We start from the raw sequence: 57,671 nt of genomic DNA, 5'->3' as shown, positions 1-57,671 counted from the left end.
ACCAACCGATGCAGGTGGTTCAGCAACGCCAGCATCGCCTCCGGCACGGTGGTCACGCGGGACGCCGCCCGCGCCAGGCTCGTTCGCAAATTATCCGCGGTGGGCGTGTCGATGCCGTCGAGAACCTGTTCGATGATCCGTCGCAGCGAGGTGTTGCGTTTTTCGATGTAGACGAAGTGCCAGTCGTCGCGACGGGGAGCGTGAACGCGCAGCCACCGTACGAGGTGGCTCTTTCCCGTACCTACACGGCCGGTGATAAATCGTATATGCGGCTCGTTCGAGGTGAGCGCCTGGCATAGGTCCGCCAGAACGTCCTTTTCGGTAACAGGTTGGCTCGTACCTGCCTTCGTCCGCCGAGCCAGTGGGACTGACTGGTGCACCGCGCTGAACACCGCATCGGCGGCTGGGTCGCCGAACTCCAGTCCACCGGCGTCAACCTGTGCAGCGACCTGGATCTCGGCCCGGGACCAGCAGGGCGGGATCGGTGTCGGCGTCACGGGCGCTCCTTCCCCGAGATTCGGGGATGCCAGTCGATGTGGGAGATCCGGGTGGACTCGCCGGGCACGCCGAGCGTGACCACGAGGGTGTCCGTGTCGCTTTCAGCCGTCGGCAAGGTGAGGTGTCCAGCCACTTCGAGTTGGTGCAACGACATTGACAACCCCGGAGAGAACTCCTGGCCGTCATCGGCCTTCCACAGTGACCGGGGCCCGTCGTCGCTGATGGGCAACTTTTTGCCGCAGTGCGCGATGAACTCGGCTGCCCGGATCCGCCCGTGCGGCAGGTCAATCAGGTCTTCCAGCATCGCCCTGCTGGCGTCGGCGACGAGTGACCTGCCGCTGATCGGCTGCGCCAAGCCGAGGTACGGGGCCCAACGGCAGAACGGCAGGAACTGTGTGGAGTTGGTGACGGGCCAGTCGCTCTTCTTCGGTCCAAACCACTGCGTCTGAGCCTCGGCAAATCGCCGGCCAGGGCCGGCCTCGAACTCGATCGGCCGCAGCGGCTGACGGGCGGCGAACAGGACCGCCAGGGCGTCGACCAGGTCCCGGACTCGGGCATCCGCGTCACTGCCGATGTCGGTCGCCGCGATGTGCCAGATCCGGGACCGCAGCAGCCGGCTGAACGAGGCAGCCGTGACCTCCCGCGCGGTGCGCCAGCGACCGAGCACGGTCTCGGTCGCCGCCACGTCCGTCCCGGCTAGCTCGACGAACCCGAGGGCAGCCAGCGCGCTCAGGGATCTATCGGCGATCAGTCGGCCACTCGTCCCCGTGTTGTCGATGTCTGGATCCGCATCCCGGTCACTGTCCAGCGGCTTCATCGCTTCGGCTAGGCCGCCTGGGGCCACCAACTCCAGCAACTCCGATTTCGGACATCGAGCCCCTCGGTGGGCCATCACAGCGCGCACCAGGTACCGCATCGCCTCGGGCAAGATATCGGGAGGGTTGAGCATCGGCATGTCAAATCCTCCTCAACAGATCTTCAATCTCGTAGCTGGGCGCCCAAGCTTCGTGCAGAAGCTGCCTCGGATCCGATGGATCGCGTCGCGTTCGGGGCGCCAGCACGATCCCGAGTGGCTGACGGGCCAGCCGTGACAACGCCCGCGCCAGCACCGTGTCGTCGACCGACGTGTCAACCACCAGGAGTGTAGGGACGCGCCACGGCGTCTCCAACTGGTCGGCCCACTCGTGGAAGTCCTCAACCCACCATGGCCCCATCGTCCGGGTAGGCCAGGTGACGGCCTCCGGGTCGGCGGTGACGACGGTGAGGACGCCCCGCCGGAGAAGGCGGTCAACCAGTGTCCGTACAGCGCGGTCGTTAGGCGCCTCCAGCCGGACGCTCATCCTGCCGTCCGTCGACAGGCATTGCAGGTCGTCGGTGGCTTCCGCGCGTAACTCGCCGGCTAGGAGGGTGCTGTGGGCCGGAGCCGGGGTGGGCAGCCTGCCGCTACGGCGGCAGTGCGGACAGCCACCACAAGCCACCGACACCGGAAACTGGTTCCCGGCGTCGTCCTCCAGCCGGTAGCGACGCGCCAGATATTGGTTGGTGCACTCGTCGATCCCGCGTATCAGCACCGTCGCAGCGGTGAGCGCAGCTTCGGCGGCGTCGCGTGTGGACCGCCGACCGGCGGTAAGGCGTGACCGGAAGCTGGCCGCGTCGTCGAGGTCGCTGTGCAGGACCTCGACCGTGGCCGCGGTCCGCTGGGTGTCGAAGAACGCCTCTACCTCGTCGTCAGCGGCGTCGACGGGCACGTTCTGCGGTATTGGCCACCGCCGCCGGATCATTCTGGCCCGGTCCATCGCCGCCAGGGTCTGCACGTTCCAGTAGATGTTGGCGTCACTAGACGGATACGTGACTCCGGCGTGTTCCGCGCGCAGGTCAACGGTGAGTTCGTCGCCCACCCACCGTCCGCGTCGCATGCTCTGCCAGCGCTTCCATGCGAGATCTGGGCCGATCAGGCGCTCGCGCGCGATGTCGCTCGCCACATCCATGTCCACAGGAGCCCATAGGACCAGGGATGCCGCCGCGCACCCGTCTCGGCCGGAGCGTCCCACCTCCTGATAGAGCCGATCGACGGATTCGGGCACGCACAGGTGGACTACGCTACGAATGTCGTCGATGTCGATGCCGAGCCCGAACGCGGAGGTCGCGACCACGATGTCCAGGTCCTCGTCCGTCGTGCCCCCGAGGCGCAGGCCGCGCACAGCCGCCTGCCGTACGCTCGGCTTAGGGTTGCCGGCGATCTCGGTCATTGCGGCGAACCCCGCATCGGCCAGCCAGGACCTTGCCGTGCTGGTGTTGGTGGATCGCGTGGACATGTGCAGCGTGGTGTAGACCAGTGCCGGCCGAGGCAGGTGCCGCAACGCCTCGATCAACTTTTCGCGCTTGTCGTCTTCATCGCGGCAGGGTGCCGACCACCACGCCGGCTCCGGTCGCGTCGTCTGTCCGGACAGGAGCATGCAGTGGCGGCCAGGGAACAGCCGGGTCAGCGTGGAGAGGCTATAGGTATCCAACGTTCCCGTGAGCAGAACGGTGGCGGCCTGCTGACCGTCCGGAGCGGTGTCGAGCAGCATCTGGCGAAGACCGGCGAATGCTTGGAACGCCGGCCGGAACGCATCTCCCCATTCGGTGACGATGTGGGCCTCGTCAAGGACGATGAGGTCGAGCGTCCCCCGCTTGGCGGCTTCCATTAGCGGCGGGGCGAGCACAGTGCAAGCCGCCTCAGGCGCGGCGATCGTCAGCCATTGAGACCCCGCCGCGATACCGCCACGGATGCGCTCCTTGTCGGACGGGTTGGCGGCGCCAAAGTATGCAAATCGGTCGCAGTCGTCGCCCAGCAAGCCCTGCACCCGCCGCTCAAGATCTAGAGCGAGGGAGACCGTGGGCACGACGATGAAAGCCTGCCGTGGCCGGTTGCGCAGCGCCCGGGTAAGGACAACATCGCTCTTACCCGAGCCGGTGGGCAGCACGCAGATGACGGTGTCGCCAGGGCCGGCGAGGGCGGCCGCCCGCACGGCGTCGCGCTGTCCACGACTCCTGGCGGTGGCATGATCCATGGTCTGCCGGTAGAACAGGTCGGCGCGGACGTCCTCGTCGAACCGTCGCCTCGCGCGGCGGCTCGGGGCATCGTCAAGCGCGGTGGTGTCGTAGTGGTCGAGCCAGCCAGGCTTCCACATGACCGGCCGCACCGTCGTCTCCTCGCGTAGCAGACCGCAGTCGGCCCACACGCCGGGGTCCCAATGCTCGAAAGGCGTACCGGGCAACGCCAGCGACGCGTATCCGGCGGCGATCAGCCCTGATCGGATCATGACCGCGAGATCAGCCGCCGACGCCCGTTGCCTGACCAACCGTCGGTCCAGCCGTCGGTCCCGCGCGCGCAACTCGTCCAGCGTCACGCTGGTCATGCCTATGCCTCCGGGCCGGTGAGAAAGACGACGCCACAGGAGTCGATCGTCAACTGGGGCGCCTCGGCGGCCGCCGATACCGTGTCGAGAACACGGGGGTCACTCAACGCGTCCGCCCCGGCGCGGCGACGAGCCTCGACCACCGCCTCTTCCCGTGTTCGCATAATCTTCGCGTTGACCGAAGCGGCGGACACATGCTGCTGAACGCTCGAGCGCTGCGCGACCAACCGCGACGCCTCGCGCGCCGCCCCTTCGCACAGATCCGACCAGTTCAGAAACTGGGTCAGCTGTTCGAATCGCTCCGGGCGGCTGCCCAGGTTGTCGCCGTCCGCAGCATCGAGGGTCTGGCAGACCTCCTCGGGGGGCTCCCCCCAGTCAGGTCGCCACCACACCCGCTCCTGGCGTGGCGGAAACAGTTGGCCCAGCCGTACGGTTGCCGCGGCCGCAGCCGCCTGGTCGACGACGTGCAAATCGTCCACCGGCGCGGGGTCCGCCGTGACGATCACGCTGAACATGAACAGAACGAGGCTGGAGCCGGGCTCGCGGCGCGGTTGGCGGATCTCGATCGCGAAGGCGCGCCCACGGTCGTCGCGCATCGCCAGGTCGGCGAACCGGTCGACGAGGTGTTCACCCCATCGCAATAATCCGGATCCGTTCACTGCCCTAACGCGCCGGTGGGCGTAGCGGCGGCGCAGGTTTTCCGGTCCGATCTTGTGTACGTCCGATTCTGTCACGCGGGGTGGGTGTTTGGTGCTGATGCCGAAACGAGTGCTGTGCTTGTCAACGTCCTCGGTGAACCCGAGCATCTTGACCACATAGCCTCGGAACCTGCTAAGTGTGGCGTCCGCGCGGTCGGCTTGATTCATACTGTTGGCCAGCTGCTCGTCCTCGGCGCGCTCCTCAATTGCGTCGAGCAGGTCCTGACCGTCGATTCGCCGCCGCTGCGCGTCGAGATCGTCGCGGCGCTCGGCCATCCGCTCACTGGCATAGGGCAGCCCGCGGTCGATCGCGTCGGCGAGGAACTCGCGTTCGACGTCCCTGAGGACGTATTGCAGGGTTGCGCTAGACTCCCCGAACAAGCTCAGCCCTTCATCAAGGGCTTGGCGCCATCCTCCCAGGTGCACGTCAAGGCTGGCGGTTGTCTCACGGAACGCTTTCGAGCGAACCGGGGCTCTGGCTGAGTAATTGCTCTGAGCCCACCGATCAAATCGCCCAAGACGCTGCTCAATCCGGCCGACGTTCACTGGTAAATCCAGGTGCAACACCTCCTCGACGACCTGCAGATTTACACCTTCTTCGCCGCCACGGTCCATCACGATCACAGCACCGGACGGCTCCTCGACGAAGCGCCGGGCCGCCTCGGCCCTCTCCGCTGCGCTCATCTTCGACAACAGGCGGACCACCCGGCCCACACCGAACTGGGCCTCCAACCGTTCGGCGGCGGCTTCGGCGGTCGCAGGAAACGAACAGACCACCGCAATGCGATGACTGCCGACACACGGCCATGCCCATTGCACCATTGCCGTGAGACGGTCCACGTCAGTGTCACAGGCAAGGATCGTTTCGATTTGAGCCGCAATCGAATATGCAAGTGCGGTGCCAGCAAAACCCACCAGCGATGCCGCCTCCACGTCGTCAAGGTCGTGGCCGGACTCGCGCCGCAGTGCCTGTGCAAGATCGGCAAGCGCAGTCACCGGCGCCATGGCCCGGCCGAGGACCGTGCGGAATACGTCTTGTGGGTCCCCCGACTCAAGTGCGGCGAGCTCAACGCGAAGATTTTCGATCATTGTCAGGATTTCTGGCCGCCGCTGGTCGGGATCGGTCAGCAGCCAATCCCGTACAACCGTCCGCCCGCGCACCGGAAAGAGGCGGGCCAGCGACGCACTCCGACGCGTTCGGATCATCCGACGGTGGATGCGATGCGTCTCGGCGAGTTGCATGCGCACCCGGCGGCAGACATCGCGTACCGCCTCGGTATCCCGGTCCAAGATTCGGCGATCAAGCACGTCAAGTTCCTGCTGAAGCCACTCCTCATCCGGCAGCAATCGGCGCAGGGTCGCGCTAGGTTCATTCAAGAACATCAGCGGGGTGTCCTCGCCGAGCGAAGCCAGGGCCTGCGCTAGATCATCGCGGATTTCCACACGGTGCCGGAATTGCGCAAGGCCATCGAGGGGATAGGCCGTGGGATCGAGCAGGTGAAGCATCCGCAAGAACCCGTCTTCGTTCGACCGCACCGGCGTCGCCGACAGCAGCAACACGCTCGACGCCTCGTGAGTAACCTCGCATAGATGCCGATAGGAGTTTCCACTGCCGCCGTCTGCGGTCGCTGTCAGCCGGTGAACCTCATCGACGATGACGATAAGCCGGCCGGTCGGGGTAACTGACTCAATATCCGAATGATCAAGGACATGCACTCGTCCTGGAAACTGATCTACACGGAACTTCGACAGCAATTCGGCTCGCCACTGGTCGGTCAAACCGTCCGGAGCCACGACGAGAGCATCCCCTGCGCCGTCGAGCAGGAGTTGGCGCAGCACCATGCCGGCCTCGACCGTCTTTCCCAGACCAACCTCATCGGCGAGCAGGTATCGTTTCACCGGGTCAGCAAGGATTCGCCGCGCAGCCCCAACCTGATGAGCATGAATCTCGACGCCGGACGACCAAATTCCGGCTAACCCTTGCGCAGCGGCACGCTGACGGAGAATATCAGCAACGAATGCCGCCCGGCGATTATGCAGAAAGCGGCTTTCCGTGGTGCCAGCCTTCAACAGGGTCACCGGATCATGAACTGGCTGTGACCACCGAACGTACAGGCGATCGGTACTGACATATTCGGAATTACCATTGGGGAAGTCGACCAGGTATTCCTTGCCGCGTAAGTCGCAGGCATCCACGAACCCCGCCTGCCAGGTGCCGCCGTGGCGACACCATACCCGCTGGTGCTTTTCCAATCGCATCGGTGCCAAGGTGAGCCCATCCACGGGGATGGAAATCTCGCCAGTTGTCGGTCCGTCGAAGAATCGAACGGTGCCGGAACCCTTCCGAAGCTTACCGATGCCGTAGGTTGGATGTCGGACGAAGATGTCACCGACCCTAGTGACAGCGTCAGTGGACACGTGGCGTCACCTGCCTAGCGGCCAGCGCCGCCGTATTGGATGGCCGCGGCCCGAAACCGCTTGGCGCCGCCCCACACCACGTTATGAACCATGACTCGGTTCGAGGGCTGGAGTCGGCAGCGAGGAGACCGCCGATGGGCGGCTTCGGCGCCTTGTGCAGCCGGACGGCGATTAGGTGGTCGCCTTCCTCGTTGTTCGGAGCGGTGACGATCAGCGGCTCGGCGGCGCCGGCAACCTCGACGGCCGCCCGCACCATCACGTTGGACTTGCCCGCCCCCGTCACTGAGTGAACCACGACGCCACGGTGGTTACCGGAGTGCAGGCCTGGGAGGCCCGCAGTGATAACCCGCCCCGCTTCGGCCGCGGGCGGCATTTCCAGCCCAGCAAGCATCGATACCCACCTCCCACAAGGCGTTCCTGGACCCTACCGTCAGGAGTCCTTCTAGCGAGACCCTCGGTATTCAACCGATCGGTCTGCCTAGACCGGCCTTCTTGCGCTGTCAATAACCTCCGCAGTTAATGCTGCCGCCCGGCAACTACTGCCCGGGCGGTGCGTCCCATCCCAGGTCACCGGCCCTTCCCTACCGCCGCAGGCCACCACGACATGAAGGCATGGGAGGCGGCGGTCGGTAAAGGACCCGTTTCATCGATACACGTAGCCTCTGTCCGAGATCCGACAACCTTGCCACTACATGGCATCAACTCGGGCAAAGCTGGATCGGTCCCGCCATTAGCGGTACAGCGGCCTCCACAACTCGCGGCGGGCTGGTTAGGTTACTCCGATGTCGGATCTTGAGCGGGGCATCTACGAGCACCTGATCACCCAGCAACTTGCCGACCGGCTTGAGCACGTCGACCCCGCCCTCATCCAGCACAACAAGCTCGACCCGGCCGATACGCATGATGTCCTCGCCCGGCACATCGCGGCGCTGGCCCGCCGGGCGCTGCTCGCCATCGGCGGTGGGGACGACAAGGTCGCGCGCCAGGTTGAGCTGACCAACCGGATCGTGGAGAGCATCGCTGAGGCCCAGCCGCGCGCCATCGGCGCCGACGGCGCGGTCGCCGATGCCCAGCGCCTGCTGTGGGGCATCGCCGCCCCAACGACGCCGCCCGCCGCACCCACCTTCCCGGTGCGCCCCACGACCCCGCTCTCCACCGGCGCGCTGCTGGTCAACGGCCGCCACCAGCCGCGCATCGGCCACGAGGTCACCCACGAGATGGCTTCGGCCGATGAGGTTGAGTTGCTCTGCGCGTTCATCAAGTGGCATGGCCTACGCATCGTGGAGCCGGCGATCCGGGACCTGATCGCTCGCGGCGGCCGGCTTCGCGTCATCACCACGACATACATGGGGGCGACCGACCAGCGGGCCCTGGACCGGCTCGCCGAACTCGGCGCCGACATCAGAGTCTCCTACGAGACCAGGACCACCCGGCTGCACGCCAGGGCGTGGCTGTTCCGCCGCACCAACCGCACGACGACCGCATACGTCGGCTCGTCCAACCTCTCCAAGGCTGCGCTGGTCGACGGCATCGAGTGGAACGTGCGGATCTCGAACCTGGAGCAGCCGCACGTCATCGACACCTTCGAGGCGACGTTCACCGATTACTGGAACGATTCGGCCTTCGAGGCGTACGACCCGGTTAAGGACGCCGAGCGGCTGCGCATCGCGCTGCGCGGCGAGCGCCCCGACGAGGCGCAGACCGAGATCGCGAACCTGGACGTCCGGCCGTTCCCGTACCAGCAGCAGATCCTCGACGACCTCGACGGCGAGCGGCTGGTCCACGGCCGCTGGCGGAACCTGGTGGTGATGGCGACCGGCACCGGCAAGACCGTGGTGGCAGCGTTGGACTACCGCCGGCTGCGCAAGGCCGGCCGCGTCGACTCGCTGCTGTTCGTCGCCCATCAGGAGCAGATCCTCCGGCAGAGCCGCTCGGTGTTCTGGCAGGTGATGGGGGACGGCAGCTTCGGCGAGACCCTCGTCGGCGGCGATAGGCCGAAGGACTGGAAGTACGTCTTCGCCTCGATCCAGTCGCTACACCGGCAGGAGATCGACCCCGAGGCGTACGACATGGTCATCGTCGACGAGTTCCACCACGCCGAGGCGCCAACGTACGCGCGACTGCTGGAGCGGCTGCGGCCACGCGTACTGCTGGGGCTGACCGCGACCCCCGACCGGAGCGACGGCGGCGACGTGCGGCGGTGGTTCGAAGGCCGCGCCTCCGTGGAGCTGCACCTGTGGGAGGCGTTGGAGCGACAACTGCTGTGTCCGTTCCAGTACTTCGGGCTGCACGACGACGTCGACCTGTCGCAGCTGCGCTGGAAGCGGGGGCAGGGGTATGACCCGGCCGAGCTGGACGGCGTCTACACCGGCAACCACGCCCGGGCGCGGATGATCCTGCGGGCGGTACGCGACACCGCCGACGTCGGGCGGATGCGGGCCCTCGGTTTTTGCGTGAGCATCGGGCACGCCGAGTTCATGGCGGATTGGTTCACACAGCACGGCGTACCGTCGGCGGCGGTGACCTCGCGGGTCGACGCCGCCGGGCGGCAGTCGCTGCTGACAGCGTTCCGCAACCGTGAACTGCGGGTGCTCTTCACCGTGGACCTGTTCAACGAGGGCATCGACCTGCCAATGGTCGACACGATCCTCATGCTGCGGCCCACCGAGAGCGCCACGATCTTCCTGCAGCAGCTCGGCCGCGGTCTGCGCCTGGACGACGACAAGCCCTGCCTGACGGTGCTCGACTTCATCGGCGGGCAGCACGCCAACTTCCGGTTCGACCTGCGCTGGCGGGCGCTGACCGGGGTCAGCCGGCGGGCCGTCGAGGCGGCCGTCCGGGATGACTTCCCGTCGCTGCCGAGCGGCTGTCACGTCGAGCTGAACCGGGTGGCTAAGGCGGTGGTGCTCGCCAACCTGAAGTCGGCCCTGCCGACGTCGAAGAACGGCCTGGTGGCGGAGCTGCGGCAGCTCGGCGACGTGAGCCTGGCCGAGTTCCTGCACGGAAGCAGCCTGGAGATCGAGGACGTCTACCGGTCAGCCAGCATCGGCGGGTGGGCCGGGCTGCGGCGCCTGGCGGGCATCGAGACCTCGACCGCCGGGCCGGACGACCGCGAGCTCGGACGGGCTATCGGGCGGATGCTGCACACCGACGACGTCGACCGGCTGGACCTGCTGGCCCGGGTCGCAGGCGGCGAACGCCCCGGCGGCGGCCGACTGCTGGACCTGCTGCACTTCAGCCTCTGGGGGCCGTCGGTGTCGCTGACCGAGCGCGACGCCCGGCTGAAGCGGCTCTGGGCGGAGCCGGCGCGCTGCGCCGAGCTGCGCCAGGTCGCCGAGGTCCTACGGGATCGGATCCACCGGGTCACGCCGGAGCCGGCGTCGGACCGGGTGCCACTGCGGGTGCACGCTCGCTACAGCCGAAACGAGGCGTGCGCGGCCTTCGGGATGACGAACCCGGGGTCGCTGCGCGAGGGCGTGAAGTGGCTGCCGGACGAGCGGGCCGACCTCTTCTTCGTCACCCTGGTCAAGTCCGAGGAGCACTACTCCCCCACCACGATGTATGCCGACCGGGCCATCACCGACAGCCTGTTCCAGTGGGAGTCGCAGAGCACCACGTCGTCGGCGTCGGGGACCGGGCAGCGCTACATCCAGCACGCCGAGCGCGGGTCGACGGTGCACCTGTTCGTCCGAGAGACCAAGCTTGCCGACCGCGACCTGGGCGTGCCGCCGTACCTGTACGCCGGGCCAATGACGTACCAAGAGCACAGCGGCGATCGACCCATGCGCATCATCTGGCGGCTGCAGCATCGGCTCCCGGCCGACATGTACGCCGCCGCTCGGGCCATCGCCGCCTGAGATCGACCGGCTGGTCTCTCCGCCACGCCGGGCATAGCGCAGGGTGGCTGGTGTGGGTGTAGGGGCGGTCGCCGGTTCTGTCGCCGGAGGCCGACCTGACAGGTCCGTGAGAGCTGTTGAGGTACGCCGGGCGCTGCACTGGTGACCTACGGCCCGCGCCCCTGTCCCGCCCCCGGGGCCATACGATGCGCGGCGTTCGCTGCCACGAGGTGGCGGGTGTGGGCGCGCGGGGGCGGCGTAAGGCCACCTACACCGCGCGACGCGTCCGTCTGCCCCGCCGCCGTCAGGCCGCCCGCCCGCTCGGGCCGGGCGCGGCGAGGTTGGGAAACTCGGCGTCGTGGGTGGTGTCGGTGTAGGGCAGGTCGATGAGGCGGTGCCGGCCGGCGCCGGAGCCGGATAGCTGCCACACCTGCTCGGCGGGGCTGGCGCCGGTGGCGGCGCGCAGTTCGGCGGTGGTGGTGGCGATGATCGCCTGCGGACCGACCTCGGCGAGGCGGTGGTGCAGATTCGCCTCGCGGCGGGCGGAGGGTAGATGGAACAGGACCGGCCACGCCCAGTTGCTGAGGCAGACCAGCCGTTCGTACTTGGCGATTTTCTCGGTGAGGATGTTGAGGCGTTCGCGGCCGGTGTCGTACTCGAGAAAGAACGGCACGGACCGTCCGTGCTCGGTCCACACCCCGGCGCCGTCGGGGCGGGGCAGTCCGCTCGGTCCGCGGACCATCATCTGCGGATTGCCACCTCGGCGGTAGAACACGCCGGGCTCGTGGAAGGCGGACGCGGGCTGCCACCGGTCCAGGGCCGTGTCGGGGTGGGTGCGGGCGTGGGCGGCGAGGTCGATGAAGACCTGGTTGCCGCCGAGCAGGTGCGGCAGGTCCGGCCGGGCGGTCAGGGACTGCTTGCGGCGGCGGGCCTGGTCCCGGCGTGGTCGTCCGAGTCCCCGTTGGGCGTGGACGTGGTCGTAGCCGAGCTGGTCCAGGACGTAGTGGTACGGGTAGGAGCCGCCGTAGGCCCGGTTGGGCCGGAACCGGTCTGTCGCCCGCAGGACGGTGAGGCGGCGTAGCCGGCGTTGGGCGAAGTCCAGGGAGGGGAACAGTGCGGCGCCGATCTGATCGGTGGTGAGGACTCCATGGTCGTAGAGCCAGCCGAGGAGGCGGTCGTCGCGGGCGGTGATGCTGGCCTGTAGACGCAGCAGCGGGTCCGGATCCGGTAGCGGTTTACGCATGGGCTGCCCCTGGGGGGACACCCCACACATGAGGGTGTGTCTGGAGCCGCCCCGCACTTCTGAAAGGGGGCCTGACCTGGGCTGTAGGCGGGATCGGCGGGTCGGTTTGGGGGTCAGGATCAAGGCGGACGGTGCAACGGAGACCGACACCGACGTCGACACGGCCGGCCACACCGGTTCCGCCTTGACAGTGGTTTGACAGCGAGTGCGCCGCAGGTCGGTGATGACTCTGGTGGTGCGGGTGAGGGCCGCTGAGCTGCGTCAGCATGCGTGTTGCTCCTTCGAGGATCCGAACAGGGCGATGGAGGGCACGGTGTGCACTGGTCGCCCTGCGGTGACGGACGGGCCGGTGTTCCCTCTGCCAGGTCGGGTCAGGTTTTGTCAGGAGACGGGCTTCCTGACAGACCCGTGTGCTGGTCTCACGGCGACTGCTATGGCTGACAGAGGTCGCAGATGGTGGTTCTGTCACGCGGCCTCCCGGTGTGACAGGTCCGGCGCGGGTGGGGTGCTCTCGCCGCGCAGGACGCGCACGAGTACTGAGGCGGTGGCGTTGGACAGTTGGTGCCCGTCCGCGCGCAGCTGTCCGGCGAGGGCCTTGCGGGACAGCGGTGTTCCGTGGGCGTCGAGGGTGCGGGCGGCGGTCCGGGCGGCCGGGACCAGCGCGGTGATCCCCGGGCCTCGGTCCCGGACCGGCGTGTCCTCGGCCCGTCGGTCCGGGGCCGCCGGGTCCTGGTCCGCCGGGGCGGGGACCGCGGCGGTGCAGTCCCGGACCGCTTCAGTGCTCGCGGGGACCGGCAGTGGCGGTGCGGGGACCGGCTCGCGGGTGTCCGGGACCGCGGCGTCCGCGATCAGCGGCGGTCCTGGGGCGACCTGCGTGGGGCGGGCGGTTCGCTCGGGTGGGGCGGGGTCGGCGCGGCCGAGGGCGATCTTCACCATCGTCAGGAAGCCGAGCGCCGGCAGCGCGGCGGCGATCCAGCCGATCGCCGACGCTTCCGCCTCCACTACCTGGGCGGCGAGGGACAGGAACACCGCCACTGTCAGGACGGTCGCCGGGAAGGCGACGCTGGTGCCCGAGCGGCGGTGGCGGCGCAGTTCCAGACCGGCGGCGATCGACGTCAACTCCAGCACGACCGCGTCGGCCCAGGCGAGCCATCCCGGCTGGCCGTGTGCCGCCGCGACGTCATGCACGTGCCGGAAGGAGGCCGCGCCGGCCGCGCCGCCGATCAACAACATGATCAGCACCTGAATGCGGTTTTCCAGCCGCTCGCGCCCCGACCGCTGATCGGCGCGGACGTCGTGCGATCGCTGTTCAGTTGTCGCCAACGGCCCACCTCCCATGGTGAGGTAGCGCGTGCGCAATCTTGGCTACCGTCGTCATACAGGGGCGGACCGACCTGACAGTCGGCTTCGTTCGATTGATTTTAGTTGATGTCATATATGTGCTCCAGTTGAATGATGTTCAAGGTGCGGGCGATGGAGGGCGCAGTCCAGTCCGCTCGGATCAGGGCTTGGGCAGGCGCGACCCTGGCCGGTGACGCCCGTCCGGGCCGAACCCCTCCTGTCATGCGCAGGGGCAGGCACCAGGGCAGCAGGCGTCGCCACAACCGGCACAGCAGGCTGCGGTCAACAGGCGGACACGGGGGCGGACGGCCAAGCCGAGCCACAAGGGGTCAGAACACCGGCAGCGCTCGACAAGCGCCATGGTGGTGCGGCGGCTCAACTCGCCGACGAACGATCCTTCATGTGGGGGCCTCCTTCTCTCGACGGTCCCAGCACCGTCGGCGCGAACAGGAGCAGGCAACCCGACTCTGGGAGTGCCTGCCCGCCTCTTTCTGGCCGACCGCGCCAGCCGGCAGTGCGGGAACGTGTATCCAGTACGCCCCGGGAACACCCTCGAGTCAACCCCCAACTTTGCGCGGATCCGCCACGGAGCCTTGACGTCAGTCCGGTGGAGTGTTAGCCCCGCGCGGTGTGGCTGGGAACGGCGGCGGCGCTGATCACCCTGAGCTTCGGCGTCGGCAACCTCAACATCGGCATGACGGGTCCGCTTCGGTCGTGATCCGCCGCCACACGGCGGCCGCAGTGCCTTCCGGCACCGGCTGGTCGGACTCGCCGGAGGCGCGCACCTGGCCAAACCAGGTGCGCGCCTCCTCAGCGAGCCGACGCGTCAGCGTCGGGCTCACTCGTCTCCCTGGGCCTCGGGCTGCTCAGCGTCGGCCTCGGCGACGATGCGGCGCGGCTCTTCGTCGTGCGCCAGCTCGTTGGCCTCGTCCGGGTCAGGTCGGCCTCGGCGCACGGGTCCGGGTCGGGCTCGACATCCTCCTCGGGCAGGCGCACGTCGACGATCGGCGGCTCGCCGCCGTCCTCGTCGTCCTCCTCGGCCTCGTACCGCAGGCGCTCGGCTTCCTCCTCGGCCTCGGCGCGCTTCCGTTCCTCCTCCTCGGCGATGAGCGCCGCGTGCATATCCGCCTCGGCGTCGGACAGCTCGTAGCCGTCCTCTTCAAAGGACGTCGGCTCGGTGACCGGCCAGCGGATGATCGAGACGCACTACCCGAGGGGAGCGGTCGCACCTGCTGAGATCTTGGCCACCGCCGGCCCGGCCGACCAGGTGGTGGCCGCCGCCCGTACCGTGTCCGGGTCCGCCGAGGTGGGCGAGCCGGAGCGCTCACCGGACGGCCGCTGGGCCCGTATCGCGGCGGTCCTGGCCCACGCTCCGGCCAGGCGACGCGGTACTGGACACGGTCAATATGGTGGTGGCCGCGCCGCCCGCTGCTTGTCGGCCGCGGCCGCCGCCGAGTCGGCGGCGTCCAAAGGACAGCACGTTCGGCACCTTGTGGTCGCTGGTCAGCGCCAGGTTGTAGACGTACGGGCTGTTCGCGATGCCGGTCCACGACAGTGTCACCGGACCGGCGGCGAGCCGGGCCCGCAGTGCGTCGCCGGTCTCCGGTCGGGGACGGACTGGCTGTTTGCGGCCCTTGACCACGTGACGCCCGAGAGCGCCGTGTGCCGCTCGGCATCGGCTTCCCCGAACAGATCACCGGGTTACGGACCGATCAAGGTCTGACCGATGGTCGATTCGCGGAGAAGACCCAAGACTTGCGGAGAAGACCCAGTAGGTCCCGTTTCCCACTAAAGTGAGGACTGCTCGGACAATCCCCACCCTCCTCGCTGGGCGCGGCCTGGCGTGACTCGTCGAGCGAGGTGTTGGTGCTGTCCTCATCCGTGACATCCCGGTCCGGCGCGCGACCCCTGGTCGCGGTGTGCGTGATCTTCGCCGCCGCATCGCTGGTCGCGGTGCCGGCCAGTCTCGACCTCGGCTGGGACGAGGTCGTCTATGTGAGCCAGCACGGCAACCATGCGCCGCCGGCGTTCATGAGCGCGCCGCGCGCCCGGGGCGTGACCCTGCTGGTGTGGCCCGTAGCGTCCTGGCTCGATTCCACCGTCGTCCTCCGGCTGTTCCTCACCGTCACCGCGGCGGCGTCGCTCGGGCTGGCGTTCTGGGTGTGGTCGCGGGTGTCCCGGCGGCCCGGCACCGCCGCGATCGCCGCCGGGCTGTACGCGAGCCTCTGGACCGCCCTGTTCTACGCGAACGCCGCAATGCCCAACCACTACACGGCGATGGCGGCGGTGGCAGCGGTCGGGTGTTTCCTGCTGGCCGTGGCCGAGCCAGCCCGGCCCGGGGCGTACCTCGGGATCGTCGCCGCCCTCGCCGTGGCCGCCCTGATGCGTCCGGCCGACGCCTTCTGGCTCGGGCTCCCGCTGCTCGCCGCCACCGTCGCGGTGCCCGCGTTCCGGCGGTGGCGGCTGACCGCGGCAGTGGTCGCAGGCCTCGTGCTCGGCGGCGCACCGTGGGCGGTCGAGGCCGAGCTGCGCTACGGCGGGCTCCTGGAGCGCATCCGTCAGGCCGGTCACGTGCAGGGCGGTACGAAACTGCAGTTCTCTCTCGGGCACGTGATCAGCACCCTGGACGGGCCGATCCTGTGCCGCCCGTGCGGCAGCCCCGTGCGGTGGCCGGCGGTGCTGTGGTGGCTGGCGCTGGCGGTGCTGGTGCCACTGGCTGTCCGGGCGGCCCACCGGGCGAGCCGGGCACGGACGGCATGGCTGCCACTCGTGGTCGCCGCCGCCATGGCCTTCCCCTACCTGTTCCTGATCGGATACTCCGCACCCCGGTTCCTGCTGCCGACCTACGCCGTTGCTCTGGTCTGCACCATCCCGGGGCTCGCCGCATTGTTCTCCACGGCCGTCGGTCAGCAGCGGCGGGTCGTCGCCGCCGTGGTGGCGTTGGGCTTCGCCGGCCACCTCGCCATCCAGGCCGGCATCCTGCACCACGTCGTGGCGGAGCAGGTCCGCAGCCGCGGCGACTGGATCCGCCTCGTCCAGACCCTGCGATCGCACGACGTGCGACCGCCGTGCGTGATCTCCGGCCACGAGGCCATCCCGATCGCCTACTACGCGGGGTGCCGGGCGCTGGAAGACCGGGGATACAACCGCAACGCGAGCACCGCGCAGCTGCGGCAGGCCGCGGCGACCGGACGCTTCGCCCTGCTGGCCAGGAGCTCCGCCCCGCCCGACTGGGCCAAGGACTGGCACCGGATTCCGGTGCCGAACCTCACCACCTCCGGCTGGGAGATCTACCTGCCACAGCGCTAGACGGCAACACTGAACTAAGACGGGCTGCGGCCGGCTGCCGCGCCCGGCACCGCGCGGTCGCGGGGCTCGCTCCTGACGGCCGGATCGGTGTCCCACGCCCCCGTGAGGTGCCCGTGGCGGCAGGTGCTACTTCTGGTGTCCCGGATCCGCCGCGAGCGCACACCAAGGCTCATAGCCTGGGAAGCGGGAGCACTTCCGGCAGGATCGACGGAGGACACCGTGACCGAAGCCATCAGGGACGCCCTGGAGGGCGTCAGCGAGATCGACCTCACCGTAACCGGCCGGAAGACCGGGCGGCAGATTTCGCACCCGGTGTGGTTCGTGCAGGAGGAAGAGAGCCTGTTCCTGGTCCCGATCACCGGGTCGGACAGCGACTGGTACAAGAACGTGCAGCGGACACCGATGATCCAGGTGGCCTCGAACGGCACGGCGTTGAGTACGAGCGCCACCCCGATCACCGACGGCGACCGGGTCAACCACGTCGTGGAGATGTTCCGCGACAAGTACGGCGCGGATCAGGTGGAGGCGCATTACCCGAAGCGCGACGTCGCCGTCCAGGTCGCGCTCGGGTAACCCGGTGGAGCGGTGGTACCCAGGGCCTGGATGGCGCTGACCAGGAACGGTGCCGCCGGCGGTATCCATCGATTGGCGACCACCGCGTCGCACCGGCGGGAAACCATGCGACCGGCGCGCTCCCGCAGCTCCCGCGCCGTCTGGCCCAGCTCGAACGCGATCCGGGCCGCACGCCGGCTGGTGCATGACCGGCGCCCAGCCGGAATGTGCCCGTCAGCCGGCGTCACACGAACCGACGCAGCACGATGTCGACGCGGCTCGGCTGTGGCTGAGCCGGACGGAGGCCTCTGCGAGGACGGCACGGCTGGCTCGTCCGGGCGATCCAGGTCCTGTGGGCGGGCTGCTCTACGCGGCTCGCCTCGATGACGTCTGTGTCGTCGGCCATTTCGAGCAGGTGCCGAGCGGTGTGAGCGGCGAGGAGATCGTCGGCCTCCTGCCCGACGGGACCTGTCTGCCCGATTGACGAGCCGAGCGTCGCCGCCGACGCAGGCGGGCAGCCGACCGGACCGGGCTCCGCTTTCGACAGCCGCCGCCCTGATCGGCGTCCGCCGGCCCGACGCGGATGCCGACATCAGCGTCGAGTACCCGTACCGGTTGGCGGGTGGGGCCGAACCGCCGATATCCACAGCTGTCTCCGACCGCCTCGCGGCGATACGGTGCACGCACCGCCTCGGGCCGCGCCCCGCCGACAGGTCGCGACGCCGCCTCACGCGTCCCCATCCGCACCACCGGATCGATCTCACGTCCGACGCCGGCGCAGTCGCCGGGAGAGAGGATCGAAGAGGATGCTCCCAACACCCACCACATCCCGGCGAACCGCGAGAGTCACCCTCGCAGCCGCCATCGCCCTGGTCAGCCTCGGCGTTTTCGGCGCACCCGTCCACGCCGAAGGAAAATCCAAGGTCACCGTGATGACCCGGAACCTCTATCTGGGCGGCGATCTGACGCCATCCATCGGCGCGCCGACACCAGGCGCGTTCCTGGCCGCGAACTCCGCGCTGTTGAGCCACGTCGACCTGGTCGACTTTCCCGCCCGGGCGAAGCTGCTCGCCCGCGAGATCACCAAGAACAAGCCGGACCTGGTCGGACTGCAGGAGGTCGCCCTGTGGCGCACCGGCACGTTCGCTGACCCCGCACCAGCCACCGAAATCCGGTACGACTACCTGGCACTGCTCATAAGCGAGCTGAGCCGCTCCGGTCACGCGTACGACGTCGCGGTCGTACAGGCCGAGGCAGACCTGGAGGCGCCGGCGGGCGCGCCGCACTTCCTCGACGTCCGGCTCACGATGCGCGACGTGATCCTGGTGCGCCACGGCGGCCGGGTGAAGGTGACCGACTCCTCGTCCGGCACCTTCGCCAACAACCTCACCTTCACGCTCGCGGCAACGAACGGGACCGTGACCAGCACCCGCGGTTGGACCGCGGTGGACGTGGTGCACGGGCAACGCCCGTTCCGGTTCGTGAACACCCACCTGGAGGCCTTCCACGCCGGTGTCCGGGTGCTGCAGGCGCGCGAGCTGCTGGCCGGCCCCCTCGCCACGGCACCGGGTGACGTCATCCTCGCCGGGGACCTCAACACGGGCCCCGACCTGCCCGTCGCCGAGAACCGGCTCGCCTACGCCGCCCTGGTGGCCGGCGGGATGCGGGACACGTGGCAGATCCTGCATCCGGGTGAACCCGGCTACACCGCGGGTCTGGGCGACGATTTGAACCAACCGGCCGACGCCGTCGAACACCGCATCGACATGGTCCTGTTCCGGGGGGCGGTCGTTCCCGTCTCGAGCCTCATCTTCGGCACCGAGCGGCAGACCCCCGACGGCCGGTGGGCCTCGGACCACCTCGGCTACCTGGCCGTGCTGGCATTGCGGTAACGCGAACGCTGCTCCGGGCTGGCGCCGACGCGCCAGCCCGGGGTTGCCACCAGCCCGCCGCGATGACCGCCGCCCCGACAAGTCCGCCCGGCCTGGCTGTCAGTACGTCCCGCCCCGCCCCACCTGCGCGGCCACTCGCTCGTGCAGCGCGGCCAGGGCCGGACTGACGGCGGCGGTGAGCGGCTCCGGGTCCGCCAGCCGGCGCGCCGGCTCCGGTAGCCAGGCGAGGTCCGCGTCGAACCGGCCGCGCGCGGCGCGTACCTCACCGGCCGGGTCGGCGACGGCCAGGCGACGGCCGCCGCGCATGACCGGCACGAGCAGCGGCTCGCGGTCGCCCGGTGGCGGTTCGTCGCGCAGCCCCACCACGTCGCCGTCGGCACCGGCGGGATCGCGGAAGACCTGCTTGGGACCGGGCAGGGTGGCCTTGCCGGGCGACAGCTTGAGCACCGGCCGGTCGCCGACGGCCACCAGCTTGTAGGCGCTGTCCAGGGACGGCGCGTCGAACGAGACGCCCATGCGGGTGCCGACGCCGTACGCGTCGATCGGTGCGCCCACGGCGACGAGCGCCGCGATGACATCCTCGTCGAGGCTGCCACTGGCCACGATCTGAGCCTGAGTCAGCCCGGCGTCGTCGAGGATCGCGCGGGTCTGCACGGCGAGCGCGGCAAGATCTCCGGAGTCGAGCCGCACGCCCATCGGGCCGGTCAGTCCCAGCTCCGCGATGACCTCGACGGCGGCTCGCACCCCGGCGGGCGTGTCGTAGGTATCGACGAGGAACACCGGGTTCGTCGGAAAGTCGGTCGCGAACGCGCGGAACGCGGCACGCTCGTCCGGGAACGCCTCGACGTACGAGTGGGCCATGGTCCCGGACGGCGGCAGTCCGTAGCGTCGAGCGGCCTCGACGTCGCTCGTCGCGGCGAAGCCGGCAATCGCGGACGCCCGGGCCACGGCCGCGCCGGCCTCGATGCCGTGCGTGCGGCGGAACGCGAAGTCGACGAGCTGCGCGTCGCCGGCCGCGACGCGGCATCGGGCGGCTTTGCTGGCGATCGTGGTGTGGAAGGTGATCAGGTTCAGCACGCCGGTCTCCACCAGCTGCGCCTCGGCGATCGGCGCCGTGATCTCCAGCAGCGGTTCGTCGGCGAACACCACGCGGCCCTCCGGCACGGCCCAGACATCACCGGTGAACCGCAGCCCGGCGAGCGCTGCCAGCGTCGCTTCGTCGAGTCCGACGGTGTCGCGCAGGTAACCGAGTTCGCCCTCGTCGAACGCGAAGCCTTCCAGGAACGCCAGCGCCTCGGCCAGCCCGGCGGCCACCAGAAAGCCACGCTGCGGCGGTAGGCGGCGCACGAACAGGCTGAACGTCGCGCGCTCGACCATGTCCCGCCGCAGGTAGCTGGCCGCCATCCGCAGCTCGTACAGGTCGGTACGCAGCCCGGTCACGGTTCCTCCATCGGCACTGGCACGATCGACGTTGACAACTCGCGCTACCCGTTCGCCACAGTCGCCGGCTCCGGGGTGTGCGGCCCGCCGGCCGGCCGCTCGTCGCCGTGCCCCGGCCACCACGCCTTGTGCCCGATCAGCGCGGTCAGCGCCGGAACGAAGAACATCGACATGACGAACGCCGACAGCACGATGCCGATCGCCACCGCGAAGCCCATCTGCTGCAGGAACGAGATCGGCGCGAGCAGCAGCACCGCGAACGTCCCGGCCAGGATCAGCCCTGCAGCCGCGACGGTCGGGCCGGCGTGTTCCACACCGATGGCGGCAGCCTCGTGTGGCTCGTTGCCTTCCCGCGCTTCCTCGCGTAGCCGGGCGATCATCAGGATGTTGTAGTCGGTCCCGATCGCCACCACGAAGAGGTAAAGGATGATCGGCAGCTGGAAGGTGACACCGGGCTCGCCCTGCAGCCCCTGGAAGAGGTAGACCGTGGCGCCCAGCGTGGCGGCGAAGTTGAGCAGCACCGCGATCACGAGGTAGATCGGCGCGACCAGGCTACGCAGCAGCAGCGCGAGGATGAGCGCGATCAGGCCGGCCGCGACCGGCAGGATCACCGACAGGTCGCGGTTGTTCGCCGAGTTGATGTCCGCGAAGATCGCGGTAGTCCCGCCGACCAGCGCCCGGGTGCCGGGCGGGGCCGCCGCGTGCACGGCACCGCGCAGGTCCTCGCGGACGAGGGTGATCGCCTCGTTGGAGACCGGGTTCTCGTCGAGCAGCAGGTTGACCCGGGCCACACCCGGGTCGGTGCTGCGCTCCGGGGGCTGCGCCTGGCCCACACCCGGGGCTTTCGCAACGGCCGCCGCGAAGTCGTTGACCTGCTGCTCGGTCAACTGCGACCCGTCACTGCTGGTCAGGTAGACCTCGGTAGGGGCGAGCGCACCGGCGGCGAACCCGCGCTGCAGATCCTGCGCGGCCTTCGCCGACTCGGTGTCCTGCGGGAAACCGGCGCTGAAGTCGTAGTCGGCCTTGTAGCCCAGCACGCCCGCGGCGAGCGCGACCAGGAGGACGCCGGATGCCGCCGCGACGAGTGCCGGCCTGCGCCCGACGAGCGTGCCGAGCCGGTGCGAGATGGTGGCCTTGGGCGCACGCTGCCACGCCTTCGACGGCCAGAAGACGTATCGGCCGAGCAGCGAGACGACCGCCGGGACGAGAGTGAGCGAGGTGACCAGCATGACGCCGACCGCGATCGCGAGCGCCGGGCCGAGCGAGCCGAAGAAGCCCAGGGAGGCGAGGACCAGCACGAGGAACGCGACGATGACCGCTCCGGCGGCCGACGTGATGACCTCGCCGACCCGCTGGACGGAGACGATCATCGCGGTGCGCTTGTCGTCACCGGCGCGCAGCCGCTCCCGGTAGCGGAAGAGCAGGAACAGGATGTAGTCGGTGCCAATGCCGAACAGCACGATCAGCAGGATCGTCTGCAGATCCTGACTGACACTGAGATCGAATGCCTTGCCCGCGGCGGCGACGAGACCCGTCGTGATGCTCAGAACGACGCCGACGACCACCACGGGCAGCAGCGCGGCGATGGGGCTGCGGAAGATGATCAGGATCAGTCCGATGATCAGGATGATCGTCGCGACGCCGACCACGGCGAAGGCATTGTTGAAGGTGTCCTCGTTGTCGACGAAGCTCGCCACGTCGCCGGCCACGCCCGCGGTCAACCCACTGTTCGCCAGCTCCGGGCCGATATCCGCCCGCAGATCGCGTACGGCGTCGAGCAACGCCGGGTCGTCTGGCGCGGGGGCGTCGAGCCCGACGTTGACCACCTGCACCGACTTGTCCGGCGCCACAGCTGACGGACCGGTCAGGTAGCCGGACGTGTGCGGGATGTTCTTGGCCTTCAGCGACTGGGCGAGCTGGCCCACCCTCGCCTCGTCCGCCGGCGTGAGCTTCTGCCCGTCGGCGCGCTTGACCACGATGATCGCCGTCGCGGTGGCCTGCTGCGGAAACACCTTCTGCCCGAGCTCGGTGGCCTGCACCGACTCGTACGAGCGGGGCAGGAAGCTTTCCTGATCGGCGGAGGTGATGTCGCTCAGCGACGGTGTGGTGAGGATGATGGCGGCTGCCGCGAGCACCCACCCGGCAATCACCCACCACGCTCTGCTCACAACGAATCTGCCCAGCCGCTCGAACATGGTTTCCCCCGCGTGTTCGGCACCACCGACATCTGGGCCCGAAGCGCGCAGGGCACCCGCCCGTCACTCTGCCGGGCAGTCCTCGCTACCCGTTGTGCAGACTACCGTCGCCTGGCACTCCTTTTCGGATGGTTGGGCTCCGGGGACTACGTGAGTTTCAGCTGTTCAGGTGCGCAAGCACCGCAAGCACCCGCCGGTTGTCGTCATCGGACGGCGGCAAGCCCAGCTTGCTGAAGATGTTGTTGATGTGCTTGCTCACCGCCTTCTCCGTGACGAACAGCCGGCCCGCGATCGCCGCGTTCGACCGCCCCTCGGCCATCAGACCCAGCACCTCCCGCTCCCGGGCGGTGAGATCTTGCAGTGGCTGCATGCCGGAGTTACGGGCCAGCAGTTGGGTGACCACCTCCGGGTCCATCACCATCCCGCCGCCAGCCACTCGGCGTAGCGCGTCGATGAACTGGCCGACGTTGGACACCCGGTCCTTGAGCAGGTAGCCGACTCCCCCGCTGCGGTCCGCGAGGAGTTCCCGGGCGTACAGCTGCTCGACGTGTTGGGACAGCACGAGGATCGGCAGCCCGCGCATCTGCATCCGGGCCGCGAGGGCGGCTTGCAGGCCTTCGTCGGTGAAGGTGGGTGGGAGGCGTACGTCGACGACGGCGATGTCGGGGCGGTGCCGGGTGAGCGCCGGCAGTACGGACGGCCCGTCGGCGACGGCCTCGACGACCTGGTGTCCGTTCGCGTGCAGGATGTGCGTCAGCCCGTCCCGGAGGAGGGCAAGGTCCTCCGCGATGACAACTCGCACGGCAGCTCCATGGTCACGACGGTGGGTCCGCCGGGCGGACTGGTCACGGTCATCGTGCCATCGAAGGCTGCCAGACGGCGTCGTACGCCCGCCAGGCCGGTCCCTGCATCCGGCGTGGCGCCGCCGCGCCCGTCGTCGCCGACCTCCGCGCGCAGCACACCGTCCCGGTGCACCAGAGAGACCCAGGCGCGCCGGGCGCCGCTGTGCTTGGCCACGTTGGTGAGCAGCTCGGCCACCGCGAAGTACGCCGCGGACTCGACCGCCGCGGGCGGGCTGCCGGGCAGGTCCAGGTCGACGTCCACGTCCACGGGCGGCGCGACGGTGAGGGCGAGTGCCTGCACCGCCCCGTTGAGGCCGCGTTCGGCGAGTACGGGCGGGTAGATGCCGCGGACGAGGTGGCGGAGTTCGGCGAGGGCGTGACCGCTGGTCTCCTGCGCCTCGCTGAGCAGTCGCGCCGCCCGTGCCGGGTCGTTGGCCATGAGCTGCTCGGCCAGGCCGATGCTCATCCGCAGTGCGACCAGCCGGGCCTGCGCACCGTCGTGCAGGTCGCGTTCGATGCGGCGCAGCTCGGCGGCCTGCGTGTCGATGGTGTCGGCGCGGGTGACGGCGAGGTACCGGACCCGCAGGGCCAGCTCCTGCGCCCGGGTGGGGGCGAGGAAGAAGCCGGCGAAGCGGAAGTGCAGCCACAACAGCCACGGTGCGACGGCCAGCCCACCGGCGAGGAGCAGCCAGCCCTGCGGCGCGGCCAGCCACGCCTTCGCGAAGTTGTCCATCGGCCAGAACACGCCGTAGCCGTACCAGTCGATGCTCAGGTAGAGCACCAGCGGCACGAACAGGGCCCCCTCCAGCCCGTACACGACCAGCGCGAACGCGAGCACGCAGGCGCCGCCGGTGACCGCGCCGGGGATCAGCCAGGCGAAGTCACGCCAGGTCGCCGGGTCCGAGACCACCCACCGGAACCGCTGCCAGGTGCCGAGCCGGGCGCCGGCGGGCACCGGCGCGTACGGCGAGGCGATCGGCACGCCAGCGGACCGGCTCAGGCGCCGTTGCAGCGTCAGCGACAGCCGTACGAGCACGGTCACCGCCGGGAAGAGGGCGAACCCGATGCCGAGGGCGGGGATGAGCGCGAGGGAGACCACCGACAGCGCGAACAGCAGCACGTTGGTGCTCAGGCTGAGCAGGGCCACAGCCAGGCCCTGCACGGCGGCGAGCGCGCCGGGCCGGATCTGCTGCCAGACGGTCGAGCGTACGGAGCGGTCCACGGCGTCATTCTCCGCCCGACGCGCCACCGGAATCGGTGGTGCTACCACCACCTGCCTTCGGGACCTGCCACCCCTGCCTTCCACCTGCGACGGCCGAAGGATCGAAGGCATGACCAGGCAAAAGGAAACCGCGCGGCACCGACTGGCCGCAATGCCGTCCGGCCGACGCAGCAAGTACATGATGCTCGTCTTCTGGCTCGTCCTCGTCGCGGCGGCCGGGCCGCTGGCGATCAAGCTCACCGAGGTGCAGGACAACGACTCCCTCGGCGCGCTGCCCGCCACCGCCGAAGCCAGCAGGGCGGTGCAGCGGGCCGAGGAGGCGTTCCCGGACTCGCAGAAGCCCCTGGCCGTCGCCGTCTACGTCCGCGAGAGCGGGCTCACCGACGCCGACCGCGCGAAGGTCGACGGCGACCGCACGGCGTTCGCCCGGTACGCCGACGGCGGCCAGGTGCCCCCGCCGGTGGCCAGCGAGGACGGGCAGGCGCTGCTGCTCTCCTTCCCGATCGCGGGGGACGCCGACCAGCGGGCCGACGCCGTGGCCGACGTCAAGGAGCAGCTGAGTAGGGACGCACCGGCCAGCCTGCGGACCGCGCTCACCGGTCCGGCCGGGGGCGAGGACGACGTCTTCGACGCGTTCGCCGGCATGGACAGCACGCTGCTGTTGGCGACCGCGGCCGCCGTCGCGTTGCTGCTCCTCGTGACGTACCGCAGCCCGGTCCTGTGGTTGATCCCGCTCATCACGGTCGCGGTGGCCAACCAGCTCGCCAGCGCCGTGGTGTACCTGCTGGCCCGGCACGCCGGGCTGGCCGTGGACTTCCAGAGCCAGAGCATCCTGACCGTGCTGGTCTTCGGTGTCGGCGTGGACTACGCCCTGCTGCTCATCGCCCGCTACCGGGAGGAACTGCGCCGGCACGCCGACCGGCACGCGGCGATGGCCGTCGCGCTGCGACGGTCGATCGGCGCGATCGCCGCCTCGGCGGCGACCGTCGCGATCGGCCTGCTGTGCCTGCTCGCCGCGCAACTGCCGTCCACCCGAGGGCTCGGACCGGTCGGCGCGGTCGGGATCGCGGCGGCGTTCCTCGCCATGACCACGCTGCTGCCGGCCGTGCTGGTCATCTTCGGGCGGTGGCTGTTCTGGCCGTTCGTGCCGCGATACGTACCGGACGCGATCGGGCTCGACGTGGCGGCCGAGCACGGGGTGTGGCGCCGGATCGCCGGTTTCGTCGGCCGGCGGCCCCGCGCGGTGTGGCTGGGCACGGCGGCGGCGCTGGTGGTTCTCAGCTTCGGCATCGGCAACCTCAGCATCGGCATGCCGCATGACGAGTCCTTCACCAAGGAGGTCGGCTCGGTCACCGGCCAACGAATGATCGAGGCGCACTATCCAAGGGGAGCGGTCGCACCCGCAGAGATCCTGGCCGCCGCCGGTCCGGCCGACCAGGTGGTGGCCGCCGCCCGTACCGTGCCGGGGGTTGCCGAGGTGGGCGAGCCGGAGCCCTCGCCGGACGGCCGCTGGGTGCGCATCGCGGCCGTCCTGGCCCACACCCCGGACAGCGACGCGGCGCTGGACACCGTCAACCGGCTCCGCGCCGCGGTGCACGCGGTGCCGAGCGCGCAGGCGCTGGTCGGCGGGGACTCCGCGTACCTGCTCGACGAGGAGCGGACGGTCGGCCGGGACAACCGGGTCGTGGTGCCGCTCGTGCTGGCGGTCGTCTTCATCATCCTGGTGCTGCTGCTGCGGTCGCTGGTCGCGCCGCTGCTGTTGCTCGCGAGCGTGGTCCTGTCCTACGCCGCCGCGATGGGCGCGGCCGGGCTGATCCTCGACGCGATGGACTACCCGAAGCTCTTCGTCGGGATCCCGCTGCAGACGTTCCTGTTCCTCGTCGCCCTCGGCGTGGACTACACCATCTTCCTCGCCACCAGGGCTCGGGAGGAGACGGCGCGGCTCGGGCACCGGCAGGGCGTGCTGCATGCGCTGACCGTGACCGGCGGGGTGATCACCAGCGCGGGCGTGGTGCTGGCCGCCACGTTCGGCGCGCTCAGCGTGCTGCCGCTGGTGCCGTCCGTGCAGACGGCGGTCATCATCGGCGTCGGGGTGCTGCTCGACACGTTCCTCGTCCGCAGCCTGCTCGTCCCGGCGCTGGCGCTGCACATCGGCCCCCGCACCTGGTGGCCGAGCGCCCTGGCACGGCCAACGTTCCGGCCGGTCGCGGCACCGCCGACCGAGCGGGCACCGGCGGCCTCGTAGGAATCTCGCGGGAGTCGGCAGCCCGGGCCAGATCGCGCGCTGGACCTGGCTGCCGACCTGCTGCGCCCGCCGTCGCGGATCCGGCCCTCGGCTCATGACTAGCCGCTCCGCCGCGGGGTACACGCGACCGTGGTGGCGACCGGGCAGGTGCCGACACCTCTGGGAGGAGACACACGCATGGCGAAGTTTCTGTTGAGGTCGACCTACACCATCGACGGGGTCAAGGGGTTGGCCAACGACGGCGGCACGAAGCGCGCCGAGGTCGTCCGCAAGTCGATCGAGGCGGCCGGTGGGCAGATGGAGTCGCTGTACTTCGGGTTCGGTGATCACGACACCTACGTGTTGTGCGACCTGCCCGACAACAGCGCGGCGGCCGGGTTGGCTATCGCGATCCGGGCGGCGGGCGGCGTGGACACGAGGATCACGCCGGTGCTGACGCCGAAAGAGGTCGACGAGGCGACCCAGCGGAACGCCGAGTACCAGCCTCCGGGGAGGTGAGCGTCCGCCGATCCAACGCACGCGCCGGTCGAAGCGCGGCTCGGTCGGCACCCGGGCGGAACGGCGGGGGCGCTGTCCCGTGGCGAGCCGCCACGAACGTGGGCGCGTCATACCCCGCCGCTAGCGTGACGTCAGCCCTGCCCGGTGACGCTTGGAGGAGCCCGCGATGATCGACCACCTGTCCGTCCAGGTGCGCGACGTGGCGGCGAGCGCCGCCTTCTACGACGCCGTGCTCGCCCCGCTCGGCGGCCGCCGCCTGCTGGAGTTCCCGAACGTCATCGGCTACGGCCGAGAGAACCCCGAGTTCTGGCTCGGCCCGACCGAAACCCCCGGCGAGGCCCGCGAGCTGCACCTGGCCTTCACCGCCGATGACCGGGCCGCCGTCCAGGCGTTCCACGACGCCGCCGTCAAGGCCGGCGCCGAGGTGCTGCACCCGCCGCGCGTCTGGCCGGAGTACCACCCGACCTACTTCGCCGCGTTCGTCCGCGACCCGGACGGCAACAACGTCGAAGCCGTCTGCCACGCCCCCGAATGACCGCGCGTTAGGTTACCGACATGGAACAGCGGATCAGCCTGGTCACCCTCGGCGTCACCGACGTGGCGCGCGCACGAGCGTTCTACGAACACCTCGGCTGGCAGGGCCAGGAGGTTGAGGAGACGGTGTTCTTCCAGGCCGGCGGGCTGGCGGTGGTGCTGTGGGGGCGGGACAAGCTGGCCGCCGACGCGGGCATCGACGATCCGGGCACCGGCGGCTTCGGCGGCATGACCCTGGCGCAGAACGTCCGCTCGCGGGCCGAGGTCGACGAGGTGATCGCCACGGCGGTGGCCGCCGGCGCCGAGGTGACCAAACCGGCCCGGGAGACGTTCTACGGCGGCTACGCCGGCTACTTCACCGACCCGGACGGTCACGTGTGGGAGATCGCCTGGAACCCCGGCTTCCCCCTCGCCGAGGACGGCACCATCACCGTCCCCGACTTCGGCACCACCGGCTGAGCCACGCTACAAACGGCGGCAGCTGAACGCATCAGGGCTCGGTCGGTGGGCAGAGCAGTCGATCCAGCAGCGGTAGCTGTAGGGGATCCAGGCAGAGCGTGATCAGGGCGGCGTCCGTCGACGGCGAAGGGCTGGGCGGGGCCGGAGCGGTCGGTGAGGCCGAAGGAGTGGGCACGACCGGGCGGGCCACCGGAGGCGGGTCGCTGGTCGGAGCCGGACCGGGCGTCGGCGCCGTACTGGCCGGCGGGACTGGAGCGGTCGGCGGACCCACAGCGGTCGGCGGACCCACAACGGTGGACGGTGCCGGCGCGACCGGGACCGCCGGCCGGGCGGAAGTCGTGCTCGCCGGGCCGTACGGCGCGTCGCCTGTGGCTTGGGCCGGCAGCGTACGGCCGACCGACCCGGCCCTGCCCCGCTCCGGCGCCACCGGGCCGACGGGAAGGACCGGGACGAGGGCGCCGATGGCCTCTGGGCCGTCCGCGGCGACGACGGTCCCCGCTTCCGCCCGCTGCACAGGGCCGGTCGTTTCCGGCCCGAAAGCTCCGGGGCCGAGTGTCGCGAACACCACCAGCGCGACGGCGGCGACGGCAGTCACCCGTCGATCGGGGCGCACCGCCGTCAACGGCGCTTCCTCCGGCTCGGCAAACGGCGGCGGCGTCGGCCGCGCGCCCCGGTGGGCGTCCAGCAGGGCGTCGAGCTGCGCGGTGAGGGCGGCGCGGTCGCCGGCGGCGGCAGCGATGGCGAGGGCGAGGTAGAAGCGTGCGTTCACCGCGGCGGTGGCCGGCACCAGCAGCCCGGCGAGCGGGCCGCGGCCGGTGGTGTGCAGCAGGGTGAGGGGGACGTCGGGGTGGTGGGCTGAGGCCGCCAGGTCCGCGTACCGCCATTCCCGCCGGCGCTCGCGCCCGGCGAAGGCCACCCGGTGGCTGGTCACGACGGCCACGCCGGCGTCGACGACCCGCAGGCCGGTCGGCAGGACGCCGGCGGGTGTGTCGGCAAAGGTCACGGGACCTGGCGTCGGCAGGCCGGCGACGTGCCGCGCCTCGGCCTCGACCAGCTCCGCGATGGGGAGTACGCGGAAGACGAGCTCGTCGTCGGCGAGGTCCACCGGCAGGCCGGTGCGCGGCTGCGTGCACCCGAGGAACCCGGCGGCTTCGATCCGCAATCGGGTCAGGTGGTCGTTGCGGCGGAGCCAGGCGTCGGTCTCGCCGCGGTACTCACGCCGTCGCCGTTCGTTCTCGCGCTCGGCCCAGGCAATCCGCCAGTGAGTCCCCAGAACGGTGGGGCGTGAGGTCACGGTCACACGCGGTACAACCGCTCATGTACGAGACAGGCAACGCGGACGGGATCGATGCTTCCCTTTGTTCCCGAAAGGAGAAAATTGACAGACTAGAGCACCTCAAGCCGCGCCGTCGCCTCAGCAGGGACGATCGCGAAGTGGACGGTCCGGCCGGTCCTGCGCCGCCCGAGGCGGTGCATCAGGGGCACGAGCACCCCGTGCAGCAGCGGATACTTGCGGCGCAGCGTGCGGGCGGCGGCGTCGTACTCCGGGCCGGTCAGCCGGCGGGCGGTGCCCTGGACCGCCGGTCCGGTCGGCACGCCGCGGGCGGTCGAGGCCGCCACGGTGACCGTCGGGTTGTTGCCGATCCGCCGGGTCTTCCAGGCCCGTTCGAAGCTGCGCACGTACGCCCGGTCACCGGCCACGGCGATGCTCACCGGCGTCGCGACCGGACGGCCGTCGCGGCGGTACGTCGTCAGCAGGACCGTCTTCTGCACGCCGAACGGGGTCAGCTCCGGCACACCGGTCGGCTCAACCGTGCCGAGCACCCAGCCCCGCTCCCGCCACCGGTACGCGAACGCCACCCCGGCCACCACCACGGCGCCGGCGATCGCGAGGGTCTGCCCGGTGGTGCCGCCGAGATTGCGGTCGGCGACGTGCACCACCGTGTGGGCCGTTCCGCCGACGGCGTAGCCGGCCAGCGCCACGGTGAGCGCGTCGGCCCAGATGGTGGCGAGCAGCAGGGTCACGCCGATGCCGAGTTGGAAGGCGCCGACGTCGTGCACGAAGTGCCGGTGCGGCGGGAAGTCGGCCCAGGCGCTGAACGAGGCGGGCGAGAGCAGCGCCCACACCCCGACGATCGCGCTGGCCAGGCCGAGCAGGGCGGCGGCGGGCCGCACGATTGTTCTCATACGCCCCTGACGAGACCACCCACCTCGACGTGACAGCCGATCGGCGGTGGAGCCGGGCCGACGAGCGGCCCGGCTCCACCAACGGACTACGGGCGCAGCGCGGTGAAGAACTGTCTCAGCTCACCGGCGAGCAGGTCCGGCTCCTCCAGGGGCATGAAGTGCCCGCCCCGGCCCGGTTCGCTCCAGTGCCGGATGTCGGTGCAGGCCCGCTCGGCGATCTCCCGGGGGAAGTTGGCCTGCGATGGTTCGGTGCTCAGCGTGAACGCGGCGGGCACGGTGATGTCGGGTCGCGGGGTGTTGTGGTCGAAGTCGTAGTACTGCCGGAACGACGAGCCGATCGTGCCGGTGGCCCAGTACAGCGTGATGATGGTGAGCAGGGTGTCCCGGTCGAAGCTGTTCGCCAGGTCCCCGTGGTTGTCGCTCCAGTCCCGGTACTTGTCGACGAGCCAGGCGGCCAGCCCGGCCGGGGAGTCGACCAGCGCCGCCGCGAGGGTGTCCGGCCGGGTGCCCATGATGGCGCTGTAGCCGCCGTCGGTTTCGTCGTACGCGGCCTCGGCGTCCAGGTACGCCTGTTCGGCCGTCGACAGCGCTCGGGCGTCGAAGCTGGCCGGGAACGGTGGATGGATCATGTGGATGCCGGCCACCTGCTCCGGATAGAGAGCACCGAGCCAGCCGGTGACCACCCCGCCGACGTCCCCGCCGAAGGCGCCGTAGCGCCGGTAGCCGAGCACGTCGGTCATCAGCTCGTGCAGCGTCCGGGCCAGCACCGCCCGGGTCAGCGGCTCCTTCGGCAGCGCCGAGTAGGCGAAGCCGGGCAGTGATGGCACCACCACGTCGAACGCGTCGCCGGGGTCGCCGCCATACCGGGCGGGGTCGGTGAGCCGGTCGACCAGCGGCAGCATCTCGACGAAGCTGCTGGGCCAGCCGTGGCTGAGGATCAGCGGCGACGGCGCGGGCGCGCCGGCCGGGCGGACCGCGCGGACGTGCAGGAAGTGCAGCGTCCGGCCGCCGACGAGGGCCAGGTGGTGCGGGTAGGCGTTCAGCTCCGCTTCGCGGGCCCGCCAGTCGAACCCGTCGTGCCAGTAGGACACCAGGTCCTGCAGGTAGTCGGGGTCGGTGCCACCCTGCCACGGCTGGTCGCCGCTGCGGTCGGTGAAGCGGGTACGGGCCAGCCGGGCCCGCAGGTCGTCGAGGACCGCGTCGGATACGTCGATGCGGAACGGGGAGAAGGTCATTGATCCTCCGATAAGGAGGGCGCTCCCCGACGCGAAGGTCAGCTGAGGGGGACGGCCGAGAAGAGCGCCCAGGAATGACGATTGGTAATCACCGGGCTCACCTCCTCTCATGGCTGACGAAGATCACCCTACCCGAGCGGGCCGGGCAACGGACCTCGGGCCGGAAACCGCGACGGCGCGCGCGGCGGGTACGCCTCGCAGTGCTCGGCCCACTGCTCGGCGGCGACGGCCAGCGCGTCCGCGGAGACGGTGAGGATCAGCGGATAGATCGCGGTGGGCGGCCGGCGCATCCACGGCGGCAGCGACTCGGCGGAGAACTCCACGGTCAGCTCCAGCCGGCGACGGCGGATCACCCGGGTCCGCAGGGCCAGGTTGGGTTCGGTGAAACGGACCGTCGCCGGTGGTGGGCTCGGCCCGGCGGCCGCCTTCGCCTGCCCGCGCAGCCAGCCGCCCAGCGCGCGAGCCTCCTCGACCATCAGGCTCGGGTAGTGGTGCGACCAGGTCTGGCCGTCGGCGGTGCGGGCGTCCACCTCGATCAGCAGCCAGTCGTGCCAACCGGGCGCGGCCCGGTCAGGGTCGTCGGGCGGGTCGATGCCAGGCTGGTAGCCGACCGGGCGGACCCGCACCCGGGCACCGTCGTCAGACCGGATCTCCACCCGGTTGATTCTGGCCGATTGAAGCCGACGAGCGGGTCTAAACGGGCGTTAAACGGTCACTTCGCAACGGTTCGCCGCACGCCCCGATGCTCGGCGCAGGCGTTCGACCGGCCGCCGGTCAGGCTGACCGAGCCGTCGCGGCACTGCACCAGGTAGCCCCGGCCGGCCCAGAACTGCGGCACGCAGTCGAACCAGTCGCACACCTCGACGGCCGGCCGGCGGATGCGGGTGCCGCTGCAGAAGTCGTACCCCAGCGGATTGACCGGAGCGCCGCAGCGCGGGTCGCCTGCCGCGGTGGGCAACGGGCGCGGCGACTTCGCCGGCTTCTGCGATGTGCGGGGCGCCGACGGTGCGGCCGCCGGGCGGACCAGCGCCGGGACCGCGCTGGCAGTGGGCGCGGCGGTGGCCGCGACCGCGATCTCGCCGCCACCGGTCGGGTCGGACGGGTCGGACTCCAGCAGCGCCGCCGGCACCAGCAGCGCGACGGCCGCGGCCACCGCGACGGTCCGCCGCCCACCGGGCACCAGGGTGGAGAGCCGGGCCTGCGCGGGCGTGGCCACGGCCGGCCGGAACGGCTTGAGCTGGGCGTGCTCGGCGATCAGCTCGTCGAGCTGGGCGAGCACCGAGGCACGCTGCTCGATCGCGTCGGCGAAGGCCAGGGTGAGCTTGAACCGGAAGTCCGCCGCCGCGTCGGTGGGCAGCATCAGCCCGGAGGTACGCCGCCGGTCCAGCACCTGGATCAGGGTGACCGGCGCCGCCGGGTCGTGGGCCAGGCCGGTCATCCTGCCGTACGCCCAGTCGCGCCGGCCGCGACCGCCGAGCAGCACCAGCCGACGGCTGGTGATCACCGCCATGCCGGCGTCGGTGACCCGGACGCCGTCCGGGCGGCGCGGGCGCAGCGGCCCGGCCGGCGGGGCGACCGTGAGGTCCGGCGCGGGCAGCACCGTGGTGTGCCGCACCTCGACCAGCTGCGCGGCCGGCAGCGCCCAGAGCACCACCTCGTCACCGGCCAGCTCCAGCGGCAGGCCGGCACCGGCGGCCGCGGAGCCCTGGAAGTCAGCGGCCAGCGCGCGCAGCCGCCGCAACTCGTCGTCGCGTCGCCGCCACGCCGCCTCCGCGCCGCGGAACGTGCGGACCCGCCGAACGTTCTGCCGTCGCGCCCACCGGTACCGCCATGTGGAACCCGTCGAATCAGTCTTTGCCACGCCGACTCCTTCGCCGCGCCGGCCACCAACCGGGGTGTCACACGTGTTAACAGTGGCGGCGCGCCACCCGGACACGCCAGAAAGGGGCGAAGTAACCGATCGGCGGAGCAAACCGAACGATAGGCCGATAGCGCACCTTTCCACGTGCCCTGCGGGGGCGGTCGCCATCTCGGTAACGTCAGCCGCAGCCGGCGGCGACGCCGCGGCACCGCTGTGCGGAGGGGGTGACGATCGTGCCGCAGGACACCCGGTTCGGGGTGGTGATCGGCGTCGACATCGGCACCACCAGCACCAAGACCGTCGCGTACGACACCGGCGGCCGGCAGCTCGCCAGCCAGTCGATCGGCTACCCGCTCAACGATCCCCAGCCCGGGTACGCCGAGCAGGACCCGCACCTCATCCTCGACGCGGTGCTGCAGTCGATCCGCGCGGTGGTGGCCGAGCTGACCGAGCCGGTGACCGGGCTGTCGTTCGGTTCCGCCATGCACAGCCTGATCGGGCTGGACCCGGTCGGCAGCCCGCTGACCCCGTCGGTGACCTGGGCCGACGCGCGAGCCACCCGGCAGGCCGAGCGCCTGCGGGCGGTGCCGTCCGGCCTGGCCCTGCACCGCCGGACCGGGACGCCGATGCACCCGATGTCGCCGCTGCCCAAGCTGCTCTGGTTCTCCGAGCAGGAGCCGAAGCTCTTCGAACGGGTCGCCCACTGGGTCGGCATCAAGGACTGGGTGCTGCTGCGGCTCTGCGACGCGCTGGTCACCGACCACTCCGTCGCCTCGGCCACCGGCCTGATGGACATCCACAAGCTGGAGTGGGACGGCGAGGCGCTGACCATCGCCGGCATCACCGCGGAGCAGCTGCCGCAACTGGTCTCCACCACCACCGTGCTGCCGGGGCTCACCCCGCAGGCGGCGACGGCGACCGGCCTACCGCAGCGCACCCCGGTGGTGGTCGGCGCCGGCGACGGGCCGCTGGCCAACCTTGGCCTCGGCGCGGTGCGCCCCGGCATGGTGGCCTGCACGATCGGCACCAGCGGCGCGATGCGGGTGATGGTCGAACGGCCCGGCGTGGACCCGCTCGGCGGGGTGTTCTGCTACGCGCTGACCGAGGACCGCTGGGTGGTCGGCGGGGCGATCAACAACGGCGGCATCGTGCTCCGCTGGGCCGGCGAGGCGCTCGCCCCGGACCTGGGCGAGCGCTCCGAGGAGGAGCTGGTGGCGCTGGCCGCCCGCGCGCCGGTCGGCTCGGGCGGGCTCATCATGCTGCCCTACCTGAACAGCGAGCGGGCGCCGCACTGGAGCGCCCTGCCACGCGGCGCGTACGTGGGGCTGACCCACGCGCACCGCCGGGAGCACCTGATACGGGCCGCGCTCGAGGGAGTCTGCCAGCAGCTCGCGCTGGTGCTCAACTCCGTACGCGCGGCCGGCAACGAGGTCCGCGAGATCCGGGCCGGCGGTGGCTTCGCCCGCAGCGGCCTGTGGCGCCAGATGCTCGCCGACGTGCTCGGCCTGCCGGTGAGCTTCCCGGCCGGGCCCGAGGGGTCGGGCTTCGGCGCGGCCCTGCTCGGCATGCAGGCGCTGGGGCTGATCCCCAGCATCGACATGGCCACCGATCTGGGGCGGATCGAGGAGACCGTCCGCCCCGACCCGGCCGCCGCGGCCACGTACGCGGCGCTGCTGCCGCTCTTCGCCGAGCTGTACGAAGCGCTGGTGCCCACCTTCTTCTCCATGCGCCGGCTGGCGCCCGGCCTGCCCACGGAGCACTTCCCCGCGGCGCCACCGACCTGACCCGTCCTGCTCGGAGTCCCCGCCGGGCCTGGTGTTCCTGATGACCGTGATACCTCAGAGTCATATCTATACCGCTGAGGTATAGCGCTCATCAGGACACGACCGCCCCGGACGGGTGACGCCAATCCCGACGACCCCGCCGGCCGCCCGCGCTTCATATCGTGCAAACGTGAGAAAAAGCGACAATAACGGCTCATCTTCGCGGCCAGGTCCACTCATCCGCGTACCCCTGAAGTGGCTGGCGGCGGCGGTCTTGCTCGCCCTGGTCGCGACGACCGGGCCGGCCACCGCGGACAACCCCGACCCGGGGCCGGCGGCCGCGCCGGGCCAGCAGGCCGACCCGGGGTACGGGGCCGAGCCGGGCGGCGAGCCGGGGGCGGGGCACGAGCCCGGTGTGGAGCCGACGCCGGAGCGGGCACCCACCAGCGAGGTGTCCTGGCTGTCGTTCCCCGGCGGGGTGTTCGCGGTGGACTCGCTCGGGCACACCGTGCGGTACCGGGCCTGCGACGGCGACACCGGCCGGGTCGCCGACCCCGACATGCGCGTCGCCGCAGGAGTGGCCAGCGGCGAGGTCACCGTCGCGGGCAAAAGCTACCGCTACCGGGTACCGCTGGTCGGGCGCAGCCAGGGCGCGCTAGAGGTGATCCGGCGCCACCATCCGCCGACCGAGCTGACCGGCGAGGTGGTCACCAGCCCGCAGCCGCCCACCGACCCGGTCGCGGGAGCCCGGCTGTTCCCGCTCAGCGGGCAGCTCGCCCGGGTGGTCGCCGACGCGAGCCTCAACCCCGCCGGGGTCACCGTCCGGGACCTGTCCGGCCGGTACGCCGATCAGCAGATCGCGGTCAACGGCGCACTCCGCCCCAAGGCGGCCAGCGTGATCAAGCTGTGGATCCTGGTCGAGCTGCTCCGCCGGGTCGACTGTGGACAGGTCTCCCTCGACGACGGCGTGCTGGTCACCCCGGCCGACGTGGTCGGTGGCACCGGTCAGCTCCAGTTCGAGACGTTCCCCCAGGTGGTCACCCTGCACCGGCTCGCCCAGTACCTGATCAAGTACAGCGACAACATCGCCGCGAACGTGCTGATCACCTACCTGGGCGGGTTCGCCCCGGTCAACGCGCTGATCGACTCGATGAACCAGCGGTCCACCATCCTGGCCCGCCGGATGCTCGACAGCGCGGCCGCGCTGCGCGGCGAGGAGAACTACACCAGCCCCGACGACGTGGTGTCGTTGCTCGGCGCGCTCTGGGACGGCGAGATCCTCAGCCCCGCGTCCCGGGACCTGATGATCGGCTTCATGCGGGAGCAGACCCTCAACACGAAGATCCCGGCGGCGCTGCCGTCCGGGGTGCCGGTGGCGCACAAGACCGGTGACCTGCCGGACGCCTCGCACGACGTCGGCTACTACCTGATCCCCGGCTCGGAGACCGCCGTCGCGTTCCTCACCGCCGGGCCGATGGACACCGGCGACGAGACGGTCCGCCGGATGGCCCGCACCGTCTACGACTACCTGGTCACGCCGACGGAGGGGGCGTACGAGGAGTGAACCGGCTCAGGCGCCGGGGATGTTCGGCGGCGGGTCCTCGCCGACCAGGTCCGCCGCCGGCGGCTCGGCCGTCACCGGCAGCCCGAAGTCCGAGTACGTCAGGTCCAGCCGCGCGGTCTGCGACTGCTCGCTGGCCAGCTCGATCCGGTAGCGGACCAGCCGCCCCTGCTCGTCCACGGTGGCGGTGAACGGCACCGCCGCGGCCCGGTCGCCGAGCACGGTCCCGACCCCGCTGCCCAGCACCGCGCCGCTCTCGCGCAGGTCCAACGTGCCGGCGTACTCCCGGACGCCGGTCTGCCGGACCTCCGCCGGCGCGGTCAACGTGCCGGCCAGCCGGGTGTTGTCCAGGCCCTGCTGCGCGGCGGGCGCGCCCGGGGCGCCGACGTGCCACCAGGTACGCCCGTCCCAGACCGGGATCCGGCGGTCCGGGGCGGTGATCCGCACGTAGACGTCCGGCCCGGTCGTCAGCCGCTCGATCTTCACCTCGCCGGTGGGCACCTTGAGCGAGGTGGTCTCCAGGCCGCGCCGCGCCTTCGGGTCCCAGAGCACCACCGTGCCGTCCCCGCCCGCCTCCCCGCCGGCGCCCAGGGTCAGCTTGTAGGTCTGCTGGTCGATCTTCGCTGCGGCGGCGACCAGCACGCTGACCGGGTCGGTCGCGGCCGGGACGGGCGACGCGCCGGCAGCCGGGCGACCCGCGTCGGGCTCATCGCCCCCGGCGACCAGGGCCCACACCCCGGCGGCGATCGCCACGGCCAGGACGGCGCCCGCGGCGACCAGCTTCGGCTTGTTCACGGTCATCTCCCCGAGCGGCGCGCCCGTCGGCCGGTGGCCGATCGACGCTGACCGCGGTGCGGTCGGGCCATACTAGCCGGACCGCACCGGCCGCCGTTTCCGCTCGGCCTCCCGGCCGATCAGGCGCGGCTGATCGCGTTGGCGTGGATCGCCTCGTTCAGGTACGCCGCCAGCCCCGGGGCGACGTCCTCGTAGTGCCTGGTGAATCGCTCGTCGGCCAGGTACATGTCGGCCAGACCGGTGTGCACCTCGTACGAGCACTCGTAGAACCAGCGGCTGATGATCTGCCGGTGCTCCTCGGCCAGCTCCATCGCCTCCGGGCTGTCCGCCGGGACGCCCGAGGCCAGCACCGCGACGATCCGTCGGCCCCAGTCCTCGTTCTCCGCCTTGATCCGCAGCCAGTCGTCCTTCGTGTAGCGCGACGCCCGCCGGTTCGACTCCCGGTACGCGTCCGTGTCGCCCCAACGCTGCTCGGCCTCGGCCTCGTGCTCCTCCGGGTTGAAGTCGCCGAAGACCTCGAACCGATCCTCGGGCGTGAGTTGGATGTTCAACTTGCTCGCCTCCATCGCGAACTCGATCGCCGTGACCATCTCCTGCAACCGCTTGATCCGTACCGTCAGCAACTCGTGCTGGCGGCGCAGGTGCGCGGCCGGGTCGGCCGCCGGGTCGTCGATGATGGCGGCGATCTCCTCCAGCGGGAAACCCAGCTCCCGGTAGTACAGGACGAGCTGCAACCGTTCCAGGTCCGCGTCGTCGTAGCGGCGGTAGCTGGCCGGGGTCCGCCCGCTCGGCGAGAGCAGGCCGATCTCGTCGTAGTGGTGCAGCGTCCGTACCGTCACGCCGGCGACTCTCGCCACCTGACCCACCGTGTATGCCATGGTTCCCCTCCCTTCCGGGAACCAGGCTCCCGCCTGCCGCTACGTCAGGGTCAAGGCCGATTCTGACCCACCGTGCCGGGGCCGTCCGGCCGCCCGTACAGATAGCCCTGGCCGCGCGGGCAGCCGATCGCGGTGACCGCCTCGTGCTGACGCTCGGTCTCCACACCCTCGGCGACCACCGCCAGGTCGAACGCGCCGGCCAGCCGGGTGACCATCTCCACCGTGGCGTACGCCCGGTCGTCCGCACCCAGCCGGGCCACGAACGAACGGTCGATCTTCAGCTCGGTGGCCGGGATGCGGTGCAGGTAACTCAGCGACGAGTAGCCGGTGCCGAAGTCGTCGATGGCGATGCCGATGCCCAGCTCCCGGAGCTGACGCAGCCGCTCCAGCACCGCGTCGGTCCCCTCGATCAACGCCGACTCGGTCAGCTCCAGGGTCAACGCGCGCGGCGCCAGCCCGGCCCCGGCGGTGGCCTCGGTGACCGTGGCGATCAGGTCGGGCCGGCGCAGGTGCGCCGCGGAGATGTTCACCGCGACGGTCGCCTCCGGCGCCCGGTCCCGCCACGTCGCCGCGGCCCGGCACGCCTCGTGGATCACCCAGCGGTCGATCGGCAGGATCAACCCGGTCTCCTCCGCCAGCGGCAGGAACCGGGCCGGCGGCAGCATCCCGAGCCGCGGGTGCCGCCAGCGCACCAGCGCCTCCGCGCTGCGGATCGCACCGGTGCCCAGGTCGACGATCGGTTGGAACTCCAGATGCAGCTGCTGCTCGTCGAAGGCCCGCCGCAGGTCGGCGATCAGCTCGGCCCGGGAGACAGCCGACTCGCGCAGCGCCGGGGTGCACGTCCGGTACGCGGACTTCCCGGCCGCCTTGGCCGCGTACATGGCGATGTCGGCGTCGCGCAGCAGGTCGGTGTGCGAGGCGTGCTGCGGCCCGTACTCGGCGATGCCGATGCTCGCCGACGGATGCACGCCCACGTCCTCGTCTCCGTCGGAGGGTTGCAGGGCGCCCAGCAGCCGTTCGGCGAGCTGCTCCGGGGGCACCGGTCGGTCGCCGTGGACCAGCACCGCGAACTCGTCGCCGCCGAGCCGGGCGATGGTGCCGTCACCGTTGACCGCGGCCCGCATCCGGGCCGCCAGCCCGGTGAGCAGGGTGTCGCCGGTGGCGTGCCCGAACCGGTCGTTGACCTGCTTGAACCCGTCCAGGTCGAGCAGCAGTACGGCCACCGGCCGGCCGTCGCGCAGGGCCATGCGCAGTCGCCGGTTGAACAACAGCCGGTTGGGCAGCCCGGTGAGCTGGTCGCCGTACGCGAGGCGGCGCAGCCGGGCCACCAGGCGCAGGTTCTCGTTGGCGGCCAGCCCCTGGCGTACCGCGAGGGCCGCGAGCAGCGCCATCATCGTCGCGAAGACCAGCTGCGGGGTCTGCCCGGTGGGCCGGCGGGCCAGCACCACCGCGATGATCGCCCCACCCACCGGCAGGTACGGCAGCGCCACCCGCCACCACGGCGGCGGCGACGACTCGGCGGTGTCGTCGGTGCCGTCGCAGTCCGGCGGCGGCGGGTACCTGCCGGCCAGACCGATCAGCAGGTAGCTCAGCGGCCAGCACAGGTCGATCAGGTGACCGGCGGCGTAGTCGCCGCGCGCGACCAGCGAGACGTACCCGACGTCGGCGAGCACCCGGATGGTGAGGCTGGCCGCGAGCACGCTCATCGGCCGCCACACCGTTCGGGCCGGACCGGCGACCGCGACCAGGATGGTGAGCTGCATCAGGTCGAACATCGGGTAGAGCAACCCCAGCGTGCGCGCCGGGTCGGCCAGCTCGGCGGCGGCGACGCCACGGAACACCAGCACCCAGCCGATCGGCACCAGGGCCAGCGCGACGATCACCCCGTCCAGCAGCGTCCGGGCCCGCCCGACGGCGGTCCGGGGCGCGGAGGGCGAACAGAGCAGTGCCGCGGTGCCGGTGAGGATGCCGGCGGTGAAGACCGCCCCGATCAGCGGGGTGTGCGGCAGGTCGCCGCCGCCGAGCCGTTGCGCCGTCCAGATCGCCCGGCCCAGCGCGGCGAGCGCCATGGTGGCCGCGAGCAGCGTCCAGAACCGGCGCAGCGGGGCCGGTTGACGGCGAGCGGCCCCGGCGCAGGCGACGGTGGCCCAACCGGCGATCAGCAGCGCGCCCAGGTCGCTGACCAGCGCGGCGCCGGGTAGCGCGGCAACCAGCCAGAGCGCCTCCAGCACCACGACACCGGCTGCGGCGAGCAGGCCGGCGCGACCGGCCGGGGTTGGTACGACGGTCGTCGGTTTGGGTCCGGCCGACAGAGAGCCGACCGGCGGTGCCCCGGCCGACACGGGGCCGCTGGGGGGCGGGGCGGCGCGCGCTGAGTCGGCCTGCTTCACGTCCTGCGGCGGCACGATCGCTCCGGCTCCCTCTCATGCGGGCACCTCGATGGACGGTCCGGTCCCCGGCAAATCTGGAGAGCCTAGCCAGCGCCCGCGTGCCCTCGCCAGGGCCGACCGGCGAGTTCCGGGCACCCCTGGCGGTCGCGTCCCCGACACTGCGGCCCCGGCAGCCCGGCCTTCCCGGTCCCGGCGGGAACGGCGGCACCGCAGTGGGACCCGGCACGGCCGAACGCCCGGCCCCCGTCATGCGGGTCGGGCGTTCAGTCGGTCGGGTGCCGATGGATCACTTCTCGTAGCTCTTGTCGTCGGCCTTGTCGTCGGCCTTGTCGTCGGCCTTGTCGTCGGCCTTGTCGTCGGCCTTGTCGTGGCCCTTGTCCGACTCCCGGTCCTCACCCTTGTCCGAGCCCCACTCGTCGTCCTTGTCAGAGCCCCACTCGTCACCCTTGTCGAAGCCCCACTCGTCACCCTTGTCAGAGCCGCTCTCGTCCCAGGCCCGGCTGTCGCCGGCGCCCCAGTTTCGGTCCTCGTCCTTCTTCTCCCGGTTCTCGTCGGTCTTGATCTGGCCCCGGATTTCGCCGTTCGGGTACTTCTTGGTGTGCACGTTGACGTACGTGACACCGGCGTCGATCGCGTCGACGAGCTCGTCGAACTCGCCGGGCTCGATGCCCTGGTCGGCCGGGCCGACCACGTCATCCGGCTTGATGGTCCCCTTGATCGTGGCCGGAGCCTCGGGGCAGGACTGGACGCCCTTCGACGGGCCACCCTTCCCGTCCTTGATGTTCGAGCACAGGAAGGCCGCGATGCCGCCGCTCTGGTGCCGCCCACCGAAGTGGATGTGCGCCTGCTGGACGTCCTTCAGGTCGTCGTAGCTCAGCCGGTACGTGATCTCTTTGTTCCGCTCGTCGATCTTCGCCTCGAACCGCCCGTTCCCGGGCGTCGAGACCGTGAGCGGGTCCTCCTCGTAGCCGCTGAGTCTCGCCCGCACGGTCTCCTTGTCCCGCTCCTTCCCATCCCGCGAGTCACTCCAGTCCCACGAGTCGTGCGATTCGCGCTTGTCGCCCGAATCGCCTCGCCCGTCGCCCACGGCCGCGGTTCCCACGGCGGTGGTCGCCACCGCCGCGCCGGCCGCCACCGCCAAAGCCCAGAGTCGAGTACGTCCCACCATCACTGCTGTTCCCTCCTAGACGAGGCCTGGGCCCGGTATCGGCAGGGGCACTTGACCACCCGTCAAGGGCGCAGGCACGCGAGGGCGCCGCGCACCGGGAGAACGTGGTCGTCGGACCTCCGGCACTCGGTTCGTTGGCGCCCTTTAGTGAAATTGTCACATGTTCGGCCGATACCGGAGCTGCCTTCCCTAATCCGGGCTGTCTTCCCTGATCCGACCGTCAGGGTTATTCATGGGGAGTTGATCTGAATGGTCCGCTCTACGGCCGCACAGGTGGTTCGAGGGGAAGGCGTACGGCAAGTACCTGGGCCGCTACCTGTTCCGGCCGTACCATCTCCCGGTGGTCTTCCCCCGCCGACGGCTGGTCGTCGCGTCCGTCCTCTTGGCGTTGGAGGGGGTGGCGTTCGCGCTGCTCGTCACCGAGTCCGTAACGGGTGCGATCGCGGCCGTTGGCTTCACCGCCGTGTCGTTGTGGGCGCACGTCGTCCTGCACGAGTGTGGGCACCTCGTCGTGGCGAAGGTGCTGCGTCTGCCGGTCGTCGCCGTCCGTATCGCACCTTTCACCGGGTGGCGAAGCGAGGTGTCGGTCCGGCCGGCGCCGTCGGCGACCGCGTTGCCGCTGCGGATGGTGCTGTTCTACCTCGGCGGCCCGATGACGAACCTGTGCACCGCAGCGGTGCTCGGTGCCACAACGACCCTGACGAGCACGCCGTTGACACGCGTCGCGCTGCTCGGCGCGGCGCTTTTCGCGGCGCTGCTCGGGGTGGTCAATCTCATTCCCGGAAGGTCGCCCCACAGTGACGGCCGCAACCTGCTCCACTGGCTCCTGGCACCAACAGCCACCGGCGCCGCGCTGCGGGCGGCCTACTACCAGGAGGAGGTGAGCAGGACGTTGCGGGCGATCGCCCAGGGGGAGGTCGACGACGATCGTCTCGGGAATCCGGTTCGCGACGACAACGGCCCGCGACTCGCGCTCGCTGCCTTCCAACGGCGCTGGAGCACGGCACACACGCAGTCGACGACGGCTTTCATCGCCGACGCAGAGCGGCTCGCGGCGCTGGCTCGCGCCGACAGCACCAATCCCAGAGCCGCCGCCGCAATTGCACAGGTGCTTACCGTCCAGTTCGGGATGTGGTACCTGTACGCCGCAGTGGTGAGCAGATCGCCGGTCGCACACCGAGAGGTGTTGGAGATCTTCGGAACTGGCCCAGATCGTTCTCCACGTGCGGCCGCAGACGATGTCCGCTCGTGTCGCCATGAGCCTGGCTCACCTGCTCAACCAGCGGCCGGAGCACGCCCGGTTGCTGCTTCTCGACATTCGGCCGGGTGCTGACCTGCCGGACCTGTGCAGCGTCGCGTTTCTCCTGCGGGCCATCGCCGAGTGTCACCTCGGCAACCGCGCCGATGCGGACACCCTCATCAGGGCGGCCGGCAGCGACTACCAGCAACTGACACAGGTCGTTGCCGCGATCCGGGCGGCCGACCCGGTGCCGCCCCTGTTCGCCCCGGCACCGATGGCTGACACCTGACCGGCGGGCTGCGCCGCAGGTGGTCAGCGGCCGGCGGAGCGGTTCCAGGGTGAGCGGGGCAGCGCGGTGCCGGCCAGTGGGCGGCGGGCACGGCGGCGTTTCCGCCGCCCGGGCGTGCAGGGCGCGCGCGGGACGGTGTGGACCGGAGCGCCGGCAGGCGGAGGTTGACGGCCGATCAGCCAACACAGGAAACGGGCCATCTGCGGTTCAGCCCACCGGGAGGCGCTCGGCGTCGGACTTGGAGATCTCGTACTGCGCCCCGCAGAACGTGCACTGCTGTGCGTACCGGGTGCGGATCGGGATGAGTGGGATGAAGAACAAGGTGAATTTGGTCGACCGACGGGTGATCACCTGCGCGGCGTGGTTGCCGCAGTTGCGGCAGACCTGCTGCACGACACCCGAACGGTCGACCTTGGTACGGAGACCAAAGATGAAGAACATCGCACGCCAGTACCCACTCCAGCCCGGTAAATCACCCCGCGGCCACCGGAAGCGCGGCGAGCGCCGGCCCGTGGTGCCTGTGGGCCGGCGCTCGCAAGGGCTGTTATCGCGTCAGCCAGCCGCCCCGGTCGGCTCGGGCTCCAGGCCTGGCACGTCGGCGGCGATCCAGATCGGCTGCCAGTCCGGCACCTCGTGGAAGCGGCGCAGCTCCGACAGGCCGGACACCGACCCGCTCCAGGCCGCGTACGGGGGGTTGCTCTCGTCGAAGCCGCTCTGCACGAACGTCAGCGTGGTCCGGCCGCCGGATTCGGCCAGCTCCCAGGTGCTGACGCCGGTGGGGCCCCAGTCGACGGACATCTTCCGGCCCGGGTCCACGTCGACCACCTTGGCCGCGTACCCGGCGTCGAAGCCGCCCATGGCGTACCGGCCGCCGACCCAGGGCTCGATGCCGATCGGGTAGCCGAACCAGGCGCTGGCCTGCTCGGAGTCGGTCAGCGACTGCCACACCTTGTCGGCGGGGGCGGCGATGACCAGCTCGCCGCGCAGGTCGGCGGAGGTGAAGTCGGTCCGCGGCAGCAGCGGCCGGCCCTCCAGGTGGGAGGCCAGGTTGGCGATGGCCAGCGCCCAGTAGGTCTGGAGCACGCCGCGGATGCTGGAGCCGCTCATCGCCTCGGCGAAGTCGAAGTGGCTCTGCGTCAGCGTCAGCACGGTGCTGTCCGGGCCGTCGGCGGTCAACTGGAACTCGGTGGTGGTCTCGACGCCGTCCAGCAGCCAGGTGAAGCGCAGCGTGTCGTCGTCGGCGTGCAGCAGCCGCTGGTGCGGGGCGTCACCCTCGGGCGTGTACCGGCCCCAGAACTCGTACCGCTGGGGCAGCTCGACCTCGGCGTGCTCGGCCAGCCAGAGGCGCAGCTCGGCCGGGTCGGTGAGGGCCTGGCGGGCGCGCCCGACGGGCGCGGAGAGGCGGGCCTGCACCTTCAATGGCTCACTCATGGTCGTTCCCTTTCGGATAGCAGGCCACGGCGAGCTTGAAGGCATCTCCTTCGGCGCCGCCGTAGCGGGTGAACAGGTCTTGAAGTGCGGTTTGCAGGTCGTGCAGGAACTGCTGGCGTTGCTCGGCCGGCACCCGGATCTCGCCGGAGACCCCGATCGAGGGCAGCTCGGGCGCCGCCCGGTCCAGGGCGGCGATGTCGGCCTGGACCTCCTCCATCAGGTCGAGCAGGTAGCCCAGGCTCAGCTCGTCCCGCGCCCGGCGCAGCCCGATCCGGCCGACCAGGCGGGGCGAGAGCCAGTAGGAGCGGGCGGCGGCCTGGTAGATGCCCTCGGTGATGCCGCGGACCTTGCGCTCGTTGACCAGCTCGACCAGGCCGGCCGCGACGAGCTGCTTGACGTGGTAGTAGACGCGCTGTGGCGTCTGGTCGAGTCGGGCCGCGACCTCGGTGCAGGTGCGCGGTTCGGCCAGTTGCCGCAGCACCTCGACGCGCTGCGGCTTGAGCAGGACCTCGGCCTGCTCGATCTGCTCCAGGTACAGGACGTCTCTCATGGCAAAATCAGTTTGTACGTACAAAATTTGTTTGTCAATGGGTTCGCGAAAAGCCGCGCCGATTTTCGGCGCGGCTTCAGGCGGCGACGGTCAGGGCAGCCAGTCGGGCCGCAGCGGATAGCTGCTCCGACCCTCCGGGCCGTTGTGGGTGGCCAGCACCTGGTGCAGCTGGATGCCGTTGCGCTCGAACGCCATCCGCGACCCGGCCATGTACAGACCCCACACCCGGGCGGTGCCCGCGCCCACCTCCGAGACGCAGAAGTCCCAGTGCTCGACCAGGTTGCGGCACCAGGCGGCCAGCGTCAGCGCGTAGTGCTGGCGCAGGTTCTCCTCGTGGTGCACCTCCAGCCCGGCGTCGTGCACCTCGCTGATCAGCCGACCCGGACCGGCCAGCTCCCCGTCGGGAAAGACGTACCGGTCGATGAACGCGCCGGAGCGGTGCGGCGCGCGATTGTCCGCCCGCGTGATGCAGTGGTTGAGCAGCCGCCCGCCCTGCCGCAGTCGATTGCGCAGCGCCCCGAAGTAGGCCGGGTAGTTGCGCACCCCGATGTGTTCGGTCAACCCGATCGAGGAGATGGCGTCGAACTGCTCGGCCGGCGCGTCCCGGTAGTCCAGGTGCCGCACCTCCGCCAGCTCGGTCAACCCCTCCCGCTCGATCGCCGCCTGCGCCCACTGGGCCTGTGCCTTCGACAGGGTCACCCCGAGCGCCTTGACGCCGTACTCGCGCGCGGCGTGCCGGACCATGCCACCCCAGCCGCACCCCACATCCAGCAGCCGCATCCCCTTCTTCAGCGCCAGCTTGCCGGCGACCAGGTCGTACTTCGCCGCCTGGGCCTGCTCCAGGGTGTCGTCCGGAGACCGGAAAACCGCGCAGGTGTACGTCATCGACGGGCCGAGCACCTTCTCGTAGAAGGCGTTGGAGACGTCGTAGTGGTGCGAGATGGCCGTGCTGTCACGCACCCGCGAGTGCCGCAACCCGTTCATCACCCGCTTCCAGCGCGGCTGCGCCTCCTGCGGCGGGGCCGGCGGCGGCAGCAGCCGCTCCCAGCCCAGCCCACGGACCAGCGCCAGCCCCTCGGCCAGCGACGGTGGGCGTAACCGCAGCTCGTCCTTGAGCACCCGCAACGCCTCGTACGGGTCACCCGGGTGCACCCCCTGCAACGCCAGGTCACCACTGACGTACGCCCGGGCCATGCCCAGGTCGCCGGGTGCGGTGAGCAGGTACGACAGCCCCCGCTCGGAACGGATCGCCAAGGTGATGCCGGCGTCGGACGGGCCGACGGCGCTGCCGTCGTACCCGGTGATCCGCACCGGCAACGGCCCCATGGTGACCGCGCGGACGACATCCGCGACGGTCGGACCCGTGTGCCGGCCCCCCGCCGGCGGGGTGGCGGGGACGCTCGCCGCCCCCTGATCTCTGTCGGTCAGGCTCATGCTCGTGCTACCGCCTTTTCGTACAGTCCCGTCAGCCGGTGGTCCGGGTCGTAGCGGTCCTTCACCGCGCGCCACGTGTCGCCGCCGTAGAGGCGATCGAAGGCGTCCCGGTCGTAGTACGCGTCGGAGTAGAGCGACTTGTGCCCGCCCGACTCCGACACCCTGCGTTCGATCGTGCGGTTGACGTCGCCGTCGGCGGCGCCCGGCGCGACCGGCACGCTCCCCCAGAACCCAATGTTGACGTAGTCCTGCCCCGGCCGGAGTGGATACAGCGGCCAGGACCGCGCCGAACCGGGACCCGCCGGCTCGCGCAACCGCAACGGACAGAGCCACACCGGGTTCATCCCCACCGCGCCGGCGAACCAGCGCAGGAAGTCGGCCGTACGTTCGAGCGGGATCTCCACGTCCTGCACCACCCGCTCCCGGGCCGGCTGGCCGCGCAGCCGGTCGAGCCGGGCCGCCACCTGATGCCGGTGCTCGAGCCGGACCAGTCGGTGGTAGACGTCGCTGCGCCGGTAGCGCGCCGGCCAGAGCCGCCGCACCACCGGGTGCTGGGCGCCGAACGCCGCCGAACACCAGAACCAGTCGGTGTCCCAGCGCCACAGATAGTCGTACGCGGTGAGCACGTCACGGGTGCGCTGGCGCAGCGACCGGTAGTAGATCGCCTGGCCGGTGTAGTCGCTGGGCGGCTCTGCCGCGTTGGTGAACGTGGCGAGCACCAGGTACGCCTCGCCGGGGCTGAACATCACCCCGTCCATCGCGTCGACCGGTTCGCCGGCCCAGGACCGGGTCGCGGTCACCTCGGCGATCGCGTCGGTGAGCGCCTCCAACCGTGTGAACCGGATGTTGCGCAGCGCCACGTACCGGCCGACCGGTTGCAGCTCGATGCGCAGCCGGGTGGCGTAGCCGAGGCTGCCCAGGGAGTTGGGGAACGCGGTGAACAGGTCCGCGTGCTCGCCCTCCGGCCGGGCGGTGATGATCTCGCCGGAGCCGGTGAGCACGTCCAGCTCCCGTACCGACTCGTGTGGCAGGCCGTTGCGGAAGGAGGTCGACTCGATCCCGAGGCCGGTGACCGCCCCACCGAGTGTGATGGTGCGTAGCTGCGGCACCACCAGCGGCATCAGCCCGTGCGGCAGCGTCGCGTCGACCAGGTCCTCGTACGTGCACATGCCCTGCACGTCGGCGGTGCGCCCGGTCGGGTCGACCGACAGCACCCGGCCGAGGCCGCTCACGTCGAGCCCCGGGGTCCGGGGAGCGGACCGGGGGCGGAACAGGTTAGAGGTGCGTTTGGCGAGCCGGACAGGCTCGCCCGTGGGCACCGCGGCGTACGACCGCCGCAGCGTGTCCACCGCTTGATCATGGTCAACCGAGTGATCCACACGCTCCGCGCGCATGTGATCACCTTACGCCCGTACCCCCAAAACCGTGGGATGTCGACGGTGGCCATTTCCCGTCCGGTGGCAGGCCCGGCGGTTACCGTGACGGGCATGCCGTCGCCCGCGATCGCCGCCCTGGACTCCGCCGGCCTGCCCTACCGGCTGATCCCGCAGGGCGCGGTCGGCAGCCTGGCGGAGGCCGCCGCCGTCCGAGGCGTGGCCGTCCCGGACGTCGTCAAGACGATCGTGGTCCGCCGGGGCACGGACGACCACCTGTTCGTGCTCACCCCCGGCGACCGGGTCGTCTCCTGGCCCAAGCTGCGCGCCCTGCTGGGGGTGCAACGGATCTCCATGCCGGACGCGGCGGGCGCCCTCGCCGCCACCGGCTACGAGCGCGGCACCATCACCCCGTTCGGCGCGAGCACCGCCTGGCCGGTGATCGCGGACGAGCGGCTGCGCGGCCGGGAGATCACCCTCGGCGCCGGCGAGCGCGGCCTCGCCGTCGCGGTCGCCGCCGACGCCGCGATCGCCGCGCTCGCGGCCACCGTGGCCGACGTCACGGATCCACAGCCGACCCGCTGAGCTGTCGCCGTCGCTGCACGGCCTAGTCTTGGTCGTATGCCAAAAGCCGTGTGGAACGACCTGGTCATCGCCGAGAGCGACGACACCGTGCTGGTGGAGGGCAACCACTACTTCCCCCGCTCCGCCCTGCGCGACGACCTGATCCGCGAGTCCACGACGCACACCGTCTGCCCGTGGAAGGGCACCGCCTCCTACTACACCCTCGAGCACGAGGGCAGCAGCAGCGAGGACGCGATCTGGTACTACCCCGAGCCGAAGCCCAACGCCGAGATGGTGCGTGACCGGGTGGCGTTCTGGAAGGACGTCCGGGTCGTCGACTGACGGCGGGCTGGCACCGGCCCGTCGAGGTGGGTGAGGTTGGCCGTGTGTCCGCACCCGAGGAGCGCCGCGTCGCCTCAGCCACGAAAGCTCCAGGCCCTGGGCGCGGCCGCGGCGACCAGGACGGCCTCCGGCACCGGCCGGCCCGGCCGCCGACGCAGCAGCAACGACAGCCCGGCCGCGCCGATCGACAGCCCGCCGGCCACGTACCAGGCCATCGCGTAGTCGCCGAGCCGGTCCCGGACCAGCCCCGCGCCCGTCGCGGCGACCGCCGCGCCGAACTGGTGGGCGGCGAACACCCAGCCGAACACGATCGCCCCGGCGGTGCCGAAGTACTCCCGGCACAGCGCCACGGTCGGCGGCACGGTCGCCACCCAGTCCAGGCCGTAGAAGATGATGAACACCAGCATGCTCGGCTCGGCGGTGCCGGCGAACAGGCTCGGCAGCAGCAGCAGGGACGCCCCGCGCAGCGCGTAGTAGGCGCCGAGCAGCAGCCGGCTGTCGACCCGGTCGGTCAGCCAGCCGGAGGCGACCGTGCCGACGATGTCGAAGAGCCCGACCAGGGCGAGCAGGCTGGCCGCGGTGGTCTGGGGCATGCCGTGGTCGTGCGCGGCCGGCACGAAGTGCGTACCGACAAGGCCGTTGGTGGTCGCGCCGCAGATCGCGAACCCGCCGGCCAACAGCCAGAACGGTCGGGTCCGGGCCGCGGTGGTGAGCGCGCCCAGCGCCCGGGTCGCCGCGCCTCCGGTCGCGGGCGGCGCCGCGACGACCTCGGTCGCGCCGTAGGCGGGCAGGTCGAGATCCGCCGGGTGCTCGCGCAGCAGCCACACCACCAGGGGTACGACCGCCAGCGCGGCTCCGGCCACGACGAGTGCCGCCGTACGCCAGCCGTGGTCGCGGACCAGCACCGCGATCAGCGGCAGGAAGACCAGTTGCCCGGCCGCCCCGCCCGCGGTCAACACCCCGGTGACCAGGCCCCGCCGGCGGACGAACCAGCGCCCGGTGACGGTGGCCACGAAGGCCAGCGCCATCGAGCCGGTGCCCAGCCCGACCAGCACGCCCCAGCAGAGCAGCAGCTGCCAGGAGGCGGTCATGAAGATCGTCAGCCCGCTGCCCGCGGCGACCAGCAGCAGCGCCACCGAGACCACCCGGCGGATGCCGAACCGGTCCATCAGCGCGGCGGCGAACGGCGCGGTGAGCCCGTAGAGCAGCAGGTTGACCGAGACGGCCGCGGAGATGGTGGCCAGCGGCCAGCCGAACTCCTCGTGCAGCGGGTGCAGCAGCACCGAGGGGGTGGCGCGGAAGCCAGCCGCGCCGACCAGCGCCACGAAGGCGACGGCGGCGACCAGCCAGGCGGGGTGCAGGCGGCGGTTCTTTCTCACGTGGACCAGTCTGGGCGGCGCCGCCAGCACCGACGAGTGGCCGGAAAGCCATCGTGCGCAATAATCGGGCCATGACCGTACGCCCGCACCGGATCGCCGTACTCGCCCTCGACCAGGTGGTCGGCCTGGACCTCGGCACCCCGTCGCAGGTGTTCAGCACCGCCCGGGGGGCCGACGGGACCTCCTACTACGACGTGCGGGTGTGCACCCCGGGCGGTCAGCCGGTCCGCAGCACCGCCGGCTTCCAGGTGCTCCCGGACCACGGGCTGGAACTGCTCGACACCGCCGACACCGTGATCGTCGCGGGCATCCACGACGGCAGCGCGCTGACCTCGGGCACCGTCGAGCCGGAGGTGGCCGAGGGGCTGCGGTCGGCGTACCGGCGGGGTGCCCGGGTGATGTCGATCTGCACCGGGGCGTTCGTGCTGGCCGCCGCCGGGCTGCTCGACGGGCGCCGGGCCACCACCCACTGGGCGTACGCGGAGCAGTTCCGCCGGCTGCACGACCGGGTGGACCTCGACCCGGGCGTGCTGTTCATCGCCGACGACCGGGTGCTCACCTCCGCCGGCGTGGCCGCCGGCATCGACCTCTGCCTGCACGTCATCCGCCTCGACCACGGCAGCGAGGTGGCCAACCGGGCCGCGCGCCGCTGTGTGATGCCACCCTGGCGAGACGGCGGCCAGGCGCAGTACATCGAGCGGCCGGTGCCGAAGGCCACCGACACCAGCACCGCCGGCGCCCGGGAGTGGGCCCGGCAACGGCTGCACGAGCCGATCGCGCTGCGCGACCTGGCCGAACAGGCCCGCATGAGCGTACGCACCTTCACCCGGCGCTTCCGCTCGGAGACCGGACTGAGCCCGGCGCAGTGGCTGCTCCAACAGCGCACCGACCACGCTCGACTGCTGCTGGAGACGACCGACCTCACCGTCGACCAGATCGCCACCCGCTGCGGCTTCGGCACCACCGCCGCCCTGCGCCAGCAACTGCACCAGCGCATCGGCGTCGCCCCCTCCACCTACCGCCGCACCTTCCACCCGCGCCCGGAGCTGATCGGGACCTGATCCACCACCCGCAGCCGGCCCCCGCCCGACGACGGCTGCCCACCCGGCCGTGGTACCCGGCAGGCCGGATGCTGCCGACCCGCTGCCGGCTCCGACGTGAGCGGACCTCCCCCATCCGCACCGAGACGTGACAGTCCTGCCGGAGGCATGACTGCGATGAGCGATATACCTGTGCGTCATATTTATGACCCACAGGTATATCGCTCATCGCACCGAGATGCCGGGGACCCACCACGCCGGACAGCGAGCCTGACCGAGGCGGCTCAGGTGCGGAGCATGTGGAGCTGGGCCTGGTGTTTGGGGAGGTGGACGCGGGCGTGCAGGTCGAGGGTGCGCGACCAGGGCAGCGTGTCCTGGACGATGAGGTCGAAGCCCTCCCGCAGGTGCGTCTCGACCGGGGTGTCCGCCGCCAGGCCGAGCTGGTCGACCAGCGCGCAGAGCCGGTCACTGGTGCCGTGCAGCAGCGCGGCCAGGCCACGCAGGCCACCCTGCTCGGCGACCAGCGCGTCGAGCTGCGGGCGGTGGATGTCGTCCAGGTCGTAGTAGGCGAACGTCGACCCGGCCAGCAACGCCTCGGTGGCCTGGATCATCAGCTCGTCGTTGGCCACCAGGTGCGCGACGATCTGCTCGGCGCTGAGCTGACCCTCCGGCGGGGGGCCGAACCCCGCCCCGTCGATCTCCGCGAACACCCCGCCGTACGCCCGCCGCAGCCCCCCGCTCTCCACGCCCCCAGTCAACCCCGCCGGGCCGGGGTTAGCGGCGGGATTGGCGGGAGCGGAGGTAGTCGCTGACCACGTACTCGCCCAGGTCGTCGGTGTCCGGGGTGAACATGCGGCCTCGGCTGCGCCGGGCCACCGCGTCGACGAAGCGGCGCAGGCCCGGGTCGTCGCCGAGCATGAACAGGTTGAGGGTGGCGCCGTAGCGGCTGAGCCGGTCCACCTCGCGGACGGTCGCCTCGATCGTCTCCGGCAGCGGCGGCCAGTGGAACAGCGCCTCCCCGTCGTCCGGATCCAGGTGGGCGGTCGGCTCGCCATCGGTGACCACCAGCACCACCGGCTCGGCGTCCGGATGCCGACGCAGGTGCCGACCGGCAAGCCGCAGCGCGTGCTGGAGGTTGGTGCCCTGCTCCATGTCCGGCTCCACGGCGGCCAACTCCTGCTGGCTGAGCGTCATCGCCTCCCGGCCGAAGCCGACGATCTGCAGGGCGTCCTGCGGGAAGCGCGTCTCCATCAGGTGCGCCAGCGCCAGCGCGGTCTGCTTCATCGGCCCCCAGCGCCCCTGGGAGATCATCGAGTACGAGAGGTCGACGCAGAGCACCACCGCCGCCGAAGCACGCTTCTCGGTCTCCACCACCTCGAAGTCGTCCACCACGAGCTGCACCGGCACGCTCGGCCCGGCCCGGCTCACCGCCCGGGTCAGCGTGCGGACCACGTCCAACGGCTGCTCGTCGCCGTACTGCCAGGGTCGGGAACCGCCGCTGACCTCGCCGGCGGCACCCGCCGAACGCAGATCGTGCTGGCCGCGCGGCCCGGCGGTCAGGTCGGCGAAGACCCGCCGCAGCGCGGTCCCACCGAGCCGGCGCAGCGCCTTCGGGCTCAGCGTGAGCCCGTCCGCGTCCCGGCTCACCCAGCCCTGCCGGCGTAGTTCCCGCTCCAGCTCACGCAGCCGACGGACGTCGTCGGCGGCGCTCCGGCCCAGCGTCCGGGCCACCGCGTCGACGTCCACGTCGTCCAGGGTGGCGCCGGGGTGTTCCTGGTCGAGCTGGTCCAGCAGGTCGTCCAGCTCGCCGATCTCGCCCAACGCGCCGGCCGCGTCGGCGTAGCCCAGCGGCTGCTCGCCCCGCACCCGCTCGCCGCGCCCCCACCGCAGGTCCGGCCGCAGCGCCCGCAGGTTCGCGTCGAGCGCGGACAGCTCCCCGGCGAGCTGGTCGCCGAGCGACTGCTGCATCAGCCCGGCCAGCTCGGCGCGCTGCCGATCGGAGAGCGAGTTCATCAGCCGCTCGCCCGCCGCCGAGCGCCGGGCCAGCACGTCGATCAACTCGTCGACGGTCTCCGGCCGCTCCGGGAAGAAGTCGCCGTGCCGGCGCATGAACTCGGCGAACGCGTCGGTGGTGTCCTCCGCGCGGCCGTGCCGGGCCAGCAGGTCGTTCAGATCGCTCATCATCTCGGCGAGCCGCCGCTGGACGGCCGGGTCCGCGGAGGCGCGCACCGCGTCGCGCAGGCCGGCGAAGCGCTGGCCGAGTACGTCGCCGCGAAGCTGGTCGAGGATCTGCTGGTACGACCGCCGGGCGTCCGCGCTGGCCCACTGGTAGCCGGCCAGCTCCTCCACCGCACGCGCGGTGGAGCGGGGCAGGTTGTCCAGCACCGACTCGGCGAACCGCGCGCCATCGTCGTCGCGGCCCCGCAGCTCGTCCCGCTCGGCGGCGAGGGCCTGGTCGAGCAGGGCCCGCGCCCGGGTCACCGCGCCGTCCAGGTCACCCCGGCGCAGCGCCTCCCGGCGCAGCCGGCGGGCCCGGGCGGCCAGGTCGTCCAGCCCGCCACGCCCCTGCGGGCCACGGCGCAGCAGGTCGCGCAGTGCCTCCCGCAGGCTGCCGCCGGCCAGCACCTCGGCGCCGACCGCGTCCACCGCCTCGCGCACGTCGTACGGGGGCGCGAGCGGGTCGGGGCCGCCGCGCCACTGCCCGTACCGGAACCGGTTGCCGGCCACGGTCAGCCCCGGCCGCCGTAGACGGTGCGCCCGGAGTCGGTCACGTCCTTGCCGAGCCGCCGGGTCAGGTGCAGCCCCTCCAGCACGAACTCGACACCGGCGGCGGCCTCCTCCGGGGTGGGCGCGTCGCCCAGGCCGAGCCGGTCCAGCACCTTGGCCAGCCCGGGCACGGTACCCACCTGGCGCAGCAGCTCGGCGGCGCCGACCAGCTCGCCGGTCTCGATCGCCGCGCCCTCCTCGACCAGGCCGGTGAAGCCGGACAGGTCCAGCCCGGCCAGGTGGGCGCGGAACGTCTCGGCGGTCGCGGTCCGCAGCAGGTGGGCCAGGATCTCGATCTCCCGCCCCTCCTCGCCGCTCTCGAACTCCACCTTGCCGCGCAGGGTGCTGGTCACCGACACCGCGTCGCCGACCCGGGCCACCGCGGCCTCCGGCCGCCCTTCCGGGGTGCCGGCGGCGGCGAGCAGGCCGGCCCGGCGCAGCGCGGCACCGGCCACGGTCTCGGCGGCGGCGATGGCGAACCGGGCGGAGACGCCCGAGCGCGGGTCCACCGACGGTGACTCGCGCACCGCGCGGGCGAACCGGGCCAGGACCTCCAGGACGTGCTCCGGCACCTCGGCGACCAGGTCGGCCTCCTGCCGGATCAGCTCCAGCTCCAACTCCAGGTCGACCGGGTAGTGGGTACGGATCTCCGCGCCGAACCGGTCCTTGAGCGGGGTGATGATCCGGCCCCGGTTGGTGTAGTCCTCCGGGTTGGCGCTGGCCACCAGGAGCAAATCCAGCGGCAGCCGCAGCTGGTAGCCGCGGACCTGGATGTCGCGCTCCTCCAGCACGTTGAGCAGCGCCACCTGGATCCGCTCGGCCAGGTCGGGCAGCTCGTTGACGGCGAAGATGCCCCGGTTGGTACGGGGCACCAGCCCGAAGTGGATGGTCTCCGGGTCGCCGAGGGTGCGGCCCTGGGCGATCCGGATCGGGTCGACGTCGCCGATCAGGTCACCGACGCTGGTGTCCGGGGTGGCCAACTTCTCGCCGTAGCGCATCGAGCGGTGCAGCCAGCCGACCGGCTGGTCGTCGCCGGCCTCGGCGACCTCGGCGCGGGACGCCGCGGTGAGTGGATGCATCGGGTGCTCGTTGAGCACCGACCCGGGGATGACCGGGGTCCACTCGTCGAGCAGGGCGCCGAGGGAGCGGATCAGCCTGGTCTTGCCCTGGCCGCGCTCGCCGAGCAGCACCATGTCGTGCCCGGCGAGCAGCGCCCGCTCGACCTCGGGCAGCACGCTGTCGTCGTAGCCGACGATGCCGGGGAAGCGGGCCTCGCCGTTGCGCATCCGGGCCAGGAGATTCTCGCGGAGTTCCTGCTTGACGGTGCGGTACTGGTGACCGGCCGCCCGTAGCGCGCCGAGCGTGCCGGGCAGGTCGGCCGGTGGAACCGGGATTACCGGGGAGGGCGCAGTCACCCGACCCACGCTAGCTCACGTTAGGAAGGGACCCCTGTACAACGAAATCCGACAACAAGGGTCCCCTCCTTACACGCTCAGCCGCGGTCGCAGCGCGGGCAGGCTCCGCGGCGGCGCAGGTGGTACGCGTACGTGGCGGCGCCGAGCGCCACTCCCCAGAACGGCCAGAGCATCATCGGCGCCCCGGCCAGGCTGAAACCGTGGGTGAGCTGCCAGAACTCGGGGTTGCTGAGCAGCCCCAGAGTGGCGGCGGTCACCGCGACGGCGACCAGGGTGGCCGGCACCACGGCCAGCTTCACCGGCACCCGGCGGCCGGCCAGTCCCAGCATCCAGCGGGGGAACCGCTCGCCCCACCGCTGCACCAGCCCGAGGGTGAGGATCGCGCCGACGGTGGCGAACGCACCCAGCCCCAACCCGGCCCACACCATCCCGGTCTCCTGCATCTCGGTCAGGAACTCCTCAGAGATGCCCAGCGGGATATCGGCCGCCCAGGCGAACCGGGTCACCGCGTACGCCAGCGGGATGGCCGCGGCGATGCCGGCGGCCCACCGACCCCAGCGCGCGGCGGCGGCCGGGGTGGTCCAGCCCCGGTCGGTGTCGTGACGGCCGCAGCCGACGCAGGCCCCGGCGGTGCGGCGCTGCCAGGCGAGCACCGCCCCGGCCAGCAGCAGCCCACCGACGAGCGCGGCGAACCGGGCGAACAGCGCCCAGGTGAACACCTCGGCGTAGTCGGCGGGCGGCCAGCCGAACGGCGCCCCGATGATCAGCATCGGCAGGTAGCCGAGGATGACCAGCACCCGGGCGTCCGGCACGACCACGGCGAGCACGAACGCCACCGTCCACGCGTATCCGGCGAGCAGCGCCCGCGGCGCGCCGAGCGGGCGTACGGCCGGACGGCTCATCGCCAGCGCCGCCACCGCGGCGGTCAGCAGCACCCCGGCGAAGAGCGGCGTGGCAAGCTGCACCGGCACCAGGCGCAGCAGGTTGGCGTCGCCGCCGTGCGGGTCGTTCGCGCCGAACGGGTAGCCGGCCCCGGTGAGCGTGCCGAACAGGGCGAGCACGCCCCACAGACCGAGCCAGCCGGCGGCCAGCGGGGCCAGCCGGTCGGGCCATCGGGAGTCGGGACGGGGTGGCGAGGCAGTGATCGTCGTCATGCTTCCAGCCTCGGCCGGTGGCCGGCCGTACCCCTCCCGGGCGGCGGTGAACCCGCTCCCCCGTGGGAGGGACCGGTCAGCCGGACGGGGTGACGAAACCGGACTCGTAGGCGGCGATCACCGCCTGGGTTCGATCGCGTACGCCCAGCTTGGCCAGCACGTTGCCGACGTGCGTCTTGACCGTCTCCACCCCGACCACCAGGTGCGCGGCGATCTCCGGGTTGGACCGGCCG

The 57,671-nt window shown here is 71.3% G+C and carries 49 protein-coding genes (2 of these 49 cut by a window edge); 16 read left to right on the top strand and 33 right to left on the bottom strand.

Going from position 1 to position 57,671, the window contains the following annotated elements; translation table 11 throughout:
- The 5 genes in view from KBX63_RS14190 to KBX63_RS14170 are tightly spaced (at most 2 nt apart) and all read right to left on the bottom strand, a layout consistent with a single transcriptional unit that may run on beyond the window.
- Nucleotides 1–497, bottom strand: partial view of an ATP-binding protein gene (locus KBX63_RS14190; RefSeq protein ID WP_210911474.1) — the 5' end (the start) only. 2,419 nt of this gene lie to the left of the window's left edge; only the first 497 of its 2,916 coding nucleotides appear in the window; it begins with the start codon at nt 495–497; its stop codon lies off the left edge, out of view.
- Nucleotides 494–1,453 carry a hypothetical protein gene (locus KBX63_RS14185; RefSeq protein ID WP_210911473.1) on the bottom strand — a complete coding sequence of 320 codons (960 nt, stop codon included), beginning with the start codon at nt 1,451–1,453 and terminating at the stop codon, nt 494–496. Before KBX63_RS14185 ends, KBX63_RS14190 begins: the two co-directional genes overlap by 4 nt.
- A 1-nt stretch (nt 1,454) precedes the next feature.
- Nucleotides 1,455–3,899 (bottom strand): protein DpdF, encoded by a 2,445-nt coding sequence (gene dpdF / locus KBX63_RS14180; RefSeq protein WP_210911472.1) that lies wholly within the window; start codon nt 3,897–3,899, stop codon nt 1,455–1,457.
- Nucleotides 3,900–3,901: 2 nt separating this feature from the next.
- Nucleotides 3,902–7,015: a protein DpdE gene (gene dpdE, locus KBX63_RS14175; protein ID WP_210911471.1), complete on the bottom strand. Its 3,114-nt coding sequence runs from the start codon at nt 7,013–7,015 to the stop codon at nt 3,902–3,904.
- Nucleotides 7,005–7,406, bottom strand: a complete 402-nt coding sequence (locus KBX63_RS14170; RefSeq protein WP_210911470.1) for a hypothetical protein — start codon at nt 7,404–7,406, stop codon at nt 7,005–7,007. The genes dpdE and KBX63_RS14170 overlap by 11 nt, the downstream gene beginning before the upstream one ends.
- Before the next feature lie 391 nt (nt 7,407–7,797).
- On the opposite strand from KBX63_RS14170, the gene KBX63_RS14165 reads away from it, so the two are divergent.
- Nucleotides 7,798–10,872: a DUF3427 domain-containing protein gene (locus KBX63_RS14165; protein ID WP_210911469.1), complete on the top strand. Its 3,075-nt coding sequence runs from the start codon at nt 7,798–7,800 to the stop codon at nt 10,870–10,872.
- A 283-nt stretch (nt 10,873–11,155) separates the two neighbouring features.
- On the opposite strand, the gene KBX63_RS14160 is transcribed toward KBX63_RS14165, so the two are convergent.
- From KBX63_RS14160 to KBX63_RS14145, 4 genes are all read right to left on the bottom strand, one after another.
- On the bottom strand, nt 11,156–12,094 hold the full coding sequence (locus KBX63_RS14160; protein ID WP_210911468.1) for a replication-relaxation family protein: 939 nt from the start codon (nt 12,092–12,094) through the stop codon (nt 11,156–11,158).
- Between the two features lie 465 nt (nt 12,095–12,559).
- On the bottom strand, nt 12,560–13,417 hold the full coding sequence (locus tag KBX63_RS14155; RefSeq protein ID WP_247662278.1) for a DUF2637 domain-containing protein: 858 nt from the start codon (nt 13,415–13,417) through the stop codon (nt 12,560–12,562).
- Nucleotides 13,418–14,245: 828 nt separating this feature from the next.
- The gene (locus KBX63_RS14150) at nt 14,246–14,557 is read right to left on the bottom strand and encodes a hypothetical protein (protein WP_210911467.1); all 312 of its coding nucleotides are present in this window, start codon (nt 14,555–14,557) and stop codon (nt 14,246–14,248) included.
- A 202-nt stretch (nt 14,558–14,759) separates the two neighbouring features.
- Entirely contained in the window at nt 14,760–15,077 is a 318-nt protein-coding gene (locus KBX63_RS14145) for a hypothetical protein (protein WP_210911466.1), read from the bottom strand.
- Between the two features lie 239 nt (nt 15,078–15,316).
- Between KBX63_RS14145 and KBX63_RS14140 the strand changes: the two genes are divergently transcribed.
- The 4 genes from KBX63_RS14140 (at nt 15,317) to KBX63_RS14130 (ending at nt 19,188) form a co-directional block, all read left to right on the top strand.
- On the top strand, nt 15,317–16,744 hold the full coding sequence (locus KBX63_RS14140; RefSeq protein WP_210911465.1) for a hypothetical protein: 1,428 nt from the start codon (nt 15,317–15,319) through the stop codon (nt 16,742–16,744).
- A gap of 219 nt (nt 16,745–16,963) precedes the next feature.
- Entirely contained in the window at nt 16,964–17,317 is a 354-nt protein-coding gene (locus tag KBX63_RS14135) for a nitroreductase/quinone reductase family protein (protein ID WP_210911464.1), read from the top strand.
- A 331-nt stretch (nt 17,318–17,648) separates the two neighbouring features.
- The gene (locus KBX63_RS35985) at nt 17,649–17,780 is read left to right on the top strand and encodes a hypothetical protein (RefSeq protein WP_256443044.1); all 132 of its coding nucleotides are present in this window, start codon (nt 17,649–17,651) and stop codon (nt 17,778–17,780) included.
- A 322-nt stretch (nt 17,781–18,102) separates the two neighbouring features.
- Nucleotides 18,103–19,188, top strand: coding sequence for an endonuclease/exonuclease/phosphatase family protein (locus tag KBX63_RS14130; protein ID WP_210911463.1), 1,086 nt, complete (start codon nt 18,103–18,105; stop codon nt 19,186–19,188).
- Nucleotides 19,189–19,287: 99 nt separating this feature from the next.
- Here KBX63_RS14130 and KBX63_RS14125 read toward each other — a convergent pair whose 3' ends face one another.
- From KBX63_RS14125 to KBX63_RS14110, 4 genes are all read right to left on the bottom strand, one after another.
- A complete protein-coding gene (locus tag KBX63_RS14125; protein ID WP_210911462.1) occupies nt 19,288–20,628 on the bottom strand; it encodes a nicotinate phosphoribosyltransferase in 1,341 nt (446 codons plus the stop codon).
- Nucleotides 20,629–20,672: 44 nt separating this feature from the next.
- Nucleotides 20,673–22,796, bottom strand: a complete 2,124-nt coding sequence (locus tag KBX63_RS14120; protein ID WP_307871713.1) for an MMPL family transporter — start codon at nt 22,794–22,796, stop codon at nt 20,673–20,675.
- Nucleotides 22,797–22,980: 184 nt separating this feature from the next.
- Complete coding sequence (locus KBX63_RS14115) at nt 22,981–23,625, bottom strand: response regulator transcription factor (protein WP_210911460.1); 645 nt, start codon at nt 23,623–23,625, stop codon at nt 22,981–22,983.
- Nucleotides 23,577–24,887 (bottom strand): histidine kinase, encoded by a 1,311-nt coding sequence (locus tag KBX63_RS14110; protein WP_307871712.1) that lies wholly within the window; start codon nt 24,885–24,887, stop codon nt 23,577–23,579. Before KBX63_RS14110 ends, KBX63_RS14115 begins: the two co-directional genes overlap by 49 nt.
- A 151-nt stretch (nt 24,888–25,038) precedes the next feature.
- On the opposite strand from KBX63_RS14110, the gene KBX63_RS14105 reads away from it, so the two are divergent.
- The 4 genes from KBX63_RS14105 (at nt 25,039) to KBX63_RS14090 (ending at nt 28,623) form a co-directional block, all read left to right on the top strand.
- Nucleotides 25,039–27,132: an MMPL family transporter gene (locus KBX63_RS14105; protein ID WP_210911508.1), complete on the top strand. Its 2,094-nt coding sequence runs from the start codon at nt 25,039–25,041 to the stop codon at nt 27,130–27,132.
- A 177-nt stretch (nt 27,133–27,309) separates the two neighbouring features.
- Complete coding sequence (locus tag KBX63_RS14100) at nt 27,310–27,630, top strand: GYD domain-containing protein (protein ID WP_210911458.1); 321 nt, start codon at nt 27,310–27,312, stop codon at nt 27,628–27,630.
- A gap of 166 nt (nt 27,631–27,796) precedes the next feature.
- Complete coding sequence (locus KBX63_RS14095) at nt 27,797–28,165, top strand: VOC family protein (protein ID WP_210911457.1); 369 nt, start codon at nt 27,797–27,799, stop codon at nt 28,163–28,165.
- A 20-nt stretch (nt 28,166–28,185) separates the two neighbouring features.
- Nucleotides 28,186–28,623, top strand: a complete 438-nt coding sequence (locus tag KBX63_RS14090) for a VOC family protein (protein ID WP_210911456.1) — start codon at nt 28,186–28,188, stop codon at nt 28,621–28,623.
- A gap of 31 nt (nt 28,624–28,654) precedes the next feature.
- On the opposite strand, the gene KBX63_RS14085 is transcribed toward KBX63_RS14090, so the two are convergent.
- The 5 genes from KBX63_RS14085 to KBX63_RS14065 all read right to left on the bottom strand — a co-directional run bounded on the left by KBX63_RS14085 (nt 28,655) and on the right by KBX63_RS14065 (nt 33,906).
- The gene (locus KBX63_RS14085) at nt 28,655–29,917 is read right to left on the bottom strand and encodes a hypothetical protein (RefSeq protein ID WP_210911455.1); all 1,263 of its coding nucleotides are present in this window, start codon (nt 29,915–29,917) and stop codon (nt 28,655–28,657) included.
- 92 nt (nt 29,918–30,009) lie between these two features.
- Entirely contained in the window at nt 30,010–30,810 is an 801-nt protein-coding gene (locus KBX63_RS14080; protein WP_210911454.1) for a PPOX class F420-dependent oxidoreductase, read from the bottom strand.
- A gap of 86 nt (nt 30,811–30,896) precedes the next feature.
- The gene (locus tag KBX63_RS14075) at nt 30,897–32,045 is read right to left on the bottom strand and encodes an epoxide hydrolase family protein (protein WP_210911453.1); all 1,149 of its coding nucleotides are present in this window, start codon (nt 32,043–32,045) and stop codon (nt 30,897–30,899) included.
- 128 nt (nt 32,046–32,173) lie between these two features.
- Complete coding sequence (locus tag KBX63_RS14070; protein WP_210911452.1) at nt 32,174–32,701, bottom strand: hypothetical protein; 528 nt, start codon at nt 32,699–32,701, stop codon at nt 32,174–32,176.
- Nucleotides 32,702–32,757: 56 nt separating this feature from the next.
- Entirely contained in the window at nt 32,758–33,906 is a 1,149-nt protein-coding gene (locus tag KBX63_RS14065; RefSeq protein ID WP_210911451.1) for a hypothetical protein, read from the bottom strand.
- A gap of 233 nt (nt 33,907–34,139) precedes the next feature.
- Between KBX63_RS14065 and KBX63_RS36415 the strand changes: the two genes are divergently transcribed.
- The gene (locus tag KBX63_RS36415; RefSeq protein ID WP_210911450.1) at nt 34,140–35,690 is read left to right on the top strand and encodes a gluconokinase; all 1,551 of its coding nucleotides are present in this window, start codon (nt 34,140–34,142) and stop codon (nt 35,688–35,690) included.
- Between the two features lie 169 nt (nt 35,691–35,859).
- Nucleotides 35,860–37,233: a serine hydrolase gene (locus KBX63_RS14055; RefSeq protein WP_210911449.1), complete on the top strand. Its 1,374-nt coding sequence runs from the start codon at nt 35,860–35,862 to the stop codon at nt 37,231–37,233.
- A gap of 6 nt (nt 37,234–37,239) precedes the next feature.
- On the opposite strand, the gene KBX63_RS14050 is transcribed toward KBX63_RS14055, so the two are convergent.
- The 4 genes from KBX63_RS14050 to KBX63_RS14035 all read right to left on the bottom strand — a co-directional run bounded on the left by KBX63_RS14050 (nt 37,240) and on the right by KBX63_RS14035 (nt 42,461).
- Complete coding sequence (locus KBX63_RS14050) at nt 37,240–38,025, bottom strand: hypothetical protein (RefSeq protein WP_210911448.1); 786 nt, start codon at nt 38,023–38,025, stop codon at nt 37,240–37,242.
- Nucleotides 38,026–38,144: 119 nt separating this feature from the next.
- Nucleotides 38,145–38,903, bottom strand: a complete 759-nt coding sequence (locus KBX63_RS14045; RefSeq protein ID WP_210911447.1) for a MerR family transcriptional regulator — start codon at nt 38,901–38,903, stop codon at nt 38,145–38,147.
- Between the two features lie 50 nt (nt 38,904–38,953).
- Complete coding sequence (locus KBX63_RS14040) at nt 38,954–41,308, bottom strand: EAL domain-containing protein (protein ID WP_307871710.1); 2,355 nt, start codon at nt 41,306–41,308, stop codon at nt 38,954–38,956.
- A 271-nt stretch (nt 41,309–41,579) separates the two neighbouring features.
- Entirely contained in the window at nt 41,580–42,461 is an 882-nt protein-coding gene (locus KBX63_RS14035) for a CHRD domain-containing protein (protein ID WP_210911446.1), read from the bottom strand.
- Nucleotides 42,462–42,801: 340 nt separating this feature from the next.
- Here KBX63_RS14035 and KBX63_RS14030 point away from each other — a divergent pair, with 340 nt between their 5' ends.
- Together KBX63_RS14030 and KBX63_RS35175 are read left to right on the top strand one after the other, a co-directional pair.
- Nucleotides 42,802–43,794 carry a hypothetical protein gene (locus KBX63_RS14030; protein WP_247662276.1) on the top strand — a complete coding sequence of 331 codons (993 nt, stop codon included), beginning with the start codon at nt 42,802–42,804 and terminating at the stop codon, nt 43,792–43,794.
- Complete coding sequence (locus KBX63_RS35175) at nt 43,763–43,990, top strand: hypothetical protein (protein ID WP_247662275.1); 228 nt, start codon at nt 43,763–43,765, stop codon at nt 43,988–43,990. The genes KBX63_RS14030 and KBX63_RS35175 overlap by 32 nt, the downstream gene beginning before the upstream one ends.
- Nucleotides 43,991–44,197: 207 nt before the next feature.
- Here the strand turns inward: KBX63_RS35175 and KBX63_RS14025 are convergent, their stop codons facing one another.
- From KBX63_RS14025 to KBX63_RS14005, 5 genes are all read right to left on the bottom strand, one after another.
- Nucleotides 44,198–44,431 (bottom strand): zinc-ribbon domain-containing protein, encoded by a 234-nt coding sequence (locus KBX63_RS14025; protein WP_210911445.1) that lies wholly within the window; start codon nt 44,429–44,431, stop codon nt 44,198–44,200.
- A gap of 111 nt (nt 44,432–44,542) precedes the next feature.
- Nucleotides 44,543–45,421 carry an SRPBCC family protein gene (locus KBX63_RS14020; protein ID WP_210911444.1) on the bottom strand — a complete coding sequence of 293 codons (879 nt, stop codon included), beginning with the start codon at nt 45,419–45,421 and terminating at the stop codon, nt 44,543–44,545.
- Nucleotides 45,414–45,971 (bottom strand): helix-turn-helix domain-containing protein, encoded by a 558-nt coding sequence (locus KBX63_RS14015; RefSeq protein WP_210911443.1) that lies wholly within the window; start codon nt 45,969–45,971, stop codon nt 45,414–45,416. Before KBX63_RS14015 ends, KBX63_RS14020 begins: the two co-directional genes overlap by 8 nt.
- Before the next feature lie 90 nt (nt 45,972–46,061).
- Nucleotides 46,062–47,405 (bottom strand): class I SAM-dependent methyltransferase, encoded by a 1,344-nt coding sequence (locus KBX63_RS14010; RefSeq protein ID WP_210911442.1) that lies wholly within the window; start codon nt 47,403–47,405, stop codon nt 46,062–46,064.
- Nucleotides 47,402–48,799 carry an FAD-binding oxidoreductase gene (locus KBX63_RS14005; RefSeq protein WP_210911441.1) on the bottom strand — a complete coding sequence of 466 codons (1,398 nt, stop codon included), beginning with the start codon at nt 48,797–48,799 and terminating at the stop codon, nt 47,402–47,404. Before KBX63_RS14005 ends, KBX63_RS14010 begins: the two co-directional genes overlap by 4 nt.
- 93 nt (nt 48,800–48,892) lie before the next feature.
- Here KBX63_RS14005 and KBX63_RS14000 point away from each other — a divergent pair, with 93 nt between their 5' ends.
- Both KBX63_RS14000 and KBX63_RS13995 read left to right on the top strand, forming a co-directional pair.
- Nucleotides 48,893–49,363 (top strand): aminoacyl-tRNA deacylase, encoded by a 471-nt coding sequence (locus KBX63_RS14000; RefSeq protein ID WP_210911440.1) that lies wholly within the window; start codon nt 48,893–48,895, stop codon nt 49,361–49,363.
- Between the two features lie 36 nt (nt 49,364–49,399).
- Nucleotides 49,400–49,684 (top strand): DUF427 domain-containing protein, encoded by a 285-nt coding sequence (locus KBX63_RS13995; RefSeq protein WP_210911439.1) that lies wholly within the window; start codon nt 49,400–49,402, stop codon nt 49,682–49,684.
- Between the two features lie 74 nt (nt 49,685–49,758).
- On the opposite strand, the gene KBX63_RS13990 is transcribed toward KBX63_RS13995, so the two are convergent.
- Nucleotides 49,759–51,063, bottom strand: coding sequence for an MFS transporter (locus KBX63_RS13990; protein ID WP_210911438.1), 1,305 nt, complete (start codon nt 51,061–51,063; stop codon nt 49,759–49,761).
- Between the two features lie 71 nt (nt 51,064–51,134).
- On the opposite strand from KBX63_RS13990, the gene KBX63_RS13985 reads away from it, so the two are divergent.
- Nucleotides 51,135–52,124 (top strand): GlxA family transcriptional regulator, encoded by a 990-nt coding sequence (locus KBX63_RS13985; protein ID WP_247662274.1) that lies wholly within the window; start codon nt 51,135–51,137, stop codon nt 52,122–52,124.
- A 263-nt stretch (nt 52,125–52,387) separates the two neighbouring features.
- Here KBX63_RS13985 and KBX63_RS13980 read toward each other — a convergent pair whose 3' ends face one another.
- The 5 genes from KBX63_RS13980 to KBX63_RS13960 form a co-directional block, all read right to left on the bottom strand.
- A complete protein-coding gene (locus KBX63_RS13980; RefSeq protein WP_210911436.1) occupies nt 52,388–52,849 on the bottom strand; it encodes a hypothetical protein in 462 nt (153 codons plus the stop codon).
- A gap of 28 nt (nt 52,850–52,877) precedes the next feature.
- Complete coding sequence (locus KBX63_RS13975; RefSeq protein ID WP_210911435.1) at nt 52,878–54,830, bottom strand: VWA domain-containing protein; 1,953 nt, start codon at nt 54,828–54,830, stop codon at nt 52,878–52,880.
- A 2-nt stretch (nt 54,831–54,832) separates the two neighbouring features.
- Nucleotides 54,833–56,293, bottom strand: a complete 1,461-nt coding sequence (locus KBX63_RS13970; protein WP_210911434.1) for a sigma 54-interacting transcriptional regulator — start codon at nt 56,291–56,293, stop codon at nt 54,833–54,835.
- 68 nt (nt 56,294–56,361) lie between these two features.
- Complete coding sequence (locus KBX63_RS13965; RefSeq protein ID WP_210911433.1) at nt 56,362–57,438, bottom strand: hypothetical protein; 1,077 nt, start codon at nt 57,436–57,438, stop codon at nt 56,362–56,364.
- A gap of 76 nt (nt 57,439–57,514) precedes the next feature.
- On the bottom strand, nt 57,515–57,671 hold the end of the coding sequence (locus tag KBX63_RS13960) for a response regulator transcription factor (RefSeq protein WP_210911432.1). The gene runs 494 nt beyond the window's last position; 157 of the gene's 651 nt are visible here — the last part of the coding sequence; the start codon falls outside the window, past its right edge; the stop codon is at nt 57,515–57,517.

The sequence above is a fragment of the Micromonospora sp. U21 genome, assembly GCF_018070045.1.
In the GTDB taxonomy this organism is placed as follows: Bacteria; Actinomycetota; Actinomycetes; order Mycobacteriales; family Micromonosporaceae; genus Micromonospora.
Note: the sequence above shows the minus strand (reverse complement) of the source record. Positions and strands in the feature narration are given on the sequence as shown.

Bases quoted from the DNA above. Each gene is read 5' to 3' on its own strand.
- KBX63_RS14185 (WP_210911473.1), bottom strand. From the start codon at position 1,453: ATGCCGATGCTCAACCCTCCCGATATCTTGCCCGAGGCGATGCGGTAC.
- dpdF (WP_210911472.1), bottom strand. From the start codon at position 3,899: ATGACCAGCGTGACGCTGGACGAGTTGCGCGCGCGGGACCGACGGCTG.
- KBX63_RS14170 (WP_210911470.1), bottom strand. From the start codon at position 7,406: ATGCTTGCTGGGCTGGAAATGCCGCCCGCGGCCGAAGCGGGGCGGGTT.
- KBX63_RS14165 (WP_210911469.1), top strand. From the start codon at position 7,798: ATGTCGGATCTTGAGCGGGGCATCTACGAGCACCTGATCACCCAGCAA.
- KBX63_RS14160 (WP_210911468.1), bottom strand. From the start codon at position 12,094: ATGCGTAAACCGCTACCGGATCCGGACCCGCTGCTGCGTCTACAGGCC.
- KBX63_RS14150 (WP_210911467.1), bottom strand. From the start codon at position 14,557: ATGCACGCGGCGCTCATCGCCGAGGAGGAGGAACGGAAGCGCGCCGAG.
- KBX63_RS14130 (WP_210911463.1), top strand. From the start codon at position 18,103: ATGCTCCCAACACCCACCACATCCCGGCGAACCGCGAGAGTCACCCTC.
- KBX63_RS14105 (WP_210911508.1), top strand. From the start codon at position 25,039: ATGCCGTCCGGCCGACGCAGCAAGTACATGATGCTCGTCTTCTGGCTC.
- KBX63_RS14100 (WP_210911458.1), top strand. From the start codon at position 27,310: ATGGCGAAGTTTCTGTTGAGGTCGACCTACACCATCGACGGGGTCAAG.
- KBX63_RS14095 (WP_210911457.1), top strand. From the start codon at position 27,797: ATGATCGACCACCTGTCCGTCCAGGTGCGCGACGTGGCGGCGAGCGCC.
- KBX63_RS14090 (WP_210911456.1), top strand. From the start codon at position 28,186: ATGGAACAGCGGATCAGCCTGGTCACCCTCGGCGTCACCGACGTGGCG.
- KBX63_RS14080 (WP_210911454.1), bottom strand. From the start codon at position 30,810: ATGAGAACAATCGTGCGGCCCGCCGCCGCCCTGCTCGGCCTGGCCAGC.
- KBX63_RS14075 (WP_210911453.1), bottom strand. From the start codon at position 32,045: ATGACCTTCTCCCCGTTCCGCATCGACGTATCCGACGCGGTCCTCGAC.
- KBX63_RS14045 (WP_210911447.1), bottom strand. From the start codon at position 38,903: ATGGCATACACGGTGGGTCAGGTGGCGAGAGTCGCCGGCGTGACGGTA.
- KBX63_RS14035 (WP_210911446.1), bottom strand. From the start codon at position 42,461: ATGGTGGGACGTACTCGACTCTGGGCTTTGGCGGTGGCGGCCGGCGCG.
- KBX63_RS14025 (WP_210911445.1), bottom strand. From the start codon at position 44,431: ATGTTCTTCATCTTTGGTCTCCGTACCAAGGTCGACCGTTCGGGTGTC.
- KBX63_RS14020 (WP_210911444.1), bottom strand. From the start codon at position 45,421: ATGAGTGAGCCATTGAAGGTGCAGGCCCGCCTCTCCGCGCCCGTCGGG.
- KBX63_RS14015 (WP_210911443.1), bottom strand. From the start codon at position 45,971: ATGAGAGACGTCCTGTACCTGGAGCAGATCGAGCAGGCCGAGGTCCTG.
- KBX63_RS14010 (WP_210911442.1), bottom strand. From the start codon at position 47,405: ATGAGCCTGACCGACAGAGATCAGGGGGCGGCGAGCGTCCCCGCCACC.
- KBX63_RS14005 (WP_210911441.1), bottom strand. From the start codon at position 48,799: ATGCGCGCGGAGCGTGTGGATCACTCGGTTGACCATGATCAAGCGGTG.
- KBX63_RS14000 (WP_210911440.1), top strand. From the start codon at position 48,893: ATGCCGTCGCCCGCGATCGCCGCCCTGGACTCCGCCGGCCTGCCCTAC.
- KBX63_RS13995 (WP_210911439.1), top strand. From the start codon at position 49,400: ATGCCAAAAGCCGTGTGGAACGACCTGGTCATCGCCGAGAGCGACGAC.
- KBX63_RS13985 (WP_247662274.1), top strand. From the start codon at position 51,135: ATGACCGTACGCCCGCACCGGATCGCCGTACTCGCCCTCGACCAGGTG.
- KBX63_RS13965 (WP_210911433.1), bottom strand. From the start codon at position 57,438: ATGACGACGATCACTGCCTCGCCACCCCGTCCCGACTCCCGATGGCCC.